Origin of the sequence: Peribacillus sp. FSL P2-0133 (assembly GCF_037975445.1) — a bacterium.
In the GTDB taxonomy this organism is placed as follows: domain Bacteria; phylum Bacillota; class Bacilli; order Bacillales; family DSM-1321; genus Peribacillus; species Peribacillus simplex_E.
This window is the reverse complement of record NZ_CP150254.1, coordinates 3,051,073-3,108,743: the sequence shown is the minus strand read 5'-3', so window position 1 is coordinate 3,108,743 and position 57,671 is coordinate 3,051,073. Positions and strand designations below refer to the sequence as shown.

Genomic DNA, 57,671 nt, shown 5'->3' with positions numbered 1-57,671 from the left:
ATGGAAAGATGAGGAACAATTGGATTGGCTTCTTTTGGAATATGAATCTCACGAAAATCTGGCCTATTACTTCCGTACCCTTCAGGATTTTTATAGGCAATCATCCTCCCTTTGGAGACTGGATCATGTCCAGGAGGGATTTGAGTGGATAGATCCGAACAATAGTAAACAGAGTATCATTACCTTTATGAGAAAAGGCAAACGCAAAGGCGATTATTGCATTGTTGTCTGTAATTTTTCTGCGCAGGCTCATGCTCAATATCAAATAGGCGTACCATCCCAGGGTAAATATATAGAGGTTTTCAGCAGTGATTCAGCAGCTTTCGGAGGATCTGGTCAGATCAATGAAGAACCCATTAATGTCAAAAAGGAACCATACCATAATCAACCATTCAGCATGGAAATAACAGTACCTCCATTAGGCATTTCTATTTTTATGAAGCAAACAAAAAAAAGACGGGGGAGAGTGAACGAATAATGGGAGCGAAAAAATGGATAGCAATGTTATTGGCAGGAGGCCAGGGTTCAAGGTTAGGTGAATTGACAATCGGTTTGGCAAAACCAGCTGTTCCCTTTGGCGGTAAATATAGAATCATCGATTTTCCATTAAGTAACTGCACTCATTCTGGTATTGATACGGTTGGGGTACTGACCCAATACCAGCCATTGATTCTAAATGATTATGTTGGTAATGGCAAAGCTTGGGACCTTGATCTGGATGTTGGCGGAGTTTCCGTACTTCCCCCTTATCAAGGGAAAGAAGGCGGTGAATGGTATAAAGGGACGGCAAACGCTGTTTATCAAAATATCCAATATATTGATAACTATGATCCGGAACATGTACTGATTCTCTCCGGTGACCATATTTATAAGATGGATTACAGTAAGATGCTGGATTATCACATCGAAAAAAATGCAGAGGCAACCATAGCTGTCATTCAAGTGCCGTGGCAGGAAGCAAGTCGTTTCGGGATCATGAATACCAATGATGATGATAAAATCACTCAATTCGATGAAAAACCAAAGTATCCAAAGAGTAATCTCGCTTCAATGGGAGTTTACCTTTTCAAGTGGAAAACCCTAAGAAAGTATTTAATAAATGATGAAAAGGATGAAAATTCTTCCAATGATTTCGGCAGCAACATCATTCCAAAGATGCTTGAAGACCGAAAAAAGCTATATGCCTATCGTTTTAATGATTATTGGAAAGATGTCGGAACGGTCGAAAGCCTTTGGCAGGCACATATGGACTTATTGGAAGATACGCCAAATTTCCAGTTGGATGATCAGCAATGGAAAATTTTTGCCCGCAATGCAAATCATCCGCCGCAATATATATCACCGGATGCCGAGGTCAGTCAGTCGCTTATCAATGAAGGGTGCATGATACATGGGAAAATTGAACATTCGGTTTTATCCTATAATGTTCAGGTTGGCTATGGGTCAACCATAAAAGATTCAGTCATCATGCCTAATGTCACGATTGGTGAAAACGTTCATATAGAAAGAAGCATCATAGCCAGCAATTGTGTTATAGAAGATGGAGCCATAGTTGGCAATTCAGCGATTACATCCGATATTACCTTAATTGGTGAAAATCAGACCATTATCAATCCAAACAAAAAAAAGATCACTCACTCTTAACTAGAAAAAGGGGAAGATGCTATGGAAAATGTGTTGGGTATTATTAACTTAATCAATGAAAGACAACATTTAAAAGATCTGACTGCTCACCGAAATGTAGCATCTGTGCCATTTGGTGGACGCTACCGATTGATTGACTTTACGATGTCGAATCTCATTAATGCAGATGTATCAAAAGTAGCCGTTTTTCCAAAAGAAAAGTATCTTTCTGTTATGGATCATCTTGGCTCAGGTAAAGAATGGAACTTGGCTCGGCGTTCAGGAGGCTTATACATCTTGCCCCCTATCCATCCGGATGAAACTGTAACAGGTGATATGAAACAATTTTATGATCATCTTAAATTTTTCGAACGTGCAGAGGCAGATACTGTAATCATTTCCCCTGGAAGCCATGTATGCAAATTGGATTTTAATGAAGTGCTTGATTATCACAAAAAACAAAAAGCGGATATCACGGTCGTATATAAGGATTATGTAGGGGAATTGATTGAAAAACCAATCTATCACACTTGCTCGGTAAATACGGATGAAGACATTACTGACATTAGCTTTTATACCATCCCTAGACCAGGTGACCATGTTTGTCTAGAAACCTTCATCATAAGTAAAACTCTATTGGTGAACTTGATCAAAAGCTGTGTTGCCAGTGGGGAATATGACTTTTTGAAAGACGCTGTGAAAGCAAATCTTCATCGCTTTACAGTTAAAGGCTATAATTTTACTGGAGATATGCCATTCATCCATTCCATTGAAAGCTTTCATTCCAGTAATATGAATTTCCTGAACCCTTCGGTAATCCGTTCTTTCTTCGGGGATACTTGGGATGTTTATACAAAAATCAAACATGAGGCACCGACCAAATATTCAAGTTCTTCGAAGGTTACCAATTCATTGATAGCCAACGGTTGTGATATTGAAGGGACTGTCGAAAACAGTATACTATTCCGTGGGGTAAAGGTGAAAAAGGGTGCGATTATAAAAAATAGCATCATCATGCAAAAAGGCGTGATTGAAGAAGGAGCCATCGTTGAAAATGTCATAACTGATAAAGAAGTGAGAATTACTAGTGAAAAATCAGTTATTGGATTAAAACAGCCTACTGTAATAAAAAAAGCGGAAGTAATTTAATAGAGGAGGTGCGGCAATGAATGTTGTATTTGCTGCTTCAGAATGCGCCCCCTTTATAAAAACGGGAGGGCTCGGAGACGTTATAGGCGCGCTCCCGAAAGCGCTGAAAAAACAGGGAGTCCATGTAAGTGTCATCCTTCCTAAATATGGGGATCTTCCTAACCAAATCAAACAGGAATTGGAACATATGACGAGTATTGAAGTTCCTGTTGGTTGGCGCCAGCAATTCTGTGGCATCGAAAAACTTGTTGCTAATGGAATTACATATTATTTTCTGGATAATGAATATTATTTCAAAAGACATGGTAGTTATGGTTTCTTTGATGATGGCGAAAGGTTCGCCTTCTTTTCCCGTGCAATTTTAGAGGCTTTACCCTATTTAGAAGAAAAGCCGGATGTCATACACTGTCATGATTGGCAAACGGGCCTTGTCAGTGTTTTGCTGAAAGCTCACTATAGTAACCATCCATTCTATCAGGATATTAAAACGATATTTACTATACATAATTTACGCTATCAAGGAGTTTATCCTAAAGCTGTTTTAGCTGAATTACTCGATTTGAGTGAGTTATATTTTAATATCGATGGTCTTGAATTTCATGGAAATGTAAGTTATTTGAAAGGCGGCCTAGCTTTTTCTAACATTGTCACAACTGTAAGCCCAAGTTATGCGGACGAAATTCAAAGTCCTTATTTCGGGGAAAATCTGGATGGGTTTTTACGCAAGAGAAATGGTGACCTTAAAGGGATTATCAACGGAATCGATTATGAGGAATATAATCCGGCGGCAGATGAATATCTTGCTGTTCCATTCGATTCCTATGAGGGTAAGATGGAGAATAAGCGTCAGCTACAGGAATCGCTGGATCTTCCTGTAAATGATGGGGTCCCGGTTATATCCATGGTAACCAGGCTTGTTGATCAAAAAGGAATTGATCTTATTCTCCATGTTTTTCATGAAATGATGAAGCAAGGAGTTCAATTCATTCTTTTAGGTACGGGTGATGAGCAATATGAATCGGCATTCTGCCATTTAGCTGACCAATATCCAAATCAGGTTTCAGTCAATACATATTTTGATGAGGGTTTAGCAAGACGGATATATGCAGGTTCTGATTTATTCCTGATGCCGTCACAATTCGAACCATGTGGTATCGGCCAGCTTTTGGCGTTGCGTTATGGTACTCTGCCTTTAGTGAGGGAAACTGGCGGACTTCGGGATACGGTCATACCGTATAATCAATTTACTGGTGAAGGCAATGGCTTTAGTTTTACGAATTATAATGCACACGATATGCTTCATACAATTGAGCAATCTGTTGGTCTGTACAAATTCCAGTCGAAAAGATGGAGGAAAATGGCCGAAAGTGCAATGAAGTTAGACTTCAGTTGGACATCATCTTCCTTAAAGTATATTGAGCTGTATGAAAGTTTGATTCCTGTCATGAAGTGATAATTGGATAGGTAATACACAAAGCACTTGCGAATATTTTTTTCGTAAGTGTTTTGTTTCTTTTACCATCAAATATGGGTATATGTATAGATATATATATAATATTGCTGTGTAGGAGAATGAAAAGATGAAAAGAAGAAGAATGGAATTTGTATTTTTATTTATTTTAATTGCTTCAGTCTATATGATCCTATTCACTCAAGTTAGCTTCGACGTGAGGCTATTTTTTATTGGATTATATATTTTAGTCATGTTTATTACCATATTTTCACTCATGCTTGAAAATAGATTTGCCCACGAGACCCTTTTGTGGATGTATGTGCTTTTGTTTTTCCCGGTATTTGGATATGTATTTTATCTATTCTCAGGTCAGCTCTATTTAAAGGGGTATTTATTTCGAACTAAAAGGAAAAAAGATCGTGAAGAATGGAAGAGTCTTGTCACACAGGTATCATCTCCAGATTTATCGTTCTTGAATAATCATCAGCAATCATTTGCAGCTTTTGCCAAAAATGCTTCTGAGACCATCATTAGTACATCATCGCAAACGGAAGTATTGAAAAATGGTAATGAAACGTTTACAGAAATCATAAAACAGTTAAAAAAAGCTGAGAAATTCATCCATATTGAATATTATATCTTTCGTTCCGACAGGCTTGGTACTGAAATTATAGATATACTTATTGAAAAAGCAAAAAATGGTGTGGAAGTTTTATTCATTTTTGATGCGGCCGGAAGTTTAAGCCTTTCAAATAATGAAGTTAAACGAATGAAAAATGCCGGGATAAAAGCATATCCATTTTCGCCACTGAAACACGGATTTTTTAATCAAAAGTTTAATTTTAGGAATCACCGTAAAATCATCATCATAGATGGGGAAGTTGGCTTTGTTGGAGGTTTAAACGTAGGAGAGGAATATTTGGGCCGAAATAAAAACATTGGCTTTTGGAGAGATACACATATGGTACTTAAAGGTGAAGCGGTATTTATGCTTCATACTGTTTTCCTTTTGGATTGGGAATATGTCAGCGGGGAAGAAGTATTGCAAGATCGTCCAGAATTCAAGAATAAAGTGGAACAAGGGGATGGAGCCGTTCAGGTGGTAGCAAGCGGACCTGATACACAACAGGGAATCATGAGTGATTATTACTATTCACTTATCACAAACGCGACTGAATCAATCTGGATTGCAAGTCCATACTTCGTACCTAATCAAGCGATTAAAGCAGCCATTAAACATGCCGCAATTAAGGGGATACAAGTCAGGCTTATGGTTCCGGCAGTAAATGATGGGTTTTTAACCCAATATGGGAGTCGCTCCTATTTCGGGGAGCTGCTACAATTCGGTGTAGAGGTATACTTGTATAAAAAGGGTTTTCTACATCAGAAACTTATTATCGTTGATGGTGATATGGCTTCCATAGGAACGGCAAATATGGATATGAGAAGTTTTCATCTGAATTTTGAAGTCAATGTCTTTCTTATGGGCAGCCGCTCCATTGCAGATCTCATCATTCATTACAAAGAGGATATGGGGGATAGTGAAAAACTAGATTCTATCGTTTATAACAAGCGTGGTTTACTGGAACGTTCAAAAGAATCATTTGCCAGATTGTTTTCGAATGTACTCTAATGGGAAAAAAAGCAGATAAATAGTATAGTTGAAATGTAAAGAAATTAATTGGCCATAAGGAGAATTAAAGAAAATATGAAATTGGTTTCCTGGAATGTGAATGGAATAAGGGCTTGTGTAAAAAAAGGATTTTTAGATTACTTTAAAGATGTGGATGCAGATATTTTTTGCCTTCAAGAAACTAAGCTACAAGAAGGGCAGATTTCACTTGAGTTGGAAGGGTACCATCAATATTGGAATTATGCATTGAAAAAAGGATATTCCGGTACAGCCATTTTCACGAAGGAAAAACCGCTTTCCGTGAAATATGGGGTAGGGGAGCTGAACGAGGAGCCGGAAGGCAGGATCATAACACTGGAATTCGAGAAATTTTATATGGTGAATGTTTATACACCCAATGCAAAAAGGGATTTATCCAGGCTGAACTACCGTCTCGAATGGGAAGATGGGATGATAAATTATCTTAAGGAACTGGACTTGGTGAAGCCGGTTATCTTTTGTGGGGACCTTAATGTCGCGCATTCTGAGCTTGATTTAAAAAACCCAAAAACCAATATTGGGAATTCCGGTTTCACTAATGAAGAGCGTGGAAAGATGACTGATTTACTTGATGCAGGATTTATCGATACTTTTCGCTATTTTTATCCGGACCGGGAAGGTGCCTATAGTTGGTGGTCATATATGGCTAAAGTGAGAGAGCGGAATATCGGGTGGAGAATCGATTATTTCATTGTTTCAAAACGTTTGGCAGATTCCTTATTAGAGGCTAACATTCACTGCGATGTCATGGGCAGCGATCATTGCCCTGTTGTCTTGGAAGCAAATCTCTAAATTGAATAAATCCGGTTAAATGGGAATACTATGGTTATCCATATTCAACAGGAGGTTAGATTATGAACACATTTATCGTGGGCTTTCATAAGGAAGATAATGTAGACAGCATGCAAGTGCAAAAATTGACGTCGGCTGAGTTTGAAAAATCAACATCACGCGGTTTTCGCAGATTATTTGAACTGGATACAAATATCGGGTATTTCGTTTTTTTTGATGCTGAAGATGATGAGGGTGATTTATCCCATCTAGTTTTACAGTATGAAGAAGATAGTCAGGATCCAAGTGATTGTTACTCCTTTACTAAAAATGATTTTTATGAGTTCATGGCACTTTATTTACAAGGGATGGATGAAGTGGAAGTGGAGAATGAAGAAGATGATGACAATGAAGAGTATGGACCAATACACCATCTTGCCCATTTGATGTTTCATATTGTTGAAGAAGGAAAATCCGTAAAGCCATAATGGACGAGTAATGAGATGAAGGGTACTTGTGAGCTTTGTGACAGTGATGAGATAGAACTGACCATCCATCATTTAACACCTAGAGAATTAGGCGGCAGCCATTTACCCCATTGCCTATCTCTGTAAATCTTGTCACAAACAGATTCACGCCCTGTATTCAAACCGAGAGCTGGCCATCCAGCTGAATACCGTGCTATTGCTGAAAGATGATGAAGAATAAAAAAATACTTAAAGTGGATTAAAAAACAACCGATAACGGCAGTGAAGATCAGAAAACCAAAAACGAAATAATGCAAAAGCCCATCTTGAAAGATGGGCTTTTGCATTTCATTCAGCTTGCTTTATTTTTCAACCGGTCCAATAAAAATCCACCTTTAAAATAACGTGGTTCATATGAAATGATGAAAGCCTTAGGTTCAAACTTTTCAACGGTTGCTATCAATTCTTGTTCCCGATTCCGTTTTGTCAAAATTTCCATACGATAACGGTTGCTATCCCTGCCCTCGCCCGTATAAAGAGTTACACCAAATCCGTTGTTCCTCAGTGTGTCTACCAAATGTTCATTTTTGGTTTGAGTATTAACGGTTACATTAATAAAACCGATGGCAAGTTTTTGCTCAATTTTCGTACCAAAAATTATTCCGATTCCAAAACCGACTGCATATACAACCATGGCGAGTATGCTTTGGTCACCGCCAAATACTAGGGATAAACCAAAAACGTATATTAACATTTCTGCTATACCAAGTATCGAGGCAAGTATGGTAATATTTTTTACTAAGAAAATGGTTCGCAACGTGTAAATCGGAACATAAATAAGTTGTAATAGTAGAATCAGAAGTATTTCTTTCACTTGAGCACCTCACCAACATCTTCCAGTTTAATTAGACGTTTCAACTTGGGGATTGTTCATTCCATAAGTAACATCTTCCATAATCTAACCACAATATAATAGTGGAATTCAATGGGGAATATTATGTATTTTTTGTGTCATTTCCATCGACACAGAATTAAAATCCCATAAGATTTTTCAATATTCTTTTTTTGAATAATTTGGTATCATTATCCTTATTAATTTATATGGGGGAATGATGATGTTTAATTATGATGGTCGGATATTCAAAGCTAAAGTCAATTCTGAAAATGGAGAAGTGTCAGGAAATACTTCCTTCCACTATTCACAAGAAGGCTCAATTCTTTCAGCAAGTTATCAGGGCGGAGAGATTGTTAAAGGGACTTTAATAGGGCTTGTCAATCTGGATGGAACTCTGGAATTCAGGTATAATCATATCAATGAAAAAGGGGAAATTAGAGGAGGCTGCTGTCTTTCCACCCCTGAAATGTTGCCGGATGGAAGGATACGTTTGCATGAAAAATGGAAATGGTCAGATCTTGAACAGACTGAAGGACATTCCATCATTGAAGAAGTGAAGAAATAACAATTTACTTAGAGGGGTTTGAGGACAATTACTACTATTTGTTTAGTGCGGCATGGTCAAACAGATTGGAATGCACTAGGGAAACTGCAGGGGCAGACTGATATTCCTTTAAATGAACTCGGAAAGATACAGGCACGGCAATGTGGTGAATTTTTGTCAAAAGATGATTGGGATGTAATTATTTCAAGCCCTTTAAAAAGGGCAAGGGAAACGGCAGATATCATTTCGCATTATATTGAAGTCCCTGTTATTGAAAAAATGGAATTCATTGAAAAGAATTTTGGCGTCGCTGAAGGAATGACAGCAGCTGAAAGGGAGTCAGCATTCGTGAATAAAGAATATCCTGGTCAAGAAAATCAGAAATCTTTACGAAACAGGCTGATGAATGGACTCCAGGAAATTCAGAAGGAGTATCCTGAGAGGAAAGTCATACTTGTTGCACATGGAGCGGTCATTCATTTTATTTTACGCTTGATGTCAAACGAGTCAATCGTATCCAACGAAATGCGATTGTTCAATGCATGTTTGAGTACGATTAGATTTGAAGTCGACTCTTGGATAATTAATGATTTCAATCAAGTAAATCATTTATCTTAGTCCTATTAAGCTTGGTTATAGTTAAAAAGGATATGGTTGATAGTTAGGTGCTAATTATAGAAAGAAGGGAATCATGACTAATAAGACGGCATTGATTTTAGGAGCTACAGGTTTGGTCGGCACCCAGTTGGTTAAAGAGCTAAGCAACAGCAAAATCTATAGTGAGATCCATTTACTGACAAGAAGCGAAATGAAAATCACTGATGCCAAGTGCATAGGCCATGTGGTGGATTTCGATAATTTATCCAAGTACGCCGATTTGTTCAAAGTCAGCGATGTTTTCATTTGTTTGGGTACTACGATCAAAAAGGCTAAATCGAAGGAAGCTTTTCGTAAAGTGGATTATGACTATGTTATCGAAGCAGCTAAAATGGCAAAGACGGCCAATGTTGAAAAATTACTCGTCATAACGGCAATGGGAGCGAATTCCAAATCAAAGTTTTTCTACAGTCGTGTTAAGGGCGATGTAGAAGGAACACTACAACACTTGGAAGTGAATACTGTACATATATTCCGCCCTTCCTTACTTCTTGGAGAACGCAAGGAATTCAGGGCAGGTGAAAAGATTTCTGGGCTGATAAGTACTTTTGCTAAATATTTCTTTGTGGGCCCTATACGCCCATATCGTGCAATAGAAGCAAACAAAGTAGCTGCTGCAATGTACGCTGCGGGTCAAACGACGGCAAAAGGATATCATTTTTATAATTCTGATGAAATAGAGAAACTTGCACAAAGAGAAATTATTAATCAGTGAAACGAGCCTCCAATAGGCTCGTTTTTTTATTTATTAGCAAATTTTAATCCCTGCTTATAAGGAAAAAGGAACGGATGAACATTTTCTGCTGAAAAAGGAGTGGAGTGTAATAGAGGTGGAGGACCAGAGGAACTTGGTAAAGCAAGGACAATAGAGACCTGAATAGTCAATCTATAGAAATCCGTGATACTAATCTTCCGGATGAAACTTGATTGTAACAAGGATTTCCACTACAATTTGTAGTGGGAGGTGTTAAAGGATGAATATTAAAAATTTTAAATATGATGAAGTTGGACTGAATCGTTTCTTTGGTCCATTGGAAGCTAATATCATGGAATATTTATGGGATAAAGATGAACAGAGCATTAAATCGGTTCAGCAATCATTGGAACTTGACAAACCTATCAATTTCAACACAGTAATGACCGTCATGAATCGTTTAGTAGAAAAAGGCATTCTTGAAAAGAGGTCTGAAGGGAGACTTTCATTATTTCGCCCGGTGCAGTCCAAAGCGGAGTTTTTAGAAGAGCAGTCAAAGAAATTGACTGAGAATTTGCTGGATGAATTTGGTGGGGCGGTCATAAGCCATATGCTGGATGCCATGAAAGACGCTGACCAAGATTTAATTGAAAAATTGGAACAAAAAATCCAATCGTTAAAAAAGGATAAATTATAATGTGGAAGAGAAAGTCTTATTTTGTTATAAGTCTGAGCCTTTTAATTGCATGTGTAGTATGGTGCCAAATGGGAGCGTTTTTAGTACATATCTTTTTTGGTGTGAATATTAAAGCCAACTTTTTTAAATTTTGTTTTAGTTTATTCAAGGAAGATTCAGTATACTACTTTGTGGTTGTCACCCTGCTCAGTATAATAATATCCTATAGTATATTGAGCACATTATTCAAAATTGCTGAGCAATACTTCTTATCCAGAAGATTTAAACAAAAGCTTTTTCTTTCAAAAAACGTTGATATGACAAGGTCCATAAATGAAACATTCAAACGGGTCAACAATGATATCTTAGTTGTGAACGCTGAACATCCTCTTGCGTTTACGCTTGGTTTCAGGCGGCCTTTCATTGTGTTCAGTACTGGCTTAATTCGATTATTGGACTTTGATGAACTAGAAGCGGTAGTGGAGCATGAAGCCTTTCACCAAAAAAAATATGATCCGCTGGTAATCTTTATTTTACAGTTGATCTCAGATGGGTTATGGTTTGTCCCACTGACAAAATGGTGTCATAAAAATTACAAAATAATAAGTGAATTATCAGCCGACGAGAATGCGATTAAAAAAATGGGGACTGAATTAGGCATAAGTGCCGCTTTATTGAAGTTAATTAAACATGGTTGCACTGATAAATCCTCTCCTGTCCTTGTCCACTTCTCCAATGAATCAGTTAACTATAGACTTCAGCAATTAATTGATCCCCATAAATCAATTCCTTTGAAGGCTGAAACTATCACGATTTTCGTTTCAATTTATGTTTTGGTTTTACTTCTGGGAATGACTATAGTGATTGTCGGATGACTTTCACTTGATTTTTTTACCACTTTGCACTACACTTTGTAGTGTAAAATAAAAAAAGGAGATGTGACATGAATAAACAAGAGATCGGTACCTTTTTATTAAGAGTTATGTTGGGAATTTCATTTTTCTTGCATGGTTTGTCAAAATTCAAAGGTGGATTGGATAACACTGCAGGATGGTTTCAAAGTATAGGCATTCCGGGATTTATGGCCTATGTAGTAGGTATTATTGAATTGGTTGGAGGAATTGCCTTAATTATAGGTCTTGGAACAAGAATAATTTCTGCCCTCCTTGTTTTCATCATGGCTGGAGCAATTGTTTATGTGAAATTCCCAGCAGGTTTTATGGGGAATGGAGAAGGTACAGGGTACGAACTGGATCTCGTACTTATGATTATTGCACTTCACCTAGTATTGAATGGAAGCCGATTCCTATCTATAGACTCTAAGTTACCAAACCTTAAAAAAGGACAAGATTCAGAAATGATAGCAAGTTAATTAAAATAAACGATATCACAAAAAATTAAACACTTTTTAAACAGACTTGAGGCATGAAACCGGCAATCTACTGGGGTCATGCCTTTTTCATTTCACCTTGTTCTCGTTTGAAATGCTTCATGATTTGAAAAACCGATAATAAATCAATCAGATTTTGGTAATCAAAAGTAGTTTTCCATGACTGCATTAAAGGCCACCTTGGAATTTTCATTTCAATCGTTAACACAAAAAAATTGATAGTTTGCAGTAAATTTTAATTGACGAACACATGTTCCGTATTATAAAATACAATCATGGGTAATAATGGTATGGTGGTTATTGCCACTGACCAGTTCAAAAGGAAGCTTGGAAATTTCTCAAGCTTTGTAAAAAAATCAAAGCAAAAGGAGCTATTTAATTATGACAATGCGATTATCTCCATATTTAATGATGAACGGAAATGCAAAGGAAGCGATCCAATTTTACGAAAAAGCATTGGATGCAAAAGTCGTTTTTAATCAAACTTTTGGAGAAATGCCAGAAAACCCGGAATTTCCTCTGCCAGAAGAAGCAAAGGATCTTGTGGCGCACGCAATGTTAAAGGTTGGGGAAACGGACCTCATGTTTTCCGATACGTTTCCAGGTCAAACCAGTCAATCTGGAGATCAAGTCACGATCTGTATTTCAATTAATGATATTGAAAAATCAAAACGAATCTTTGAAACTTTGTCGCAAGGTGGAGAAGTGAAAATGCCGCTGCAGGAAGCATTTTTCAGCCCTGCTTATGGGATTGTATCAGATAAATTCGGCATAACCTTCCAAATTTATACAGAGGGTCAACAATAATTTTCTGTAGTTAAATAATATCAACATGGAAATAGCGGCTGTTTTAGTGTCTTTTAGTTGCAGCTTAAATCGTAATTGATGAATAAATAAATCCCAATTTCTCATTTATATCACTGAGAGATTGGGATTTTTAATATTGGAATTTCCTTAACGTTGTAAATCCACTTATTGCTTGCGGTACTCCTTATGGGATTATTGGTATGATTCTTATCTCTTTTCATATGCAGGCAAAAATCATCCCGCACGGTAGCATAGCATGTAAGATATGTATAATGTAGCGTTCATTCTCACTTTCCCATGATCCTGGATTCAATCTGAATGTATATATTGCTCATAATAACTGAACACCACCATTGATATCATGACTTTAGTAGTTACCGATAATTTATTTCTGGTTTCACACTTTTAATTTTGATACCTAATCGTTATCTCTCTGTGATATTCGTCATATATTCTTCATCTATTTGTTCTTTGTTTAGAAAATGGCTATGCTATTATTTAAAACATTGACATACAAATTAATCGCATTCGTTGAAAAATATATTCCTTTTAATAGGCTAATATCATTCGAGTAACATTACATTGCGTAATAAGGAGAAAGGGGGAACAATGTGAACACAGATCAAGCTTTCGACCTGTTAAAGGATGCAGGAGTAACAGAAAGTAGCAGTATACAAACTGTAAGACGCTGGCTTCGTGAAGGTAAGATTAAATATGAGGGAGGAAACAAGAATAGAAAAGCCGGATACATAATGGATGGCACAGATCAAGCATTTGAAATGTTGAAAGATGCAGGAGTAACAGAAAGTAATAGTGTACAAACTGTTAGTCGCTGGCTTCGCGAAGGTAAGATTAAATACTCTGGAAACGGAAAGAGGAACAATGGTTACATAAGCGATGGCTCAGCTTCAAAGCTGGCTATAAATGATATCATAGATCAAAATAAGGACGAAATCATACACCGATTAAAATTAAAAATACAAGCTCAAGATAAGCATATAGAAGGTATTGAAGAACTTCATGAGACTGCAAAAAGAATATTGATTCAGCAGAGGGATATGTTCAAAAAGGAAGTTACCATTCTAAAGAATGAGAAGAGTGAATTACAAAATGAAACAAAGGATTTATTAAAAGAAAATATTGAATTACGTAATGAATTGATAAAATTAAAAGAAAACATCAGAAACAATTACAATATTGACTCCACTATTCAATCAAATGATTATAGTGAAAAATTAGGGCTTTCTAAAACGGCGAGCAATAAAGAAGTATTAGCAGAATATAAAGGGTTATTAAAAATAACTCATCCAGACCATAATGGCAACGCGAAGGTATTTCATTACATTAAGACCGATTACGATAATTTTAGAAAAAGTACTAAGGGTAAATGAATAGTGTACTCAGAACTTTTGGAGTTCAAAGAGACCAACCAGTGTTAATTTAGACTATTGATCATTCTTTTTTTGATTTCATCGTTTGGCCATTTTAATAAACAGAATCCTAAATAGGTGCCTAATGAACAAAGGCACCTAAAATTAAAACTTTTAAAGTCAATCGTTTAAACATTATCCAGCTGCAGACTATTTTTGTCTCCTCATCCATTGTGTTGCAACCCATTTTTCACCAGTGATAACGGGTGCTCCAGCGTGTAGAGTTAGTTCGTTTAGATTTTTGTCGTTATAGAAGTATTCGAAATACACAGCCATTCCCTTTCGCGGGGACACTGAAAAATTCAGTTTAGGAAAAAAAGTTTCTCCCCCAAGCTCCACATCATTTAAGTACATGATGATTGTGCTAATTCTATTATTTTTTGCTGCTATACTTGAGGATGTAAAAAAATCAAAATGAGCTTTATATTCTTGCCCAGGAGTATATTTAAGAATTTGAATACCATCTCCATGTTCAATGGGTATATTCATGATTGTTGAAATCCTTTTTTCGATTTTGGTAATGATTTCATATTCATTTTCTTGAAAAAACATACTACTGCTCGTTCTTATCTCATTTACTTCGTGCTTAACTCCAATTTTGGAACGATTCATTCTGTCTTTTGACAATTCAATAAGTCCGTCACATTCTTCGTCACTCAAAACATTCCCTAATATTACAATTAGTGGTTCATCTAATCTAGCAATTACATTAATTTCTCGGTCTTCCGTTTTGATTTTATTTCCAATATGATTAAAAATAGTTTGTTCTTTACTTGTTTTATTTTCCACCGTCAACTTTCATCGACTCCTAATAGAATGAATTTTCCGAACAATTAGTTTAAATTGCCACTGTAAGCGTTTTACTATGTTAATTATACCATGAACCTTGTTTAATAACTGTTTCTTAGTTCTTGCTGACAGTGCTTCGATTATGAGGTGGACTAGTAAAAATTACTGACCTGGCGCTTGATTATGGCAAACTCTAATCATTTACATAAAATATAGAAAGCTCACAATATGCCCAAGTCACTTTGTAAAGATATTCATGTGTGTATTTTCACCAAAATTCATACGTGAATTTATGTCCTTCTTCATCAATTATAGAAGGACTTTTCAAAAAAGGAACATATTTCATTTTGTAAAAAGCCGTTCAAGAAACTTAGAGAAAAAGAGATAAAGAGAAAAAGAAATGTATGATAGGAAATGTGAAGGAAGTGAACGAAAGAGGAGGACTTTAAATCTTTCAGTGTTACTGAAGGGATTAAAAAGGTGATGTAATAAAAAATCCAACTTCATTTCTGCTGAATGGTAAGGGGTCGCAAGGGGCCGTTTTAAAAATCTCTTCAGACAAATGTGTGAAAATTTTTAAAAACCAGAATATGCCATTAAAGAGGGGGATGTATTGAAAATTGCACAAGAGTCTTCCACTATTCCACGGCTTTATGAGGTGGGGAAAAACTATATTATTATGGAATATCTTGAGGGGTCAACTTTATTCCAATATTTAGAATTTGGAGGGAGCCTATCCGGAAAATTGATGAGGCAAATTCTTTTTGCGCTTAAAGAAATGGAGCGTTTAAAGTTTACCAGAATGGATGCCTATTTGCGCCACATTATTGTAACTAAGGATGAGGAATTAAAAGTAATTGATCATTATAGCTCCTTTACGAGGAATCGAAACAGGCCAGAGTCGATATTCAAAGGTGTAAAAAAGTTGGGTCTATTACCATTGTTCTTGGAAGAGATAAAAGAAATGGATCCCGAGTCCTATATGGAATGGAAAGATTTACAGATAAAAAAAGTAACTCCTTTAAAGCTAATAAGGAGTTACTTTTTTCTGGGGAAAAACCAGCGTTATCTTGGATTGCTATGATGCTGGATGATACGATCAACGATATCTGGCAAGTTAATTTTCTGGTCTAAAAGAAACTTGTAGAGAGCATCTCTATCCTTCGTACTCACATTCCACTCTTTTGGGATTGATTCAATCACTTGAAAAATCGATTCGTTCGGCAAATTCACTATTTTTTCTATATACGATGTAAGCTCTGTGTGATCATCGAGAAGAGAGAAGGCCCATTTATAAAAAGGCCAATGGTAGTTATATACCGGTGTTTCTCTCAGCGTTTGAGCTGACCATTGGTAACGTCCCGGAAAAACTCTGCCATGATCAATCATATGGACATGATAGCCACCATCACTGAGATTTTCCAAAATGACATTCATCGTACCTCGATCAGAGTTATTTACCCATTGGTCGAATACCGTTATACCGGCTAGCATATCGCGGTTTTTAACATCCGTCTTAGTGGGAGGATTTAATCTAACATTTTCGAAAACTGTACTGTTTTTAATAAAAACACAGCCATATTGGTATCCAGAACTATAGTTGTGTTTAGTGGATTGTAATTCAGGAGTTTTCTTGATAAATTCTTCTGGTATATATACAAGATCAAATGGGATAACGGGAAGTGAAAGCAGCTCTGCCAATTTGCCGATCAGGTATTCATTGACCACTTCTTTTTCTCTATCTTTAATAATACCGAACCACTTCACGACATATTCTTTACCATCGCTGAAAAGAATGACATGAGCTGTTCCGCCCCTTAATGTTTGTACATATTGAACTGGATATTTTGTCATATCACTTTTCTCCTTTAAAAAGATTTGTCTAGCTCTAATTCTTTTTTACCTTATCTTTTTTATTAACCATATTGCTCTTGCATTGTTCAATGAAATTGGTTATAAGATTCGGTAAATGACTTTTTTGTTCTAAAAGAAATTTGTACAGCGCTTCACTTTACTCCTTCGGGGCCCCACCATCTACAGGAATGGTTTGGGTAACTTCATAGTTGATTCGTTTGGATGGGACAATTTTTTTAGCATAGAGGAGCCCCATCGGTTAGTTTCTTGGTAAGGGATATCGTATTTCAGATTCTGGGTAAGCATTTTTTCAGACCAATGATATCCACCCAAACATGTTCCATGATCAATCAAATGGACATAATTGCCGGCTTCCTGTACTTCAATGTAAATGATTATAGTCCAATCTCGCGTATTGTCATTCTGAACTGAATTTGTATTTTTTAGAATGTGATTTAGGAGTACTTTTATGAATTCATCTGGGATATATACTAGTCCGAGGGGAACAAAAGGAGTGAAGGAACATCGCTAATTTACTGAGCACATAATCATTTACTTTGACTATGTCAATTAACTTCGTTATTTTTTTCCATTAAGCTGTATAGCCTTTGTTGTTCGATGATTTGTTTTTTTAAATCAAAATTTTCATCAATAACCTGTCTTGCACTTCTGGTATATCTCTTCCATACTCTTGGATGGTTCAGGAAATATTTTATACCTTGAGCCAATTTTATATCATCTTTCTCAGGAACAAGGTATCCTGTTTTTTTATGCTCAATCAATTCCGGGATCCCTCCATGAAAGGTAGAGATGACTGGTAAACCGCTTGCCATGGCTTCTTTTAATGCATTTGGGATTCCTTCTACATCGCCATCTTCGCCCGTTTCACTGGCAAGGCAAAAGAGATGGGAATCTCTTAATTCCTTAGAAATTTGGTTAGAATCCATTGGCCCCCTAAGAAAAACGTGTTCGTTTAATTGGTTTTCATCAATGAAAACTCTTAGCTTCTCTTCATCTCCACCTGTCCCAATGATGTGCAGTGTCGTTCTTGGGTATTCCTGATGAATCCGTTGAAAAGCCTTCAAAAGCGTAATAAATCCTTTTTTCTCGACAAGCCTGGCTACAGACAAGATTCGGATTTCACCTTCCTTAGGTAGGGAACGTTGGACATATGGGTATAAATCTAAATCTAGACCGCCATATAATACATGTATCTTATCTTCATTAAATCCTAATTTTTTTAATTCATCTGCAAGAAAATGGCAAACAGCAAAACAACCAGCTCCATGTTCTACTAAATTTTGATATCGGAGTACATTTTTGCGAAATCTCTTATATGTTTGAGTGGATGAATCACGTCCCCGAAAATGTACAATCAAAGGAATATCATACTCTAAAGCTATTGGTAAAATATCGGTGGAATGTTTCCCTTGATGAGCGTGAATCGCGACGACATTTTGCTCCTTAAAGAAGGCTCCAAGGTCTTGAATTTCGTTCAAATTATAATAATGTTCAAACTGAAATTGAACATTGTCACAATTTGGATAAGGTCCTATTACGATAGGCCGATATTGATCCAACATGGTTTGATTGTACATAAATCCTTGATTTATTTTAATAGGCTCTCTAATGTAAAAAGCGATTGACTTCACTATTTCAATCCCTTCCTTCCCTCTAAATCAAATATTCGATAAAACTTTGAAATATTTGTCGATCTCGTTCAGTTAAATCTTTCGGAAAAGCGGACCATTTAAAAAATTGTACCTTTTGTATTTCTAAATCATCAGGTTTTAAATCTCCGCTGAGTATTTCTTCGGTCACGTAATCAATATTGACAGGAAAGTATTCATCACCATTAGGAAGCTTTGTAAAATAGTCCTTCCCTGAAAAAACGCCAATTTATTGAAGGTTGCCAATGTTAATCCCTGTTTCCTCCAAAATTTCACGTCTGCATGCCTCTTCCGCAGATTCTCCTAATTCAATAAAGCCGCTGGAAATTTCCACATTTTATCAGATTGTACCATCAGAAAACGGCTGTTCTGATCGATAACCAAAACGGTGACCCCCCGTAAGCATCAAAGCTCTAGTCCAACGAGAGCACGTAAATCTTCAATGTATCCCTTCACAAGTCTCCTTTCTGATCATTTCCTTTTTGGTTTTACTCTTTTATAGTAAATGCAAAATAGAAAAGATTTGAAACGGACAAGTACATATATTTGTATGTTTTTTGTAAATTTCTTAATTGTATGTGTATGAGCATAAGACACTGAAGAAATGCTGGGAAAAGATTTCCTTAAGAGAATTATGCACCAATTGCTAATAGGTCCTTCTCGTCCTTAAGAACCCAGTAAAAGAGGATATGACTTAATTTTGTGAAAAAGTGTTATTTACCTAAAGCAACTAATCGATGATTTCATATTATAGGTTATGGTTATTAAAAAGAAGAAAAGAGGTGCAAGATTAGATGGATGATTTTAAATTAATAAAGGTTGAAAGAATAGAAAAGAACGGTAAAAAAGAACTTATTATTAATAATCCGACCACGTTAAAACTAATTGGGGAAGGAAGTCAAGGTGCAGTTTTTCAGCTTGATGAAGATCTTTGCGTAAAAATTTATGTCAATCCAAATGCAGCAACTAAAGAGGGGAAAGCACTTGAAGCAGCGAAAGAAACTCAAATTGTTCCGAGGTTATATGAAGTCGGACCAAACTATGTAATCATGGAATATTTAAAAGGTCCCAATTTAAGAGATTATTTGAAAAAAACGAAAGATATTCCTGAATCGTTTACAGAACAAATCATAATGATTCGAAAGGAACTAAAGAGAGTTGGATTTATTAGGATCAAGACCTCAATCGGACATTTTGTTGTAACAGAGGGGAATGTGCTGAAAGCAATCGATCATTCAGATGGTCTCACAATGAATGATCCATATAATCCGAAGATGTTTCGTGATCTAAAGAAATTGGGGTTATTGGATACATTCCTGGAACAAGCAAAGAAAATCGATCCTGAATCATATGAAGATTGGCAGAAAAATATCGATTTCAATGCGATATAGGAAACCTACACGTTAGGATGACAATATGGGCAGATAGCTTCAGCAAAGGCTCTAACCGGTTCAAGTATGGCATACGTCAAAAAAATTTATGATGAATTCCTCACAAAACCAATTATGTTGTACAAGCAGGAAAATCTAAAAAAGTCGATTCCTTAACGTTGAACTGCACCCCAATTGTTAGACACAACTTACAATTGGAGGTGCAGTTTTTTTATGGCGAGATTTTCTTCAGAGAAAAAATACAGGCAGTAAGACAATATATAGATGGTAATGAGGGAGGAAAAACAATTGCTAAATCTATTTGTGTTCATCCGAGTTTACTCCATCAGTGGATTAAACAATTTGAACTTTTTGGTTTAGATGCTTTTGAAAAACGCTATACACCCTACCCCGCAAAGTTTAAACTAGATGTACTCAATTATATGAACGAACACGGGGCGTCCAGCCATGAAAAAATAAGACATCAAGTACTCAAGTACCGGATGAAGGATCAATAGAGGCTTTACAGGCGGAGAATGAACGTTTACGTATGGAGAATGCCTATAGTACAAAACAAGGAAGAATCACCAACAAGACAAAGCACAAGTAGTCTATGAATTAAGGAATGCATTACCGGTGAAAGCACTTATACAGCTGGCAAACATTTCTCGTAGCACGTATTACTATTGGGTAAAAAACTTCGGTCGTCCTGATCCAGATGCAGAACTGAAAGTATTGATTATCTGTTTTCGATGAACATGAGGGTCGGTTTGGTTACCGGTGTATTCGTGATGAATTTAAAAATCGCGGACACAAAGTAAACCACAAAAGGTACAGCGTATCATGAAAGAACTAGTGCTAAAATGTCTTGTCCGTATGAAAAAATACCGCTCTTACAAATGGACTGTGGACAAGATTACACGAAATATTTTAGATCGCAATTTCAAAGCTGAAAAACCAAATGAGAAATGGGTTACGGATATTACAGAGTTTAAATTATTTGGAGAAAAGCTATATTTATCGCCGATATTGGACTTATTTAATGGAGAAATCATTACGTATACAATCGGTTTATGACCAACACCTAGTCACTCATATCAAAGATGTTAGATCAAGCATTTGAACGGTTAACAGACGACGATACTCTCCTTATTCATTCAGATCAAGGCTGGCATTATCAAATGAAACAATACTGTAATGCCCTTAGGGAGCGTGGCATTACGCAAAGTATGTCTCGCAAAGGGGATTGTTACGATAAAATCTGTTATGGAAAATTTCTTTGGTATCATGAAATCGGAACTTCTTTATCTAAAAGAATTTTAAAGTGTGGAACACTTTAAACAAGAACTAGCAAAATATATAGAATACTATAATCACAATCGAATCAAGGCAAAATTAATAGGCATGAGCCCGGTATACAATACCGAGCTCTTGTCTAACAAGTTGCCTAACGAGATAACCTGTCTAACTTTATGGGGTCAGTTCACGTAAAGGAGTTCGACTTTTTAGGTTGGAATTCTCTTAGACAATAAATTTTCGAAATTTACTCCCGTTCATAAAAGTACATGTTCGCGAACGGTGGCGTTTTTTCCTGAGACAGCCATTTTTAACGTTCGTAAAACTACGAACTAGTTTCAAGAACTTACATTGTACGAACGTTTTGAATGCGTCATTTTTATTTTTAAATAATGAAAACGCTAAATGTTTTTAGTACATTGTTTCTTCTTCGGTAATACCCATGTAGCGTAGGGTGACAGAAGGATAGGAATGATGCAGGATCTGTTGCAGCATGGTAATATCCTTCGTGGCTTTGTAAAACCAATAGCCAAATGTCTTTCATAAGGTATGGTTTCTGACATACTCCACGCCAGCAAACTCTGCAGCCTAATTTAACTGCCTGTAGGCCTGAGTTAGGCCTCCCTTTCTGGACGGGAATAAATAGTAGGGACTCTGGAGGTTTTGGCATAGCAGCAGACCTCCTGAAAGCAATTCGCGATTTACATATCGCGGATTTTTTCTGTTTTGCTTTCCTTGACCCGGAGATCTTGTTTTGTTTGCCTTTGAGTTCCAGGATCTGTTGCGTGCTTAGTCGGAGCAAGGTCCCCGACACGGAGGCCGGTTTCACAGTATTGCCCAATCCTGTTCGACAAATGTACATTCAGTGGTTTATCTAAACCGTTTATCGACCATTACACGAAAACCATGGTAACTCTATTGCATAAAAAGTGTAATGAAGTTTTTAATTTGGCACGTAACCGATAGGTCGCGAGGCTCGGCCATAGCCAGATTGGGATTCTTACATGTATAGCCTACTAGTCCCTGTTAAATAAAAAAAGGACTAATTGGGCTTCTAACTAGACCGAAAGTTGTCCTATTGCATATAAAGGATTAATGAATGACAAAAGGGAGGCAGCTTATGAAAATCCGAAAGGCTATTATTCCGGCCGCAGGCCTCGGAACCCGATTTTTGCCTGCAACAAAAGCTCAGGCTAAGGAAATGCTGCCGATTGTTGATAAACCAACGATTCAATATATTGTTGAAGAAGCAGTAGCTTCAGGTATAGAGGAAATTATTATCATAATCGGTAGAGGAAAAAGATCAATAGAGGATCATTTTGATAAATCCTATGAGTTGGAAGATGCACTTTTAAGAAAAAATCAGCTCGATATTTTAGAGGAAGTTCAGAAAATATCTAGTTTGGCAAATATCTATTATGTCCGCCAAAAGGAACCGATGGGGCTAGGACATGCAATTCTCTGTGCTAAAAGCTTCATTGGAAATGAACCTTTTGCTGTTTTGTTAGGGGATGACATCGTTATGTCTGAAACACCCTGTCTGAAACAAATCATCAGTGTTTTTGAGTATTGCAACAGTTCCGTCGTAGCTGTTCAGAATGTACCGGAAAAGGATGTCAGTAAATATGGAATTATTAAGCCAAAAGGGACAATGGTTGAGCCTAACCTTTTTCATATTGATTCTTTGGTGGAAAAACCGAAAAGGGAAGAGGCTCCTTCCAGATATGCGATAATGGGGCGTTATGTTTTTAGACCTGAGATTTTTGAAACAATGTCAATGCTTCCGGTTGGACATGGTAATGAATTACAACTTACTGATGCCATAAATGAGCTAAATAAGCAGCAGGCAGTATTAGCATATAATTTTGAGGGAAACCGATATGATATTGGTGATAAAGTTGGATTTATTAAGGCAACAATAGACTTTGCTTTGCGCAGGGATGATATAAGAGACGAGGTACTTTCCTATTTAAGGGATGTAAATGAGAAAGAAAACCTTCAGATTATAAAGAGAGAGCTTGAATAATATGAAAATTGCTGTTTTGGGTACAGGTTACGTCGGGCTTTCCACTGGTGTTTGTTTGTCAGAAATAGGGCATAGTGTCATTTGTATCGATACAGATGAAAAGAAAATTAAAAGTCTACGTCAAGGGATTTCTCCAATATATGAACCGGGTCTGGAGAATTTACTTGCTCAAAATGCTGCAGCGGGTAGACTGCTATTTACAACATCTCATCGAGAAGCGCTAAATGGTGCCGAGATTATCATCATTGCCGTAGGAACACCGCAAATGGAGGATGGGGGAGCAGATTTATCGTATATTGTGCAAGCCGCGAAGGATATTGCTGCGAACCTAGTACAGAGTTCAGTAGTCGTTATAAAGAGTACTGTGCCAGTTGGTACGAATGATTTTATTAAAAAAATTATGGAAGAACTTTGTAACAAAAGGATCACCTTCAATATGGTTTCAAATCCTGAATTTTTAAGACAAGGGTCAGCTGTTATGGATACGATGCAAGCAGATCGAATCATCATCGGTTCTGAAAATGACGAGGCGGCTAAGAAAGTACAAGAAATGTATCGTCCGTTAAATGTACCATTTATATTAACAAGTATTAGAAGTGCGGAAATGATTAAGTATGCTTCTAATGCCTTTTTGGCGACTAAGATTAGCTTTATCAATGAAGTTGCCAATTTATGCGGAGTAGTAGGTGCAGATGTTAAAGATGTAGCAAAGGGAATGGGAAAAGATAAAAGGATTGGAGAAGCTTTTTTACAGCCCGGTATTGGTTATGGAGGATCTTGTTTTCCAAAGGATGTTAAAGCGTTGCTTCATACTGCCAAGTTAAATGGAGTACATTTTTCCTTGTTAAAAGAAACAGTAGCGATTAATGATTATCAGCAGGAACTCCTTGTAACGAAAGCGATAAATCGCTTGGGGGATTTAAAAGGGAAAAAGGTTGCAATGCTTGGTCTTGCTTTCAAGCCAGAGACAGACGATATGAGGGAAGCACCATCAATAAAAATTGCGCGTTCATTAACCAATCTTGGAGCAGAAGTGGTAGCTTATGATCCGGTTGCAATAGATAATGCGAAGAACATATTAGGGGATACAATTAGATTTGCCAGCTCAGTTCGCGAAGCGACAGTGGATGCGGATGCTGTATTTATTGTTACCGAATGGAATGAGTTTAGACATTTAGATCTGGAGACATTGATGAACACAATGAAACAACCGATTGTTTTTGATGGTAGAAATTGTCTTGAAGAAAATCGAATCAGAGCTTGCAAGAAAATTGAATATTATCCAATAGGAAGGCCAGCAATTTTTATTGGTATGACATAAAACGAAACTTTTTCTAACACTTTATTAACGAGAACATGGTTTTTTAAAGCCATATATTAGGTTAACTTAACCATTCAAAGAGGGAGTTGTTATTCTATAGGCGGGCAAACTGGCAATGCAGCACCTTTGATATTGTTCTTAGGTGCTTTTTTTTATTTCTTTAAATAAAAGAAAAATCTTCATCGACCATTAGAACCATAGAAAAACGTCAATTATTAGTATCATTGTTTGCAAATACTCTTGTGTCATAGCACTTACTTAACTCACCGTTACATTAAGTAAACGCATACTCACTGCCATTTAGCTTTACTGTATGTTATTAGTCCATGCGTACTTATAGAGTCCTGCATAATATACTTGAAAAGGTCCAGGAAATTTGCTTACTATGCTAGAAAGGAGAACATTAATTTGCACACAGTTATGCATTTGAATTTAAGAGTTGATCCGACCCAATATATCCCACAGATTCGAGAAGTTCCTGATTATGATTATATTCATATGGTACGACAACCTAAATATATGATAGATCTTTCCCTTTTGAATGAGAAAGTTCATTATCTCAATGAAATTTTCTCACCAAAAGAATATGTGGAAAGAAATGATATCTCCCTCTTACATGCTCACCATGGTCAATTAGGGATGTTATTACTTCCTTTTAAAGAAGGAACAAACCTTCCGTTGGTAACAAGTATTCGAGGCAGGGATGCAACCCTAGCTAATCAGCCCATTGGCTATCTAGATAACATGAAAATGCTATTTGATCGAGGTGAGCGTTTTTTTCCAGTTTGTCAGTATTTAGCAGATAGGTTAATTGCTTGGGGTTGTCCATCAGAAAAAATTAGAGTGTTATATGGTGGCGTTGACCTTAACGAATTCAAATACCGGACTCCACATAAAGGGGGCTCTCAAAACATTTTATCCATCGGTAGGTTGGTGGAAAAAAAAGGACATCACATCTTAATGCAAGCTTTTCAAAAAATCAAAGATAAATTTCCAAATGCAACCTTGACGATCATCGGAAGAGGGGAGCTTGAAGAATATCTCATTTCTTTGGCAAATCAACTTAATTTAGGAGACTCTTTTCATTTATTAAATCATCTACCTAAAGATCAAGTACGAGAACAATTGACCAATGCAGATTTATTTTGCGCCGCGAGCCTAGAAGCCGCCGATGGAGATGTAGAAGGTATACCTAATACATTAAAAGAAGCTATGGCGATTGGGGTACCAGTGATTTCGACCAATCATGCCGGCATCCCTGAATTAATAACAAATAACAAAGAGGGTGTTTTAGTACAAGAAAATAATGCAGATGAACTGGCAGATGCTCTTGAATTTATGCTAACTAACAGAGAATTATGGGAAACATATACAGTAGTGGCTCGTCAAAAAATCGAACAAAACTTTAACCTCGTCCATCAGCTTCAACAACAAGCTGAATTTTATGATGAACTTTTAGCCCCTTATAAAGTAAGTAAACAAAATTCAGTAACACCTCGCCAAATAGATAAAAATACCCTTAAGGAGACTACAAAGCCTCAACAGCAAGATAAGTATGATGGCGAAACAATAGCGCCTAGAAAAAAAGCCGGTTTAGCCAGAAAAGCCCTTATTTATATGCAACAGCATCAACAGCATCAAGAGCATCAAGAGCATCAAGAGCATCAAAAGCATCAAGGGCTTCAACAGCTTCAACAGCTTCCACAGCTTCAACAGCTTCCACGGCTTCAACAGCTTCAGCAGCTTCAACAGCTTCAACAGCTTCCAAAGCTTCAGCAGCTTAAGCAGCAGACTAAAGATAAAGTCAAAGATAAACATGTAGCATCTAATAAAAAAGACAAAAAAGCAAAGATTCAACAAAAGACTAAAGGTAATGAGGAAACAATAGCATCTCGTAAAAATAAAAATAAGGCTCAAAAATCCGAAAAAGTTAAAAAAGCCCTTAATAAAATTCAACAGTTTCAACAGAAGTCGATGGATGAGCAGTTAGGAGGAGATCATGGAGAATTTTAAAACCATTACTGTAACCAAAGGTGAAAAATCTTTGGAAATTCATAATCCCACAACCTATTCGCTGATTGGAATGGGTGCTCAAGGTGCAGTATTTAAACTTTCAGAAGATAAATGTGTAAAAATCTATTCAGACCCGGTACAAGCGGAAATGGAGGATGAAGCTCTTAATGCTGGAAAAAATCTACCCTTTATGCCTTTGGTATATGATACAGGACCAAACTATATAGTCATGGAATATTTTAATGCTCCAACCTTAAAAGAATACCTGAGAAATTGTACGTATATCCCTGATTCTATAGTAAAGAAACTCCTCTATATATTAAGGGAATTAAAACAAGCAAAATTCACCATGATAGATGCTCCCCTACGCCATATTTTTGTCGTTGGTAATGAGGAACTTAAGGTGATTGACCATGTAAATTCCTTTAAAAGAATGCATCCTGTACCATTAAAATTATTAAGAGATTTAAAAATAATCCTTTTAAAGGATTCGTTCTTAGCCCAAGTGAAAAAGCTCGAACCGGACACCTTCAATGAGTGGGAGGATTATTTCAATCAAAATAGTTTGGACTTTAGAAACATTCCCGTCCTCTCAGGAGGGTCAGGGAATGGAGTAAAAGTGGATAGCGCTATAACACAAACACTCATTGGAAAAGGGCATCAAGGTGCTGTTTATCGAGTGTCTGAAGACTCATGCGTAAAACTTTACGGAAAAACTGAACATGCAAATCAGGAAAAAATGGTTCTTTTATCAAGTCAAGACTTGCCTTTTATCCCGAAAGTCTTTGAAACAGGACCAAATTATATTTTAATGGAATATCTATTAGGACCAGATTTAAATACGTTTCTTAAAAAACAATCTGTACTTTCTGAGGACATAACAAAACGTTTACTCTATATATTAAAAACAATGGAAAAATCAGGTTTTAAGCAAATTGATGCCCCATTACGGCATATTATTATAACCAGGAATGGTTTTAAATTAGTCGACCATGTGTACTCGTTTTCACGTGAACAAAATAGACCTCTCGAGTTATTTAAAGACCTGCGAGAAAGAAATTTTTTAGATTCTTTTCTAAAACAAGTGAAGGCGATAGACCCTGGTACGTATGCTGAATGGACAAAAACACCAATCCCATTAGATGAAAATGAAAATACGCTATATGTAACTGAATCAACTGAATCCTAACGAAAAAATTAAAAAGGTATTACTCCTAATTGTTGAAGTTTTAGTTATCACAAAAATGAGCATATCAAAACCTATGGTGATTTTGCATTCAACGGTTTCCGAGATCGTTTTAGCTTAAACTTCATTCGTAGGTGCTAGTTCACAGCGGGTATAAGAGTGGAAAACTCATAAGGCTTAAAGCGAAAAAGGATATCATGTCATTGGTGGATTACGAATAAAACGTAAGTCTCTCCCCCATGAAGATTTTGAGTTTGCTTCCTCTTTATATCCGTCATAATGAACACTGTTCTGTTATTGTAAAGGATCGAAAGTATCAATATATATAAATACGGATGCTTACTCAGTGTTCCAGAAAGGTGTCAAAATCCTATTGTATAGAAAGGATTGAAATCAATACTATGAACATTATTGTAACAGGGGCTGCAGGTTTCATTGGTTTCCATTTAACAAAACGTTTGTTAGCCCAAGATATCAATGTTATAGGAGTAGACAATATTAATGATTATTATGATGTTTCTTTAAAGAACAATCGACTCAAGATATTAGAAGAAAACCCCGATTTCGAATTCCATAAAATGGATTTGTTGAATAAAGAAAAATTAAATCAATTATTTAAAGACAGAACCATTGATATAGTCATCAACTTAGCAGCTCAGGCTGGAGTGCGTTATAGCATAGACAACCCGGATTCTTATGTTAATTCCAACCTAGTTGGGTTTGTAAATATCTTAGAGGTCTGTCGACAAAATAATGTAAAGCACTTAATTTATGCATCCTCAAGTTCTGTATATGGAGCAAATATTAATATCCCCTTCTCAACCAAAGACCCAGTGGATCATCCAGTAAGTTTATATGCTGCCACTAAAAAGTCTAATGAATTAATGGCTCATACTTATAGTCATTTATATAATATTCCAACTACTGGACTCCGTTTCTTTACGGTGTATGGTCCATGGGGGAGACCTGATATGGCTTATTACTCTTTTACTAAAAATATTATTGAAGAGAATACAATAAAAGTTTTTAATAATGGGGATATGAGAAGAGACTTTACTTATATTGATGATATTGTTGAAGGAATAATCCGATTACTTGATAAACCACCGGTTTGTAATATTGGATGGGATAGAGCTAATCCTGATTCAAGTTCAAGTTATGCCCCATACAAAATTTATAATATCGGTAACAATAAGCCCATAAAATTAATGGATTTCATTAACACATTAGAGAAACTAATTGGCAAAAAGGCAAAAATAGAATTCTTACCAATGCAACAGGGAGATGTTAAGGAGACATATGCAGATATTGCCGATTTGCATGCTGATGTGGGGTTCTATCCTTCAACAACAATAGAAGAAGGTTTAACTCATTTTGTAAATTGGTACAATAAGTACAATAAATAAGGAAAAAAGAAGTAGTGAATTTTACTAAGTGGGATATTAGTGGATAAAAAATAATGATGGAATCTCTGCTTCAGTCAGTAAGATTAAAAAATATCAATCACGTCAACTTTGTTAATGATAACAAAAGAGGAGGTAATGAATCTAGTTTCCAATGACCAAATATTTCAAGTGTTTTTACTTCCTTTGGGCATTTTTAGATGGAGGTGCCAACATTAAAACTGCCCGGGTCTCTCTTGGATTTTGGCGCGATATCATTAATGACTCAGTATGGTAATAACTTCCCGTGATAAAGCCAGTAATAATTTGTTTAAAAAGATAATTACTCTGTTAGGAAATTGAATTAGTTCAGGTTACCGTGTATGATCCTACTTTGGAATCTGTTTGGCTAAGTCTAAAGAATACTTTCCAAAGGGTTTTCAAGTTTTACGGCGCTCAGCATACTGCTCTTGAGCTTCCTAGCTGTTATATTATATATAGAGCTTATATTTATGGATACTCACGCTCAAAACAGGAATGATGACGATTAAGAACAGCACTAATTTCCTCTTGTAGAATGCCCTAGTGTATGGAGCACTTCTAGTTGTCCACGCTCAAATGTGGTAAGTTCATACTCGTCCTCCATGTAAAAAGTTGTGTGGTAACTTCTATTTTACAAGAGGCAAGTAGGGCTTTTTTTCTAGGTGTCGCATTTAAGTCTGCAATTCATATACTCTAAAAAAAGCAAGCCACAGTAAAAACCAGTTATGTTAGCTTGCTTAAACACGATGATTAAAGTAGCTTTTTATGATTTTATGCGTGTTAACGGCAGTTCTCTTATAATTTCTCCTAAAGCATTTTTCCCGGTCACAGATGCGAGGACATCGTCTTTGCGTAGCTCTATTTGAATTTCAAAACGGTTTAATTCAGATACGTCTAATTCAGAAGTGTAACCATATTGTTCCTCTACTTCACCCTTATACCGTCCTACTCTGGTTTTTAGACCATCTACATCGTAGACTTCTATTATTATTCCGGTACTCTTTCTTTCATTATTATTTAGAATGTTTACTACGAGAGTATAAAAAAGCTTGTCCAACGTAAATGATGGGTCTAAGGAACCGTCACCATTCATGTTTTCAACAGGACCTGTTGAGTATAGTACTGACATATCTTAATCCCCTTTTTTTAGCAAAAATTTGACTTTCATCCATTAGTTATATGAAATAATTGGAATGATTGTTATGGATAAATAGTGGAATTTGAGAAAAATGGTTAATATTTATATAGATTAAGGTAAGCAAGATTAAATCTATATGGTTTTCTTACACTGTTTGTCCTCTAAAAGTTTTATTACTTGAGCTGGAACACCATAAGCCAAGCTGAAGTCTGGTATGTTTTTTACTACCACAGAACCTATCCCGATTATACAGCCTTTTCCTATTTTTACATGTGGTGCCACAGAAACCCCAGTTCCTATTTCAGTTTTTGTTCCAACTGAAACATGACCTGCTAAACGGGAACCTGGTCCAATATTTACAAAATCACCTATCATACAATCGTGATCAATGCTTGCAGAGGTATTGATAATACAGCCTCTACCAATTCTTGTAGACGCATTAACTACTGCACCTGCATTTACAAAGGTACCTTCATCTATAGTTGCAGAAGGGCTAACAATAGAGTTCTTGTGAATAATAGAAGAAATGATTAGTTTATTTTGTTCTAACTGTTCTAGCTTTTTTTCCCTGATGGAAATATCTCCAATCGCTACATGCCAACTATCAATAGTATTTTCATGCAAATGAATCATTTTTTCTTCATCTAATACGATCGGATATGGAAGGAAAAAGGGATGATTAGGAAGTGCTTTTGAAAAACAAGTAACCTGAACATAATGACCGAAGGATTTAATGGCTTCAAGAACTACTTTACTGTGACCTCCTGTCCCGATTATTCCCCACTTCATGTTCGGTCAAGATCCTTGAGTATTTGGAGAACTTCCTTCTGAGTAATTAGATTAACTTTATCTGATCGATAATCAGATAAGTATAATTTTTTGAATAGGGTTGTATCGGGGGAGTTAGGCGAAATTACATACATCTCTTCGTTTTCATACAAATTTTCAAGTTCCGATTCCAGTACCAATTCTTCGTATAATTTTTCTCCTTGTCTTATTCCAATAATTTGCACTTCAGGTTCTTTTACCTGTTTTTGTTTTGAATACTCTTTTAAACCAACTACTAGATCTGAAAGCATTAAAGCTTTCATTTTAAGAATGTATATTTCTTCGCCCTCAGCATAAGCGCCTGCCTTAATAGTAAGTAGAACTGCTTCTTTGATAGACATAAAAAAACGTGTCATTCCAAGGTCGGTAATGGTCAAGGGCTCTTGATTCATAAGCTGTTCAAATAGGAGAGGAAAGACAGAACCGCGTGAGCCGAGAACATTCCCAAAACGAACAGAAGAGAACTTTGTATGGTGATTATTTAATTTTAAATTAGCCTGCTTAAATAATTTTTCTGCTAAAAGTTTTGTTACCCCCATGGTGTTTGTCGGGTTGACTGCCTTATCAGTACTAATATTTATAACTTTCTTTACTCCATTATTTATGGCAGCTTCAATAATATTTAGACTCCCTAAAAGGTTTGTTTTTATGGCCTCATCTGGATTTTCTTCGCATATAGGTACCTGTTTCAATGCAGCAGTATGAAAAATATAATCTACCCCACGTGATACATATTCCACTCTCTGGAAATCGCGAATATCCCCTAGTATATAATAAATGTTATTAAATTCTTTCATTCTTTTTTTCATTAAATATTGTTTGCTATCGTCTTTACTATAAATAATGATTTTTTTAGGAGAATATTTGACTAGTTCCATTACAATTTGACTGCCAATTGAACCAGTGCCGCCAGTAATGAGAATGACTTTATCTTGATAATGATCATATAGATCAGGATTAATATTTAAAGAAGAACCCTGCAAAATATAAAACCTCCTAATTAATAAGAATTGGTAAAAATTATCATTAATCATATTATGTAGATCTATAACAAAAGGCGTTAGTGAATTCAAACATTTTACAAGTAAAACTAGAAAAGATTTGGAAAGCTCCTTTTAATTGAAGAATAATGTTGGAATGATAATATTTTCCTTGGGTAAAGTATTTTATGAGAAATATCGAATGGAGGCAAAACATGGGGATGCGCCTTTTATTGATAGGCTAGGTTTTTGGTGTGAACAGAAATTCCTTATCTTAATATAATAAAAAGACTTCGGTTTTACGTTAAGTACAAAACTCATAAAGGGTTGAATGACTAGAGTAAAAGCATAGCCAATAGCCCCTTAAATAAAAACCATCGGGATCTGAGTGATTTTTAGAGGTTGAATCCAAAAAGAATATTTTAGAATAAGCCCTTATTTAGAATAGAAAGGAGAATGTATGTGCAAATTCCATTATCTAAGCCTGATATAACTCACATAGAAAAGACATATGTAATGGATGTTTTGAATACAGGGGAATTAAGTTTAGGGAACAAAATTATCGAGTTTGAGCGGAAATTCCAAGATTTATTAAACGTTTCCTATGCAGTAGGAATGAATAGTGGTACTAGTGCTCTGCATGTTGCAGTTAAGGCATTGGGACTAAAGGAAGGTGATGAGGTTATTACGTCACCGTATAGTTTTGTGGCTTCAAGTAATTGTTTACTCTATGAAGGAGTAAAGCCTGTTTTCGTGGATGTTCATCCTGATACAACCGTTATGGATGAAAGTTTAATAGAAAAAGCAATTACTGATAAAACAAAAGCCATTTTAGTTGTCCATATATTCGGTCACCCTTGCAATATGGATGAAATTGTTAAAATAGCCAAAAAATATAATTTAAGGATCATTGAGGATGCTTGTGAAGCAATCGGGGCTACCTGGAATGGCAGGCTTGCCGGAACCTTTGGAGATGTAAGTGTATTTGCCTTTTACCCTAACAAACAAATAACAACGGGTGAGGGAGGAATGTTAGTTACGAATGATGAACAAATATATAACATGGCAGCCAGTCTACGAAATCAGGGTAGAAGCATAAGCAATGAATGGTTAAGCCATGAAAGGCTCGGATACAATTATAGACTTTCAGATATCCATGCGGCTATAGGTGTTGCCCAAATGGAAAGACTTCCAGAAATCTTAAAAAAACGAGAGAAGGTTGCCGAACAATACCATAAGCTCATAAATGAATACCAAGTTCCAGTGATGTACTTAAAAAATCATCAACATGCAACGATTAGCTGGTTTGTGTATCCTGTATTGCTTCCTGAATATACGAATCGAGATAAAGTGTTGGAAGAGCTTCTTAAAAAGGGCATTCAGTCAAAACCATATTTCCCATCGATACATTTACAACCTTTTTATAAAGATCTTTTTCAAACAAATGAAGGTGATTTTCCAGTCTGTGAAATGTTGGCAAAACGATCTCTGGCAATTCCGTTTTTTAATGATTTAAGTGAAAAAGAACAAAAATATGTTATGACAACTCTGTTAGATATATTAACGAGGGATACTCAATGAAACTAGAATTAAAGCATATATTGATTGACCGTAACAGTCCAACATTCATTATTGCTGAAATCGGAGTAAATCATAATGGGTCTTTAGAATTGGCTAAAAAATTAGTGGATGCGGCCATTGATGCAGGTGCAGATGCCGTGAAATTTCAAATGTTTGACACCGAAGAATTGACAACAAGACAAGCGGATTTAGTGCAGTATCAAAAAAAGACGAAGGAAAAAAACCAGTATGACATGTTAAAGAAATTAGAGCTATCATCTGTTGAATTCATAGATCTAAAAAAATACTGTGACAAAAAAAATATTATTTTTTTAGCAACTCCTTTTGATTTGAAGAGTGTTGATTTTTTAAACGATTTGGATATGTCCGCTTTTAAAGTGGGAAGCGGAGACCTTACGAACTACCCCCTCTTAAAACGTATTGTTGAAACAGATAAACCAATTATTCTTTCTACGGGAATGTCTTTAATATCCGAAATTGACCAAACTATCGCCTATTTAAGGGGATTAAAAGAAAACTTACAAATTAGTATTCTCCATTGTACCTCCAGTTATCCAACTCCCGAGCAACAAATCAATTTAAAAGTCATTAACGATTACTTAAATAGATATCCTTATGTGATCGGCTACTCGGACCACTCAATCGGGACCCATATTCCTATTGCTGCGACTGCTTTGGGTGCAAGGATTCTCGAAAAGCATATAACCCTCGACAACACCTTGCCCGGCCCGGATCATTTAGCTTCTATCAATATAAAGGAATTCAAGGAAATGGTTGAATTAGTGCGATTAACGGAATTATCCCTTGGTTCCGAACAAAAGCAGTTAACGGCAAATGAAAAAGGAGTGAAACCTTTAGTAAGGAGGAGCCTTTATTTAAAATCAAATGTCCCCATCGGAACCATTATTTCAGAAAATGATCTTATCGCTCTTCGACCGTTAGCTGGAATAGAGGCAAATGAATTTGAAAAAGTAATCGGGAAAGTCTTAAGAGTTCCAAAAAAGAAACATGAACCTTTATCGTGGACTGATTTCAATGACTAAAAAAGAAGTTCTTTGTGTTACTGGTTCAAGAGCAGACTACGGAATCTATCGGCCCTTATTGCTTAAACTGGAGGAAAATTCAGAATTCAATCTCTCCCTTATCGTAACGGGAATGCATTTGTTGGGTGAGTATGGGGAGACCATTCAAGAGATTAAAAAAGATCATCTAAGGATTTCAGCAACTCCTTCGATTTTAGTGAAAGGTGATAATAAGGCTTCCATGTCCCAATCGTTAGGGTTAGGAATCTTATACTTTACTGAGATTTTCAGGGTAAATAACCCCGACTTCTTATTAGTTTTAGGAGATAGAGGGGAAATGCTTGCTGCTGCCATCACTGCTCATTATTTGAATATCCCGATTGTTCATTTTCATGGAGGGGAAGTGAGCGGATCGGCTGATGATTCCATTCGTCATGCGATCACAAAATTAGCACATCTTCATTTTGCTTCTACTGAAAAATCATACAGGACCTTACTCCGATTAGGTGAGGAAGACTGGCGGATACACGTGATAGGCAGCCTTCGAAAAACTGAAATTAATCAGGTGAAAAACCAGTCCATTTCTGAAAATGAGTTGTTAAGGAAAAAATATTCTATTCAATCTAATAAAAATCTCCTGATAGTGGCTTTTCATCCAGATTCCCGTGATGCTGTCCCTGTTGAAAAACAAGTGGAGACTCTACTTTGTTCATTAAAACCAATTTGTCATGAACAATTAATCTTTATTGGGGCAAATAGTGACGCTGGAGGGGATTTCTTTAATCAAAAAATAAAGGAATTTTGCCACTTTAATAAAGCTGCAACATCTTTTTATCATTCAATACCGCAAGAGGATTATTTGTTTCTTTTAAGTCAAGCGAACGTATTGGTTGGCAATTCCAGTAGCGGATTGATAGAAGCGCCCTTTTTTAATCTCCCGTATGTCTTAATAGGAAATCGGCAAAAGGGAAGAGAACGGGGGAGTAATGTAGTAGAGACTCCCTATAATGAGGTTCAAATTATCGCAGCAATAAAAACTGTTTTGCAAACGGAAAAGAGAATTAGTTCAAATCCATATGATACTGTAAAATGTCCGGAAACTCAGGTTATTAAGGTGTTAAAAGAAATGACAATTGATAAATGGATGTTAATCAATAAAAGTTTTAATAAATAAAACAAGTGGGGGTGAACAAGAGTGTATAAAGGCAAAAAAATTATTGCTTTAGTACCAGCAAGAGGAGGAAGCAAAGCCGTTCCTTATAAAAATATAAAACTTCTTTGTCAAAAGCCCCTTATTGCTTGGACCCTTGACCTAGTAAAGGAAATTCCTGAAATCGATAAAGTAGTCGTATCAACTGATGATATAAATATTTCGATCATTTCCCAACATTTTGGTGCTGATGTCATAAAGAGGCCTGAACATATATCAGGGGATCACGCTTTGGCGATTGATGTAGTTAAGCATACAATTGATGTAATAAATGAACAAAAGGAGATCTATGATATTATGCTCTATTTGCAACCGACCTCTCCTCTTCGCTCCAAAGAAGATATTTATGATTGTTTAGATCTTCTTATTGAAAATAATCAAGGTTACAGAGCAGTTGCGACTTTTTCAGAAGCTGAATTAAACCCAATAAGAGCGTGGGTTTTTGAGGATACAAGTCCCATAACTTTCATAGAAAAGGCAAATCCCTTTTTGCCACGACAAAAGCTTCCGAAAGCTTACCAACTTAATGGTGCTGTTTATGCGTTTTATCTAAATGAGATAAATGAAGAAAATGAACAATTTCTTGGTAACCATCCGGGGGGAATCATTATTCCGAAAGAAAGAGCGGTTGATATTGATGAAGAAATGGACTTTTTAATAGCAGAGATGCTTATAGAAAAGAGATTAAATGATCAATAAGGAACGTTGACCTTTTGATATGAGATTTGAATAGAAATTTCACTTATTAGCGGGAGGTTTATAATGTACGGTGAAAATGAGGTGAATGATTATCATCTAGTGAAGTATTCTTTACTGTATGATTTTTTTAACAGTTTTTCTTCAATTGAAATTTCAGGTTTGCCGTTACCTCAATGTTTAGCAGCACAATTTTTAGTCCATATCCAACCATTCGTTGATAAGAACAGGGTAAATCAAAGCCTCATTAAACAGTTGCATAAGCAACAAAAATTTCACACAATGGGGGATGTTAATGAAAAACTTGTAGCTTTCGAAAATATATCTCAGGTAACTATTCAAAAAAATCAGAAGTCTATACTCCTCTCGAACGATTATTATGCTTTCGCGACTGATCAACTAAAAGATTACGAAGTCACATTATTTGCTGTTGCCGATAATGAACTGCATGATAATCTACCGAATCATTTTGAAAATTACCTATTTAGGGAGGAATTTTTAAAAGCTAATAACCAGGAAGTTAAACAACAACAAGTACTCCTGAAAAAACAAGTGGATGATAGGTTAAAGGGTATGCCACAACATTATTACTTCAGTAAACCATCATTTTACCAATGGGTTTCAAAATCCTGTGGTGGCATTATTAGATGGGTTTATATTTTAAATCGGTTAATTTTGAAAACGAGACCATCTGTAATCATCATACCTTCAGAAGCAAGCCCTTTTGGCTCAATACTTGGGCTTCTCTCAAAAAAGTACCAAATACCAATTATCTTTATGCCAATTACCGCAATTGGAGACCGGTCCATCATTCCTTCGAGAGCCGATTATTATTTTGCGTGGGGGGGATATCAAAAAAAGTGGTTTATGGAGCGAAAGATTAGAGAAGATAAAATTATGGTTACTGGAAATGTGAAGTTCTATTATGAACAGAAATATACTGCTAGCTTTAAAGAAACATTTTGTGGGAAATTCAATATTCCAAGCAATCATTATATTCTAGGTTTTACAACCCAACCACATCAAACCAATGATAAGCTTGAAAAATGGATAGAAGAAATACCAAATAATCTTCCGATAACAATAATAGTTAAAAAACACAGGCTAGATCAATACAAATACCCGTCGATAAACAAAAAAAGCAATGTGAGAATCCTATCTAGTCATTATCCATTATATGACTTTTTATACAACATAAATGGTTTAATGACTATTGCATCGACTACTGCATTTGAAGCTGCACTATTAGGTAAACCTCTCTTAATCCTTCAACCTATTATTCCCTATAATTATGTATTAAGTAACAATCAAAACAATGCCTTCTTTTCCCAAGCTAAAGCAGGAGAAGTTATAGAAAGTGCTAAAGATTTAATACAGGTTGTAACAAAAATAACGACTGATCCAAGTTTTATAGATGATTTAAAGAGGAAAGGAAATAAATTTCTTGCAGAGGCGCATGTACCTGTGGATCAGACTCCTATTTTAGCAAAAAAAAAAATAGAAGAAATTATTTTAAAGCATTTATAAAGTGTTTGTCGAATTTGGATGTGATTTTTGAGCTAAAAAGTGAAGTCTTTTGGGGGAGAATTAAACACTCTTATCCCAAGTTTTTTTGTAAATACACGCGTGAAAATAGGTGTTAATGACAACCTTCATCCAAGTTTGTATTAAGTACTTCCTGCTTCATTAATTAAAGCATCTTATTAAACATATATTTCGGTTTTGCTAAATTCTCTATACTTTAATAAGGATAAATTTAACCCTTGGCAGAATAGGAGAAAAAAAGAGTAAATAATATTTATTTATGGGGGGCTTTTCACATGTTCGGTGAAAATGAGGTAAATGATTATCATCTACTAAAATATTCTTTGCTATATGATTTTTTTGTGTATTTTTCTTCGGTTAAAATTTATGGCTTACCATTGGCACAATGTTTATCTAGGCTATTTCTTTTGCCCCATATTCAACCATTTGTTGATCAGAATCTTGGAAATCAAATTCTTATGAATGAATTTCATAAGCAACAAAAATTTCAGACAATGGGAGCTATTAATCAAAAATTAATAGCTTTTGAAAACATTGCCCAGGTTACCATTCAAAAAAATAAGAATTCAATACTGCTTTCGGATGACTATTATGCCTTTGCGATTGATCAACTTAAAGAATATGAAATCACATTATATGGGGTCCATCATAAAGAAATTCATGATAATCTCCCACATCAGTTTAAAAGTGCTCTTTTTAGAAATGAATTGTTAAAAGTTGATAACCAGATGGTTAAGGAGCAACACGCATTTTTAAAGAAAAAGATTGATGAAAAGTTAAAGTTTCTACCACAACATTTTTATTTCAGTACACCCTTATTTCAGCAATGGCTTTCAAAAGCCTGTATAACTATAATAAGGTGGGTTTATATATTAGATCAGCAAATATTGAAGACACGACCAGCTGTAATCATAAATCCTTCAGAAGCTAGTATTTTTGGTACAATCCTTGGACTGCTTTCAAAAAAATATCAGATTCCATTTATCAACCTGCCTCTTACAACCATTGGAGATCTTAACATAATTCCTTCTAGAGCCGATTATTATTTTGTGTGGGGGAAACATCAAAAAAACTGGTTAATGAAGCGATATATTAGTGAAGATAAGATAACTGAAACTGGAAATATAAAATTCTTTTATGATAAGAAAAATCCCTCTATTTCAAAAGAATCATTTTATGAAAAACTTAAAATACCAAGTAATCATTTTATCTTAGGCTTTACAACCCAACCGTATCTAGATACCAATGATAAGCTTGAAAAATGGATAGAGGCTATACCTATTAATCTTCCAGTAACCATCTTAGTCAAAAAACATAGAAACGATAAATATGAATATCCATCATTAAGTACAAAGAAGAACGTACAAATATTATCTAGTGATTACCCATTGTACGATTTTTTACATCATATAGATTGTTTAATGACGATTGCATCTACTACGGCATTTGAAGCCGCACTTTTAGATAAACCACTACTAATCCTTCAACCTAGCATACCCTACCATTATGTGTTAAATCATAATCAAAATAACGCTTATTTTGCACAATCTCAAGCGGGCGAAATAATAGAAAATGCTACAGAGTTAATTCAAGCGATAACAAAAATAACAACGGTTCCAGGCTATGTAGATCATTTAACAAAGAAAGTAAATACATTCCGAAAAGGTTCAATTAAAACAGTACACTGGGCCCCTGCTTTAACAAAAAATAAAATAAAAGAAATTATGATGAAGCATCTATGAAATATTATTCCGAACAAGAAGAGAGTTGTAAAAACAGTATTGAAAAACTCTCTAGAATGGGAATGAAAAAAATGGAATATCGAGAAATAGGTAATGTCGTTTAATTAAATCCGTGTAAATAGGTAAAGCAGTAATATGAATATGTAATAAATAATCTTTATTCGTAGGAGTGGTTTTAATGTACGGTGAAATCGAGATAAATGATTATCATCTAGTCAAATATAATTTAATATATGATTTTTTTCAGTGTTGTTCTTCGGTTGAAATTTATGGACTACCATTAGCCCAATGTTTAGCAGCACAATTTGAAGTGCATATTCAACCATTTGTTGATCGAAACCGAATAAATCAAGCTCTGATTAAAAAATTTCGTATGCTAAGAAGGTTTCAGACAATGGGAGATATAAATCAAAAATTATTAGCTTTTGAAAATATTTCTCCTGTTAATATCAAAAAAAATAAGAATGCAATATTGCTTTCGGATGATTATTATGCATTTGCGGTTGATCAACTGAAAGAATACGAAGTTACACTGTTTGGTGTTCAAGATAAAGAGCAAAATAATAATCTCCCAAAACAGTTTAAAAATTATCTATTTAGGAATGAACTCTTAAAAGTCAATAACGTGGAGGTTAAGCAAAATCAAGTACTTTTAAAAGCACAGGTAGAAATGGTTTTAAAGACTGTTTCTCATTATTATTTTAGTACACCCTTATTTCAACAATGGTTAATAAAGGTATGTTCGAACATTATAAAATGGGTTTATATTTTAGATCAGTTAATTTTAAATACGAGACCATCTGTAATAATAATTCCTTCAGAAGCCAGTATATTTGGTGCAATTCTAGGAATGCTTTCAAAAAAATATAATATACCATTTATCGACATGCCACTTTATATAATTGGGGATCGAACCATAATTCCCTCCAGAGCCGACTATTATTTTGCATGGGGGGAAAATCAAAAAAACTGGTTTTTCGAGCGAAAGATTAAAGAGGAAAAACTTACTGAGACTGGAAATATAAGATTTTATTATGAAAAAAAAAGTCCTGTTAGTTCAAAAGAAGCATTTTATCAAAAATTTAACATTCCAAGCAATCATCAAATCCTAGGTTTTACAACCCAACCATTCCTAGATACCAATTGTCAGCTAGAGAAATGGATAGAAATATTTCCCGAAAGTCTTCCCGTAACCATATTAATCAAAAAACATAAGGGAGATCAATACGAATACCCAATATCAGGTAAAAATAAGAATGTGAAAATCCTATCTAGTGATTACCCATTGTACGATTTTTTACATTATATTAATTGCTTAATGACAATTTCCTCCAATACCGCAATCGAGGCAGCAATTTTAGACAAGCCACTTTTCATCCTACAACCCAACATTCCCTATCATTATAAATTAAACACTAATAAACTCAATGCTCACTTAGCAAAAGCTCAAGCTGGAGAAATAATAGAAAATGCGACAGATTTAATAAAAGCTGTAACAAAAATAACAACCGATCAAAGTTATGTGGATGATTTAAAAAAGAAAGGAAATAAATTTCTGTCAAAGACACTTATATCTGTAGAGCTGGCTCCTATTTTAGCGAAAAATAAAATAGAAGAAATTATTAAAAAACATTCATAAATGGGGGGAGAGAGCTGAAAATATGTTTAAAGTTTTAATCATAGGTAGCGGAAATATAGGATACAGACATTTTGAAGGACTGCTCAAGACAGATTTATCTCTAAAGATATATGTTATAGATCCAAGCGTTGAAGCTTTAAATCTCGCGCAAAGGTGTTATGAGGATTCTAAGCCAATAGAGAAAACATGTTATTTTTTCGAATCTATAAAAGATATTCCAGGTCAAATGGATCTATGTATCATTGCTACCAGCTCAAAAGTTAGATTGGAAGTTGCAGAAACCTTATTAAAAACTACTTCAGTGAAATATTTGATTTTAGAAAAAGTGCTATTCCAAAAAGAGAGTGACTACGATCAAATGTCATCTCTTCTTAAAGAATACAATGTAAAAGGTTGTTGGGTGAACTGTCCGTTAAGAACCCTACCTATATTTATGGAACTGAAAGAGAAGGTCAATTCTAATTTAAACTTTTATGTAGAATATAGAAATTTTGGGATTGGTTGTAACAGCATTCACCAATTAGATTTATTCTCCTTTTTGACAAATTGTCTAGACATGAAGATTGAAACGAGTAAATTGGAAAATGTAGTTGAGAGTAAAAGAAAGGGATATTTGGAGGTTTTGGGAGTATTAACAGCTTGTACGAATAAGGAAGATACATTGATCATTTCATCAAGTAACCAATCAAGTCTTGAGTATGTCATGAAATTTAAATTTAACGAAGAAATTTGGACGATATTCCCTTTGTTGGAGAAAATCACGGTAGAAGACACTCAAAATAATGAAATTATAGAAAAGGTTATCAACTATCCAAAGCAAAGTTCGATTACCTCTCTCTTAGTAACTGATTTATTATTACTTGGAAAATGTTCTCTTCCGGATTATGAGACATCTAAAAAACTACATGTAAACTTGATTATTAATCTAAATACTTTCTTCTCAAAGGTTCTAGGTCATAGGGTGATAGAATGTCCAATCACTTAAAACCAATACTTCTTGTAGGCGCAGGGAATATGGGCTCTGAGTATGCAAAAGTTTTAAAGCAAATGAATCAATCATTTCATGTATTCACAAGATCTGAGGAAACAGCTCTTCATTTTCAAGAGTTAATTGGAAAGGAGGCTTCATTTGGAAATCTAGATCAAGTATTGCATGAAAAGCATTCATATGATAGGGCAATCGTGGCCGTTTCCGTAGAACATTTAAAAGAAGTCGCCATTACGCTTATGCAAAACGGTGTTAAAGAAATCCTGCTTGAAAAACCAGGAGCAGTTAGTGGTGATGAATTAATAGAATTGCAAGCAGTAGCTCAAATATTTAATTCAAAAGTATATATTGGGTACAATAGAAGGTTTTATGAATCGGTTAACAAGTTGCTTTCGTATGTCACAGAAGACAATCCTATTCGCTCGATACATTTTGATTTTACAGAACTTAGCAAGCAAATAGAAAAAAGTAAAAATACAAATGAAGTGAAGAAAAATTGGCTAATTGCCAATTCTTCACATGTCATCGATCTAGCATTTTTTATTGCTGGAAAACCAAAAGTAATACAATCTTTGTCCACAAATCATCTAGCTTGGCACCCTGATGCGGCTATCTTTACAGGCTCTGGAATGACAAACAATGATGTATTGTTCAGTTATCACGCGAATTGGAAATCACCAGGTAGGTGGGGAATTGAAGTAATGACTGACCAATACAAACTTATTCTTCAACCGCTCGAAAGATTATATATAATGAAACACAATTCCTTTCATATAGAAGAAATATCCCTCATAAAACATCATGATACAGAATTCAAACCTGGTCTTTTTAAACAAGTCCAAGCTTTTCTTACTGATAAAAGGCACTTAGTCGATGTGTCAGAGCAGATACAATCCGTTAACAAGGTATACAACTCAATATTATTTGGATATAAACAAAAATAGAGTAATAATATTTGTGAAAAAAACTTATAGGATGCTACTTTCCTCAAAGTTAATATAGAATGTGTAGGAGGAAAGGGAAATGCCATACAAGGTTCTTGATGGCTTGGGACAGGATAAGTGAATATATGATTGGTTTGATCGCCAGGGAGGGTTTAACTAACGACTATGAAGCTGAATCGACGGCTATGCTTTTCTTCGCTAACGAAAGGGATACTTGTCTCAAATGAAGCATTTTAGAGCAGGTTTTATTTCGGCTTACCGGATCTGTTTCAGGGAGGAACCTTAATAATTTAACAGCGGTTCTATCTTATTTGGCTGGTGGGTGGACTCTTAATATTTACCATTGAGAGACATAGAAAAACCCGAATTAGAGGGCACTTTTTTATTAGTATATATTATTCGGGTATATAACAATCGCACCATAAGTTCATGTGCAAATCATAATAAATGTTCACTCCTTCTTCAATTAAATCCTTTTAATGAAACTTAAAACTGAAGCATTTTAAATTTGAGTGATATAGGGAATGTTTAAATGCAATGAAATAGTTGAATTTTGTAACACATCTAAGGGTGGTATATTTTCCGGAAAGACTACCAGGCTCCCAATTAGCGTAGGAATGTCTACTTTTTTTATAATAGACTTTTGCCATTCAATATTTACAAATTCTTAAATAATTAATAATTGTTTTGCACATAGACAATAGTACAAACAATAAAGAGGACTAGTTCATTTATTAATAAAAAGGCTTACATTACCCTATAGAAAATTCAATTTTCACATTGCTAGACGATTACCAAACTAAACAAAAAAAGTAAAGGAGGGGTTTTGCGATAATTTAAAAAGCAATTATTCCTGCGGCTGGATATGGAACGAGGGGTTTACCCGTAACGAAGGTTGTTCCAAAAGAATTATTTCCGATTGTTGTTAAGCCTGCTAATCATTATGTCGTAGAGGAGGCAATGGCGTCAGGTATTGAGGAAATATTAATCGTCGTTTCACCATCATAAAATCTGATTGCAAACTATTTTGATCGGTCACTCGAATTTGAAGCATTTCTTGATAAAAAACAAAAAACTCATTTATTAGAAAAAAACAAGATTCCCAATTTTCATATCCAATACACTATACAGCCCTATGCTAGTGGGCTTGGTGATGCAATCCTCTTAGGGAAAAACTTTGTTGGAAATGAACCACTTGCTGTATTGTTGCCTGATGAAGTTATTATTGAAAAAGAGACGGCTGGATTAGGTCAGTCAGTAAGAGTTTTTGAAAAAAATAAAAAAAGTGTACTCGGTCTAAATGAAGTTGAAAAACAGTTGTTGTCAAACTACGGTGTGATGAATTGAAAAATATAGATAGTGGTATAGGTAAAGTTATCAATATCGTTGAAAACCATCAAACGATCCACCTTCAAATTTAGCTGTCATTTGACACCATTTAATTTTTCTTGTTTAGAAAAAATCCTGGAGTTGGTGATGAAAGGTCAAATAACAGATGCCATTAATAAAATGCTGAAAATTAGAAAATGTCTATGGGGAAAACGATTGATGGAGACAGATTCGATATTAGTAGATTTGAAGTGTACATGGCAGCAGATCAATATAATTAAAAATTTAATGAGTAAAAGCCTAAATCAAATAAAAAGAGATAGGTGAATAGGTAAATTACATGCAAGCAAAAAATATGTAAGTTAATAAAAGGAGAAAGTAATTTGAACCCTGAAAATATGAAAACTCCATTGGAAGTTCTTAAAGAGTATAATTTATCAGATTTTCTCATGACGTCCCTTACACGTAATTCTGCAAAAGATCTTCTATTCAAATTAAATCCTCAGTTTGAAAACTACCTTAAAGTTTGTTCTGAAGACCTACCATACAAATACATTTTTTATAAAGCTGATTCCATGTTCCCTCATGAATTTCACAAGCAAGTGAAACAAATTGGAGAACAAGGAAAAATAAAAAAATTAGGCAATTATCAAGAGCTATTAGTTTTAGCAGGACGCGAGAAGAGCAAATATGAATTTCTTGTTAAAGGGACTGAGGCAGAATGAAAACCATTGCTTATTTTGTAAGTGAAAACATTAAAACACACCAACGTTTTATATATAATCAAATCGTAAAAATAAGTAGCTATCGCTCAATCGTAATCGGCCCATTCGACGATACCAACCAAACAGAATTCCCCTTTGAAAACTACTATAATTTAAACAAGATTAAAGATCTAGAAAATTTCTTCAAAGAACAAGAAATCATAGCCATTCATGCTCATCACGGAAAACATGGACAAGAAATTTTGCCTGTATGTGAAAAATATAATATCCCATTGATTGTTAGCATTAGAGGACGTGATGGTTCTGACAGACCAGAAATTTTCAGAAAAAATGCTAAGCGATATTCATCATTTATTAAACATGGTGCACACTTTTTTCCTGTTTGCCAATATCTTGCAGAAGGATTAAGAAGTTTAGGAATTCCGGATGAAAAAATTCATGTGTTATATGGTGGTATCGAAACAGATCTTTTCGCCTATTCTACCCCCATTCTTCCTAAAGAAGGAGAAATAAGAGTTTTATCTGTAGGTAGACTTGTAGACAAAAAAGGATTTGTTACTCTTATAAATGCATTTAAACGGATTTATTCACAATATCCAAGGGCTAGACTGCATATTATTGGAACAGGTGAAGATGAGGAAAAAATTAAATCGGTCATTACAGAATTTAACCTTAAAGATGTTGTGATTCTTAGAGGAGCTATGGATTCAAAACAAGTTTCGAAGGAATTAAAAAAAGCTCATATCTTTTGTCTTGCAAGTCAAACAGGTAAAACTGGTGATATCGAAGGCATCCCTAATGTCTTAAAAGAAGCAATGGCTAGCGGTTTACCTGTCGTTTCCACTCAACACGCGGGAATCCCTGAATTAATTGAACACCAGAGAACAGGTTACCTAGCTCCAGAAAAAAATGATATTGAGTTAGCGAAAGGCATACAATTCTTTTTAGAACATCCAGAGATTTGGAACAACTATACGGAAAGAGCACGGAAAGTCATTGAAGAAAAATTTGATGTCAATAAACAAATTATGGAGCAACAAAGATTATATTCTCTCGTTAATACAACGGAAACGAAAACGGAAACGAAGACGGAAGCCGAAATGGAAACGAAGACGGAAGCCGAAATGGAAACGAAGACGGAAGCCGAAATGGAAACGAAGACGGAAGCCGAAATGGAAACGAAAACGGAACAGAAAACGGAAAACGAAAAGAAAACGGAAACGAAGACTAATATATCACTAAACTTAATTATTTCAATTGCAGCAAATAAAAGTAATGGAGTCATAACTCCAACTATGGCTGAAGCCGAAATGGAAACGAAAACGGAACTGAAAAAGGAAATGAAAACGGAAGAGAAAAAGGAAAAGAAAAAGGAGAAGAAAAAGGAACAGAAAACGGAACAGAAAGCGGAACAGAAAACGGAACAGAAAACGGAACAGAAAGCGGAACAGAAAACGGAACAGAAAGCGGAACAGAAAGCGGAACAGAAAACGGAACAGAAAGCGGAACAGAAAACGAAAACGAAAACGAAAACGGAAAACGAAAAGAAAAAGAAAACGGAACAGAAAAAGAAAACGAAAACGAAAACGAAAACGAAAACGGAAAAGGAAAAGGAAAAGGAAAAGGAAAAGAAATCGAAAAAATAATTCAAGTAAGGAAAACTTAAAAACAGTTACGAAAAACAAGCTGGATACCCAATAGTTATCATTTAAGCAGATAGGGGAATGACATGGGCTATATTGAAGATTTACGCAAGCTTGTGGGAAAAAGGCCAGTTATTTTAACAGGGGCAAAAGTATTAGTATTTAATCCACTTGGGCAGATTTTATTACAATTTCGAACAGATACAAAAGTATGGGGATTACCAGGGGGACTTATGGAGTTAGGAGAATCATTAGAGGAAACAGCATTGCGTGAAGTAAAAGAAGAAACAGGTTTAACGATTGGTCGATTACAATTTCTAAAAGTTATATCAGGCGTAAACTATTTTATTCACTTACCAAATGGAGATCAATACTATTCTGTTAATGCTTTTTATATAACAAATGAAATTATCGAAGGAACCTTGAAACCTGATGGTTATGAAGGAAGTGCTGTAAAATTCTTTTCAATAAATCAGCTGCCAAAAGATATGGATCCCGAAATCAAGAAAGAAATTTATAATTATTCAAGATTTCGCAATTGAATTCTTTCGAATATCAGCCGTATTTTCGCTCTTCTTCCAAAGAAATAGTGAAGAATAAATGACGCTCTTTCCAAAGTATTGGTTAGGAATATGAATGGATCTAACCAACAACTTTGGAGGGAGGACATTTGGCGATTCTTCAACTCCGTTGCAGGATAAGGAACTACTTTAGGAAGCTAAAAATGATATCGTAATGGGTGTTTTAGGAACGATGGTTTTAGACTTCATACTCATTGATCGCCTACAATGTGTACTAAGGTCAAAGAGAAAAGAAAAATATACAGGCTGGAAGGAGCTGTTTTTTCATGGACTGGAAGTCTTTATATACTATTTGGACAAGTTACAGAAATTTAGATAATGAAATGCGTTTAATGCTTGAAGAAATGAAGGATGATCAGATAGCACTTGAAGACGCCTTTTATAAAAATTTGGAATTCGGGACGGGTGGTATGCGAGGGGAAATAGGTCCAGGTACGAATAGAATGAACATTTATACCGTGCGAAAAGCGACAGTAGGACTTGCTGAGTATATTCAATCGTTTGGAAACGAGGCAAAATCCAGAGGAGTCGTAATTGCTTACGATTCAAGACATAAGTCTCCAGAATTTGCATTGGAAGCAGCCAAGACTTTGGCAACAAAGGGAATTAAAGCTTATTTATTTGATGAATTACGGCCTACCCCACAGCTCTCTTTTTCCGTACGTAAGCTGAGTGCATTTGCCGGTATCGTCATTACAGCAAGCCATAATCCGCCTGAATATAATGGGTATAAAGTGTACGGATCAGACGGTGCACAGCTACCTCCTGTAGCGGCGGATCAAGTCATTAATTACGTGAACACGATTGAAAGTGAGCTTTCCATTGTAGTGGAGGAAGAAGAAATCCTAAAAGACAGAGGGCTCATTCAAATCATTGGGGAAGAGCTGGATACTGCTTATAATGAGCATTTGCTCACTATTCCGGAAGATCCAAAGTTAGCAAATGAAATCGATGTAAAGCTCGTGTTTACACCGCTTCATGGTACAGCCAATAAATCAGTAAAACGTGCTTTGCATGATCTAGGATATCGAAATGTCCATATTGTTAAAGAACAGGAAATGCCCGATGCTAACTTTCCTACTGTTAAATCGCCTAATCCAGAGGAACATGCTGCTTTTGAATTGGCCATCGCGCTTGGAAACCGTGTCGACGCTGATTTATTGATTGCCACCGATCCGGATGCGGATAGGCTCGGAATTAGCGTGAAAAATAATGCTGGAAATTATGTCGTATTAACAGGAAACCAAACAGGCGCTCTCTTTTTGGATTATTTAATTTCACAAAAACAAAAGAAAGGGACTCTTCCAGAAAATGGAGTGGTATTAAAGACCATTGTGACTTCAGAAATAGGACGCGCGATTTCTGATCAAAATGGTTTGAAAACGGTAGATGTTTTAACTGGATTTAAATTCATTGCTGAAAAGATCCATGAATACCACACAAGTGGAGAACATTCTTTCCTGTTTGGCTATGAAGAAAGCTATGGATATCTAATCAAAGACTTTGCACGAGATAAGGATGCCATACAGGCGACTATTCTGGCAGTGGAAGTTTGTGCCTATTATAAAAAGCAAGGCAAAACGATGTACGAAGGTTTACTGCATGTTTTTGAGAAATATGGCTATTACTTGGAAGATTTACGATCGTTAACTTTAAAAGGAATTGAAGGTGCCAGACAAATTCAAGCGATCCTTAATGAATTCCGTGAAAATCCACCAGAGCAAATATCTGGTCATAAAGTAGTGGTTCGAGAGGATTATCTCAGCAGGAAAAAATACATGTTTGCGTCAAATAGGGAAGAGGCCATCAAGCTCCCAAAATCCAACGTATTAAAATACTTTCTTGATGATGGCACATGGGTATGTTTACGACCTTCCGGAACGGAACCTAAAGTTAAATTTTATTTCGGTGTTCAAGGAAGCTCGATGAAGGAAGCTAAGGGGAAATTATCCACCGTTATGGAAGATTTTATGAGAAGAATCAATAAAATGCTTTAAAGAAGGACTCTCATTCAGAGGATTTTCTTTAAAAAACCAGGGTCAGCATTCATTATGTAAAGAAATGCGGGCCATTCTTTGTCTATCATTAGATTATTACTGCTTTCTAAATCTAGCACACAGCCTTTCGGAGTCATAAATACCCTGCGAGAAATCAAGGTTCCCGGTAGGTCGTCCTTAGGTCTTTCGGCGTTGTTTCCCAACATGGGTTGGGTAAGAGGGTGTGCGTGGTAGGGTATAAGGGGCTGATGCTGATATTTATTACTTTTCTACACTAATTGGAATATTGAACATATAATATACTATTCCAATCCAATTGTCCAAATCCCCCCTATATAGTAGCCTTGCTGATACCGTATGACGTTACGTAGTACAGTTGTACAGGCCCTAGGATGGGCCTTATGAAAGGTGCTAAATGGGGAGGGTTTTTAAAAGGGTCCTTATTGGCGCTCATGGTGAGGCCATCCCCTATGAGAAAAGTCAAATAAGAAAAGAACCTTTAAAGCTGAAGTCTTAAAACGTAAAGCTAGAACATTTAACATAATACATAAAATCGACATTCAAACAAAAGAACCTACCCAATTTAACTGTGGCAGAGGAATGTTATAAAGATATATTTTATATAGCGTGCATACCCCGAACTGGTTCCTTAAGGGTGCCTCTAAGACTCCTTTAATAACACTTTCCCGTGGACTTGCCGGATATTACTAAAGGAACTGGAGTAACCGTTAACTCAGTCCTTCCAGGTCTTACATGGACAGCAGGTTTTGCTCAATTCATTTCAGATTGGAAGAAGAGGGGGGAAACTACTAAAAGTAATGTTTTTAAGTTCATGATATCTTCCAAAACACACCTGTGTTTTTATATATAGTTTCTGTGTTTATTGAAAAAAAAGTATTAAATTCGAGAACATGGAATAAGTATTAGAAGTGAAAGTGGAGCTTGCTTAGTTATTTTTTTCATCTATTTTTATCTCCAACTTTCTTCCTTTTTATTATTAGGGAATAGACGTTTTTTCGAAAAAAGAAAATTTCAATCTCATGAACTTCTTTTAAAAAACATCAAATTTCTTTCCTGCTTATAATAATACTCGAAGGTGAGTGAACATGAAAAATAGAATGAAAACAAGAATGATAAAGATACTTAGTGGAAACAAGGAAATTAGATTAACCGTTCAAGTTGCAGATACTCAAAGAAAAAGAGAAAAGGGCTTAATGTTTGTTGGGAAATTACCCGAAAATGAGGGGATGTTATTTGTGTTTTCAGAAGAAATATATGGTGGATTTTGGATGAAAAACACTTTAATTCCTTTATCTATTGCTTTTCTTGACTCAGCTGGGGAAATTCTGAAAATACTTGATATGGAGCCTTGTAAAGAGTATATATGCCCTACCTATGATCCAGAAATATCATATAATTATGCAATTGAAGTGAATCTTGGATGGTTTGAAAAGAATCAAATTAAAGTAGGGGATTATGTAAAGCTTGGTTGAATTCATATCACCTCACCTTTAGTTCTTTGAGGTGAGTTTTAAATGGATATTTATGTTAATGCTACTCGGGAGATTGTGAAGATTTGTACTTAAACAAAATAAGGTGCTTTAAACTTTATTACCAGGAGCTGTTCAGCAGCTCCTTTTCTTATGCAACTAGAGAGGCAGGTTACTTGAATAAGGACTATCTATATTTAGATCATAATGTGGGTAAAATAACCAAAATAATTGTAAGAGGTGTTGGTATGAAACAAATTGTTTTGGGCATATTTATTATCTTAACTTTGGTCATTTCTCCTATACAAACAAATGCAACAACTTTGCCTTGTAGTATGGTATTGGATCCAATTGATAAAAAGCTTACAAATTCAAAGGGAACAGCATTGATTTATAAAGTGCAGTTGCGCCCACCAAGTTTTGCACGAACTAATATAAGTATTCTTGGGGTACACCTTCCAGAACCATCTTCTTATGGGAATTACGATAGCTATGAAGGTTTTGCTTTTATACCAGACGAAATTAGTTGGCGTTTCAGGCTTTATCCTTCTCCAGAAAAAGATAGTCCAACTTTGGCTGGAAGATTTGATGAAATTACAGCGAAAATAGAAAATGTAGAAGTGCATGTGCGTCTTTCTAATTCAAAAACTGAAAAATTGGGACCCATTATATTAAGAAGTAATATCAAAAACTGTAAGTAGCTATTGAACTAACGGATACTTTCGTATTCTAAGGTCGTCCAGTAAAATTACTGGTTGACCTTTTTTTAATAGAATCTATTTTATCAGTAGCCAGGGTAGGACGTACGGGTGCGTGGGACTTAATCCCGTGAAGTAAATTGTCCGCCAGAAACATGTTTAAGGCTGATTTTACTTAGATTCGTATAACAAGCGAAGCTATGACACTGCATGGAGGAATATGGTTAGTAAGTAGAGGAGGAAAATTGGAAGGATTTTTTATTGTTGTTAAAGGAATATCCTACTTCAGAGGCGGTATTACAGCTGGAGAAAGTAGACTAGCAGAGAGTAAAATTGAGTTCTGTCCTAACAAATAGGGCGAATGGGATTTCTTACCTGTTCCCTTACCTTCAAAGATGGACACATTCACTCAAAAATCATTATTAGGACATGACTAAAACGAACTTTTAAAAACTTATATAATACATAAGATGGAGCTTGACAGCAGTAACTGGGCATCTATTTTTCCGAGGCAACAAAACAAAAATATGAAAAGTTGGCTAAAACAGATTGACAGTGATAATCATTATCATATAAAATACTAAATGAAAATGATTATCAATTTCATTTAGTTATATTGCATGTCAATAAAAAGAATTTCGATATTAAAAAGGCGACAATAATGAATATACAGTTTGGACCAGGAAGAAAAATTAAAAAATTAGTCAACCTTATCAGAATAGACGGTAACTCTGATCAAAAACAGTCTGACTGACAAAGAGCTAAGATTGAAGTAGAATTCAAAAAAAACTGAATGTGAGTGAGGGAGGAAAACCTATGAATAAAAATTTTGTAATATTGGAATTATTTCAGCATCAAGTAAGCTGCTGCTGTCCTGGGCAAAAGCACCAACATATAATTGAGTTTCTTCAAGGTGATGTTTGGACAATTACAAACGAACGGAAGTACGTTGATTGCCTAGGATGGCACTCTTTAATAGTTGTCAACAATGAGTTTCAGTTTTTTATGCATGTGGAAGATATTGAGGAACTGTATACCAATGGTAGCATTTGCTCCATTTTGGATTTGAACCTAAAACTTAACCATTTGAGCTTTAAAGTAAACGAAGCACTAGATGCACATGATAGGGAGTCTTTTCTTTCATTTGCCGATGAACTGAGCAACGTACAGAAAATAAAGAATAAAATGAACTCTGGAGATGTACATGTTTTTTAAGAAAACAGGGCAATTTCATGAACATATAAAAAAACAATAATTCGTTTGAGTTGCCTTTTCATTACCAAGCATACCTCTCTGATTTGGAAAATTTTGTAGTTACCCTGGCAAATGTAATGGAAGAATATAAGGTCATCCAATCGATTCCCGGTATAGGAGGGAAAATCGCAGCTAAGATTATCTCTAAAATGGGTGAATAGGTTGCCTTCACTGGAGTGGCTCTAAGCGTTCACTCATCGGGTAAATTTAAGGCAACCTCGTATTACTAAAAGGGGTTTTGACAAGACTACGTCATTCCTGGTATCTTGCCGTACTATGGGGCAGGAAGAAGGAATTTAATAATCGATACCGGCAGCTTCAGCTAAATATTCAATTAGATGAAGGGCGCGCATTGATTGTGTGAGTCCTTCACGATCAATACCAAGTTTCATCTGTAATAGGCAGCCAGGATTTGTTGTAATAATAACAGCTGCCTCTGTGGCTTTAGTGTGCTTCATTTTCTCGTCAAGAATCTGCATGGATGAATCATAGTTTAAAATATTATAAATGCCTGCAGATCCACAGCACATGTCAGCCTGATCCATTTCAATAAGTTGTATTCCAGGCACTTGTTTCAATAATTCGACTGGTTCTTGCGTTACTTTTTGAACGTTCGTCATATGGCAAGAGCGCTGATACGTAACTCTCTCGCCAGCTCGGGCTGCTATCTCTGGTAATCCGCATTCAACAAGAATTTGGCTGATATCTTTTGACTTAGCTGAAAAGGCTCTTGCTCTGTCTGCCCATTCGCTGTCATCTGAAAGTGAATGACCGTATTCATATAACATGGCGCCGCATCCTCCAGCATTATTGACAACAAAATCAGCTTCCACTTTTTCAAAAGCCAGTATGTTTTGTTTCGCAAGATTGCGTGCTTCATCCATTTCTCCAGAATGGGCGTGCAGTGCGCCGCAGCATGTTTGTTTCGGTACAACGACAACATCACAGCCCGCTTCTGAAAGAAGCTTAATGGATAATTGGTTAATGTGGTGGAACATCGCATCCATAATACAACCGGTGAAAAAGGCAACTACATATTTCGGATTCAATTTTGCTTTCACTTCTGTCAGGGCACGCCCTCGTTCCACCGGTGAAACCGGTTCCGGCATGATTGCTTCGAATGCACCAAGATTATAAGGTAACTTTTTCATAATACCTGATGAACGAGTCACTTTTTGCAGCCCACTTTTTTTGTACAGCCAAATGGAGTGTCCAGTGACGTTCATCATCTTCCTACTTGGGAAAACCTTTTTCAGCATTGATTTTCGAAGTAGTCGCACAGGAATAGAAAAGGTTTTGCGTTTGACAAGTGCTGCGCGAGTGGCTTCTAAAATGGAACCATATTCTACACCTGTCGGGCAGGCTGTTTCGCACGCCCTGCAGCCTAAACACAAATCGAATGGTTCTTCGAGAACAGATAAGTCTGTAATTTTTCCTTCACCGACCATTTTCACTAAGTTAATTCGACCACGTGGTGAATGTGTCTCTTTTCCGAATGTTGTATAAGTCGGACACACAGGCAAACAATAGCCGCATTGTACGCAGTTATTCGTTTTGTCGTATTGAAGTTCTGCTCTTAACTGTTTAAGTGATGTTTCCATGTTAGCTCAACTCCAATTTTTGTCCCGGTTCAGGGAAAATTTTCCCTGGGTTCATAATGTTATTTGGATCCCATACTTCTTTAATCCGTTTCATAATATCGAGGCCAGCTGCCCCTAGCTCCATTTCCATAAAGGGAGCTTTCATCATTCCAATGCCATGCTCGCCGGACAAGGTTCCTCCAAGCTCAATGGCCGCCATAAAAATATCCGCAACAGCTAGTTCAACGCGTCTCATTTCTTCTTTATCCGTTTTATCACAAATAATGTTAGGATGAAGGTTACCATCACCTGCATGCCCAAAAACAACGAGATGAACACCATACTTGTCTCTTATTTTCTGCAGTCTTTCACACATTTGAGGAATTTTGCTGCGAGGAACGGTGGCGTCTTCTGAAATTTTCGTAGGCTTAATCCGAACAATGGCCGGAGATACGAGCTTTCGTGCTCTCCAAAGTTCCGCTTCTTCGACTTTGTCCTTTGGAATTCTAACTTCTCTTGCTCCTACGGCACGACATAATTCAGAAGCCTGAGCAACTTCTTCTTGCAAAGCAAGTGGATGGCCATCCATTTCAATTAAAATAAGTGCAGCCGCATCAACAGGTAAGCCAAGTGGCTCAAACTGTTCAACTGCTACAATGGATGCCTGATCCATCAATTCCATTTTTGAAGGGAAGATACCGGCAGCAAGAATTTTGGAAATCGCACTTCCTGCATCTACTAAACTATCAAAAATAACCATTATTGTTGCAGTAGCCTTCGGTTTAGGAATGAGTCTGAGCACTGCTTTCGTAATGATGCCGAGTGTACCTTCTGATCCGACAATCAGCTTCGTTAAGTCGTATCCTGTCACATTCTTAACGGTACTCCCGCCTGTTTTTATGAGTTCTCCTTCAGGTGTAATCACTTCAAGGCCAATAACATAATCTTTCGTTACGCCGTATTTCAGCCCCCTCGGCCCTCCAGAGTTTTCAGCTAAATTGCCGCCAATTGTCGAGACGTGAGAACTGCTTGGGTCAGGTGGATACATAAATCCTTTTTGTTCAGCTGCTTTATGTATATTCGATGTCAAAACACCAGGAGAAACCACTGCTACAAGGTCCTCTTCGTGAATTTCCAGAATATCATTCATCACAGATAAATCGAGGACGATGCCCCCTTTAACCGGAAGCGGCCCGCCACTTAAACTAGTAGACTGGCCCCGTGGATAAAGAGGGATTTTTTCCCGATTCGCAAACTTCACGAGGGATACTAGCTCTTCTGTACTTTTTGTCTGAATGACGAGGTCCGGCAAATACGTCCCGAATGAAGCATCGAATGAATAGCTAAAGCGGTCACTTTCATCTGTATAGACTTTTCCCGTTTTTATAATTGCATCGATTTCCTGAATGTGATTGGCGGTTACTACTTTCATTTCATTATCATCCTTTCTGTTTTGCTATACTGTATAATCCTGTAAAAATAAACTTAATTTTTTCTCGGCGTTTCTTAAATGAATCTGGCATTGAAGTTTAGCCAATTCGGGCTCTTCTGCTTCAATTGCCAGAAGAATGCTTTGATGTTCATCGTAGACTGCTTTACGTTTTCGTTTTAATTGTTCGTTTGGACGAAGAGTAATGTTTAACGCTTTTTCATAGAGAGTAGATAAGCTTTCAAGCGTTTGAATCATAATCGGATTTTGCGTAGCCTTAATAATGGAACTGTGAAATTCTATATCAGAATGGATGGCAGTAGTTCCTTTTTCAATAGATTCTTCTTCCATTCTTTTTAAAATATTCTTCATTTGGTCAAGGCATTTTGGTGTACGTCTTAGGGCAGCTAAATAGGCCGCTTCAGGTTCCAGAATCTTTCGCATCTCAAATAGATACTTAATATTTTCAACATCATCTCTTTCAACTTGTATGCGATGTATGAATGTTGAACTTGTCGTTTCTTCCACATAGCTTCCGCCTCCTTGACGGGAGTTAATGACACCAGCAGCACGCAGCATGCTTAATGCCTCGCGTATGGGTGCTCTGCTTACAGAAAAATGAGCCGTTAACTCCTTTTCCGTTGGCAGCTTAGAACCTGGACGGAACTGCCCTGTTTCAATCATGTTTAATAATTCACGGGAGATCATTTGAGAAACACTTTCTTTTTGGGACAAAATAATCTATCACCTTTCATGTTTTATCTCAATAGAGAAGGATAAAAGCTAATAATTTGTATGACATATTTATGGAATGCATTGAGATTTTATTCTAATTTTTAGAAATATCAATTAGAAAGCGCTTTCAACTTGTTTATAATAAAGAAAAACCTTTAATTAAACTACGAAAAACGAATATTTGTATTACAAATATTGTATAAAAAACTGTTGAGTTAATCAAGAGTTTTCTTTAATGACTACAACCTGGTTTCGCAAACTGTAAAACTTAATATTAAAAGGGAAGAACTTTAGAAACTTTACTGATGTAAAAGGGTACTTTTAAGTTGTTTTCAGTCTTCAATTAATGGAATGTTATTTAGCTTATTCTCATTAACAAATAAATTGAGGTTTTTGTTTTTAAATATTTGCATTTATGAGTGAGCGACATGAGCAATGCAACTATGTTTAGAAAGACAAACGACTAGAAAAGTGAAAAGACGAATTGTACCATTTCTTATTGTCTTGTATGTAATCGCATTCATTAACAGAGCGAATTTAGGTTATGCGGCTTTGGACAAGAACGAAGCACTGGCACTGACAAGCCAGATGTTTGGAAGCGTTTCTGGCATTTTCTTAATCAGCTATTTCTTGTTTGAAATTCCAAGCAACGTGTTGCAGGAAAAGTCCGGTGCGCGAAAATGGATTGCACTTATTCTTGTTACGTTGGGAGCCGTCGTA

General features: G+C 35.9%; 50 protein-coding genes and 4 pseudogenes (2 of these 54 only partly in view). 43 read left to right on the top strand and 11 right to left on the bottom strand.

The annotated features are described in order from the left end of the window. The 8 genes and pseudogenes from glgB to MKY17_RS14795 form a co-directional block, all read left to right on the top strand. On the top strand, nt 1-478 hold the final stretch of the coding sequence (gene glgB, locus MKY17_RS14830) for a 1,4-alpha-glucan branching protein GlgB (RefSeq protein WP_339200140.1). 1,463 nt of this gene lie to the left of the window's left edge; the window shows 478 of its 1,941 coding nt (coding positions 1,464-1,941); its start codon lies beyond the left edge, outside the window; its stop codon occupies nt 476-478. Continuing rightward, on the top strand, nt 478-1,644 hold the full coding sequence (locus MKY17_RS14825; RefSeq protein WP_098369561.1) for a glucose-1-phosphate adenylyltransferase: 1,167 nt from the start codon (nt 478-480) through the stop codon (nt 1,642-1,644). The genes glgB and MKY17_RS14825 overlap by 1 nt, the downstream gene beginning before the upstream one ends. Before the next feature lie 21 nt (nt 1,645-1,665). Further along, a complete protein-coding gene (gene glgD / locus MKY17_RS14820) occupies nt 1,666-2,772 on the top strand; it encodes a glucose-1-phosphate adenylyltransferase subunit GlgD (RefSeq protein ID WP_141994416.1) in 1,107 nt (368 codons plus the stop codon). A 16-nt stretch (nt 2,773-2,788) separates the two neighbouring features. Further along, a complete protein-coding gene (glgA, locus tag MKY17_RS14815) occupies nt 2,789-4,225 on the top strand; it encodes a glycogen synthase GlgA (RefSeq protein ID WP_339200139.1) in 1,437 nt (478 codons plus the stop codon). Nucleotides 4,226-4,352: 127 nt separating this feature from the next. Continuing rightward, the gene (cls, locus tag MKY17_RS14810; RefSeq protein ID WP_098369564.1) at nt 4,353-5,858 is read left to right on the top strand and encodes a cardiolipin synthase; all 1,506 of its coding nucleotides are present in this window, start codon (nt 4,353-4,355) and stop codon (nt 5,856-5,858) included. Between the two features lie 75 nt (nt 5,859-5,933). Further along, on the top strand, nt 5,934-6,689 hold the full coding sequence (locus tag MKY17_RS14805; RefSeq protein ID WP_098369565.1) for an exodeoxyribonuclease III: 756 nt from the start codon (nt 5,934-5,936) through the stop codon (nt 6,687-6,689). Between the two features lie 62 nt (nt 6,690-6,751). Next, nucleotides 6,752-7,156: a cytosolic protein gene (locus MKY17_RS14800; protein WP_098369566.1), complete on the top strand. Its 405-nt coding sequence runs from the start codon at nt 6,752-6,754 to the stop codon at nt 7,154-7,156. A 15-nt stretch (nt 7,157-7,171) separates the two neighbouring features. Then, nucleotides 7,172-7,447: pseudogene (locus tag MKY17_RS14795) on the top strand (HNH endonuclease). A gap of 40 nt (nt 7,448-7,487) precedes the next feature. Here MKY17_RS14795 and MKY17_RS14790 read toward each other — a convergent pair. Then, nucleotides 7,488-8,009 (bottom strand): DUF2179 domain-containing protein, encoded by a 522-nt coding sequence (locus tag MKY17_RS14790; RefSeq protein WP_034306915.1) that lies wholly within the window; start codon nt 8,007-8,009, stop codon nt 7,488-7,490. A gap of 241 nt (nt 8,010-8,250) precedes the next feature. Between MKY17_RS14790 and MKY17_RS14785 the strand changes: the two genes are divergently transcribed. The 8 genes from MKY17_RS14785 (at nt 8,251) to MKY17_RS14750 (ending at nt 14,189) form a co-directional block, all read left to right on the top strand. After that, nucleotides 8,251-8,595, top strand: coding sequence for a n-acetylglutamate synthase (locus MKY17_RS14785; protein WP_339200138.1), 345 nt, complete (start codon nt 8,251-8,253; stop codon nt 8,593-8,595). A 27-nt stretch (nt 8,596-8,622) separates the two neighbouring features. Beyond that, a complete protein-coding gene (locus tag MKY17_RS14780; RefSeq protein ID WP_098369645.1) occupies nt 8,623-9,192 on the top strand; it encodes a histidine phosphatase family protein in 570 nt (189 codons plus the stop codon). Between the two features lie 73 nt (nt 9,193-9,265). Then, nucleotides 9,266-9,946, top strand: coding sequence for an NAD(P)H-binding protein (locus MKY17_RS14775; RefSeq protein WP_286178791.1), 681 nt, complete (start codon nt 9,266-9,268; stop codon nt 9,944-9,946). A gap of 259 nt (nt 9,947-10,205) precedes the next feature. Next, on the top strand, nt 10,206-10,622 hold the full coding sequence (locus MKY17_RS14770; protein WP_339200137.1) for a BlaI/MecI/CopY family transcriptional regulator: 417 nt from the start codon (nt 10,206-10,208) through the stop codon (nt 10,620-10,622). Beyond that, the gene (locus tag MKY17_RS14765) at nt 10,622-11,476 is read left to right on the top strand and encodes a M56 family metallopeptidase (protein ID WP_339200136.1); all 855 of its coding nucleotides are present in this window, start codon (nt 10,622-10,624) and stop codon (nt 11,474-11,476) included. The genes MKY17_RS14770 and MKY17_RS14765 overlap by 1 nt, the downstream gene beginning before the upstream one ends. A gap of 68 nt (nt 11,477-11,544) precedes the next feature. Beyond that, nucleotides 11,545-11,973 carry a DoxX family protein gene (locus MKY17_RS14760; protein WP_141994409.1) on the top strand — a complete coding sequence of 143 codons (429 nt, stop codon included), beginning with the start codon at nt 11,545-11,547 and terminating at the stop codon, nt 11,971-11,973. 399 nt (nt 11,974-12,372) lie between these two features. Then, nucleotides 12,373-12,798, top strand: coding sequence for a VOC family protein (locus tag MKY17_RS14755; protein WP_339200135.1), 426 nt, complete (start codon nt 12,373-12,375; stop codon nt 12,796-12,798). Between the two features lie 611 nt (nt 12,799-13,409). Continuing rightward, a complete protein-coding gene (locus MKY17_RS14750) occupies nt 13,410-14,189 on the top strand; it encodes a hypothetical protein (protein WP_098369571.1) in 780 nt (259 codons plus the stop codon). 189 nt (nt 14,190-14,378) lie between these two features. On the opposite strand, the gene MKY17_RS14745 is transcribed toward MKY17_RS14750, so the two are convergent. Continuing rightward, complete coding sequence (locus MKY17_RS14745; protein ID WP_098369572.1) at nt 14,379-15,023, bottom strand: 2OG-Fe(II) oxygenase; 645 nt, start codon at nt 15,021-15,023, stop codon at nt 14,379-14,381. Nucleotides 15,024-15,630: 607 nt separating this feature from the next. Here MKY17_RS14745 and MKY17_RS14740 point away from each other — a divergent pair. After that, the gene (locus MKY17_RS14740; RefSeq protein ID WP_098369573.1) at nt 15,631-16,101 is read left to right on the top strand and encodes a kinase; all 471 of its coding nucleotides are present in this window, start codon (nt 15,631-15,633) and stop codon (nt 16,099-16,101) included. On the opposite strand, the gene MKY17_RS14735 is transcribed toward MKY17_RS14740, so the two are convergent. The 3 genes from MKY17_RS14735 to MKY17_RS14725 form a co-directional block, all read right to left on the bottom strand. Continuing rightward, nucleotides 16,083-16,871: a HipA family kinase gene (locus MKY17_RS14735; RefSeq protein ID WP_098369574.1), complete on the bottom strand. Its 789-nt coding sequence runs from the start codon at nt 16,869-16,871 to the stop codon at nt 16,083-16,085. The genes MKY17_RS14740 and MKY17_RS14735 overlap by 19 nt on opposite strands. Nucleotides 16,872-17,437: 566 nt before the next feature. Next, a complete protein-coding gene (locus MKY17_RS14730) occupies nt 17,438-18,523 on the bottom strand; it encodes a glycosyltransferase (protein WP_286176865.1) in 1,086 nt (361 codons plus the stop codon). A 247-nt stretch (nt 18,524-18,770) separates the two neighbouring features. Continuing rightward, nucleotides 18,771-18,875: an NUDIX domain-containing protein gene (locus tag MKY17_RS14725; protein WP_339200134.1), complete on the bottom strand. Its 105-nt coding sequence runs from the start codon at nt 18,873-18,875 to the stop codon at nt 18,771-18,773. A 460-nt stretch (nt 18,876-19,335) separates the two neighbouring features. On the opposite strand from MKY17_RS14725, the gene MKY17_RS14720 reads away from it, so the two are divergent. The 7 genes and pseudogenes from MKY17_RS14720 to MKY17_RS14690 all read left to right on the top strand — a co-directional run bounded on the left by MKY17_RS14720 (nt 19,336) and on the right by MKY17_RS14690 (nt 29,159). Continuing rightward, nucleotides 19,336-19,932 (top strand): serine/threonine protein kinase, encoded by a 597-nt coding sequence (locus MKY17_RS14720; protein WP_098369576.1) that lies wholly within the window; start codon nt 19,336-19,338, stop codon nt 19,930-19,932. A gap of 221 nt (nt 19,933-20,153) precedes the next feature. Further along, a pseudogene (locus MKY17_RS14715) lies at nt 20,154-21,402 on the top strand (IS3 family transposase). Between the two features lie 925 nt (nt 21,403-22,327). After that, nucleotides 22,328-23,233 (top strand): UTP--glucose-1-phosphate uridylyltransferase GalU, encoded by a 906-nt coding sequence (galU, locus tag MKY17_RS14710; protein WP_098369577.1) that lies wholly within the window; start codon nt 22,328-22,330, stop codon nt 23,231-23,233. Nucleotide 23,234: 1 nt separating this feature from the next. Next, a complete protein-coding gene (locus MKY17_RS14705; RefSeq protein ID WP_098369647.1) occupies nt 23,235-24,554 on the top strand; it encodes a UDP-glucose/GDP-mannose dehydrogenase family protein in 1,320 nt (439 codons plus the stop codon). 408 nt (nt 24,555-24,962) lie between these two features. After that, nucleotides 24,963-26,567: a glycosyltransferase gene (locus MKY17_RS14700; protein WP_339200133.1), complete on the top strand. Its 1,605-nt coding sequence runs from the start codon at nt 24,963-24,965 to the stop codon at nt 26,565-26,567. Then, nucleotides 26,554-27,756 carry a hypothetical protein gene (locus tag MKY17_RS14695; protein ID WP_339200132.1) on the top strand — a complete coding sequence of 401 codons (1,203 nt, stop codon included), beginning with the start codon at nt 26,554-26,556 and terminating at the stop codon, nt 27,754-27,756. The genes MKY17_RS14700 and MKY17_RS14695 overlap by 14 nt, the downstream gene beginning before the upstream one ends. A 398-nt stretch (nt 27,757-28,154) precedes the next feature. Continuing rightward, nucleotides 28,155-29,159, top strand: coding sequence for an NAD-dependent epimerase (locus tag MKY17_RS14690; RefSeq protein WP_098369579.1), 1,005 nt, complete (start codon nt 28,155-28,157; stop codon nt 29,157-29,159). Nucleotides 29,160-29,940: 781 nt separating this feature from the next. Here MKY17_RS14690 and MKY17_RS14685 read toward each other — a convergent pair. From MKY17_RS14685 to MKY17_RS14675, 3 genes are all read right to left on the bottom strand, one after another. Next, nucleotides 29,941-30,306 carry a hypothetical protein gene (locus tag MKY17_RS14685; RefSeq protein ID WP_098369580.1) on the bottom strand — a complete coding sequence of 122 codons (366 nt, stop codon included), beginning with the start codon at nt 30,304-30,306 and terminating at the stop codon, nt 29,941-29,943. Between the two features lie 141 nt (nt 30,307-30,447). After that, entirely contained in the window at nt 30,448-31,104 is a 657-nt protein-coding gene (locus MKY17_RS14680) for an acetyltransferase (protein ID WP_098369581.1), read from the bottom strand. Beyond that, the gene (locus MKY17_RS14675; protein ID WP_260398212.1) at nt 31,101-32,126 is read right to left on the bottom strand and encodes an SDR family NAD(P)-dependent oxidoreductase; all 1,026 of its coding nucleotides are present in this window, start codon (nt 32,124-32,126) and stop codon (nt 31,101-31,103) included. The genes MKY17_RS14680 and MKY17_RS14675 overlap by 4 nt, the downstream gene beginning before the upstream one ends. A 459-nt stretch (nt 32,127-32,585) precedes the next feature. On the opposite strand from MKY17_RS14675, the gene MKY17_RS14670 reads away from it, so the two are divergent. From MKY17_RS14670 to MKY17_RS14585, 18 genes and pseudogenes are all read left to right on the top strand, one after another. Beyond that, on the top strand, nt 32,586-33,704 hold the full coding sequence (locus MKY17_RS14670) for a DegT/DnrJ/EryC1/StrS family aminotransferase (protein WP_098369583.1): 1,119 nt from the start codon (nt 32,586-32,588) through the stop codon (nt 33,702-33,704). Beyond that, nucleotides 33,701-34,747, top strand: coding sequence for an N-acetylneuraminate synthase (gene neuB, locus MKY17_RS14665; protein WP_098369584.1), 1,047 nt, complete (start codon nt 33,701-33,703; stop codon nt 34,745-34,747). The genes MKY17_RS14670 and neuB overlap by 4 nt, the downstream gene beginning before the upstream one ends. Then, nucleotides 34,740-35,900, top strand: a complete 1,161-nt coding sequence (gene neuC, locus MKY17_RS14660; protein WP_098369648.1) for a UDP-N-acetylglucosamine 2-epimerase — start codon at nt 34,740-34,742, stop codon at nt 35,898-35,900. Before neuB ends, neuC begins: the two co-directional genes overlap by 8 nt. A 21-nt stretch (nt 35,901-35,921) precedes the next feature. Further along, a complete protein-coding gene (locus tag MKY17_RS14655; RefSeq protein ID WP_098369585.1) occupies nt 35,922-36,635 on the top strand; it encodes an acylneuraminate cytidylyltransferase family protein in 714 nt (237 codons plus the stop codon). A gap of 63 nt (nt 36,636-36,698) precedes the next feature. Beyond that, complete coding sequence (locus MKY17_RS14650; protein WP_098369586.1) at nt 36,699-38,159, top strand: hypothetical protein; 1,461 nt, start codon at nt 36,699-36,701, stop codon at nt 38,157-38,159. Nucleotides 38,160-38,452: 293 nt separating this feature from the next. Then, the gene (locus tag MKY17_RS14645) at nt 38,453-39,919 is read left to right on the top strand and encodes a CDP-glycerol glycerophosphotransferase family protein (protein ID WP_098369587.1); all 1,467 of its coding nucleotides are present in this window, start codon (nt 38,453-38,455) and stop codon (nt 39,917-39,919) included. Between the two features lie 178 nt (nt 39,920-40,097). Beyond that, entirely contained in the window at nt 40,098-41,558 is a 1,461-nt protein-coding gene (locus MKY17_RS14640; protein ID WP_098369588.1) for a CDP-glycerol glycerophosphotransferase family protein, read from the top strand. 22 nt (nt 41,559-41,580) lie between these two features. After that, a complete protein-coding gene (locus MKY17_RS14635; protein WP_098369589.1) occupies nt 41,581-42,543 on the top strand; it encodes a Gfo/Idh/MocA family oxidoreductase in 963 nt (320 codons plus the stop codon). Continuing rightward, complete coding sequence (locus MKY17_RS14630) at nt 42,528-43,490, top strand: Gfo/Idh/MocA family oxidoreductase (RefSeq protein ID WP_098369590.1); 963 nt, start codon at nt 42,528-42,530, stop codon at nt 43,488-43,490. Before MKY17_RS14635 ends, MKY17_RS14630 begins: the two co-directional genes overlap by 16 nt. Nucleotides 43,491-45,202: 1,712 nt before the next feature. After that, nucleotides 45,203-45,544: a hypothetical protein gene (locus MKY17_RS14625; RefSeq protein WP_098369591.1), complete on the top strand. Its 342-nt coding sequence runs from the start codon at nt 45,203-45,205 to the stop codon at nt 45,542-45,544. Then, on the top strand, nt 45,541-47,190 hold the full coding sequence (locus MKY17_RS14620) for a glycosyltransferase (protein ID WP_339200131.1): 1,650 nt from the start codon (nt 45,541-45,543) through the stop codon (nt 47,188-47,190). The genes MKY17_RS14625 and MKY17_RS14620 overlap by 4 nt, the downstream gene beginning before the upstream one ends. A gap of 83 nt (nt 47,191-47,273) precedes the next feature. Then, nucleotides 47,274-47,729 carry an NUDIX hydrolase gene (locus MKY17_RS14615; RefSeq protein ID WP_098369592.1) on the top strand — a complete coding sequence of 152 codons (456 nt, stop codon included), beginning with the start codon at nt 47,274-47,276 and terminating at the stop codon, nt 47,727-47,729. Between the two features lie 305 nt (nt 47,730-48,034). Next, nucleotides 48,035-49,765 carry a phospho-sugar mutase gene (locus MKY17_RS14610; RefSeq protein WP_098369593.1) on the top strand — a complete coding sequence of 577 codons (1,731 nt, stop codon included), beginning with the start codon at nt 48,035-48,037 and terminating at the stop codon, nt 49,763-49,765. Nucleotides 49,766-50,425: 660 nt separating this feature from the next. Then, nucleotides 50,426-50,546 (top strand): annotated as a pseudogene (locus tag MKY17_RS14605) (oxidoreductase); the annotation flags it as partial. A gap of 325 nt (nt 50,547-50,871) precedes the next feature. Further along, the gene (locus MKY17_RS14600; RefSeq protein ID WP_098369594.1) at nt 50,872-51,258 is read left to right on the top strand and encodes a DUF192 domain-containing protein; all 387 of its coding nucleotides are present in this window, start codon (nt 50,872-50,874) and stop codon (nt 51,256-51,258) included. 245 nt (nt 51,259-51,503) lie between these two features. Then, nucleotides 51,504-51,956 (top strand): hypothetical protein, encoded by a 453-nt coding sequence (locus MKY17_RS14595; RefSeq protein WP_098369595.1) that lies wholly within the window; start codon nt 51,504-51,506, stop codon nt 51,954-51,956. An 813-nt stretch (nt 51,957-52,769) separates the two neighbouring features. After that, nucleotides 52,770-53,168 carry a hypothetical protein gene (locus MKY17_RS14590; protein ID WP_098369596.1) on the top strand — a complete coding sequence of 133 codons (399 nt, stop codon included), beginning with the start codon at nt 52,770-52,772 and terminating at the stop codon, nt 53,166-53,168. A gap of 62 nt (nt 53,169-53,230) precedes the next feature. Further along, a pseudogene (locus MKY17_RS14585) lies at nt 53,231-53,481 on the top strand (transposase); the annotation flags it as partial. Nucleotides 53,482-53,503: 22 nt separating this feature from the next. On the opposite strand, the gene MKY17_RS14580 reads toward MKY17_RS14585, so the two are convergent. The 3 genes from MKY17_RS14580 to MKY17_RS14570 are packed head-to-tail and all read right to left on the bottom strand — an operon-like array spanning nt 53,504 to nt 56,951. Continuing rightward, complete coding sequence (locus MKY17_RS14580) at nt 53,504-54,808, bottom strand: (Fe-S)-binding protein (RefSeq protein WP_098369597.1); 1,305 nt, start codon at nt 54,806-54,808, stop codon at nt 53,504-53,506. Between the two features lies 1 nt (nt 54,809). Continuing rightward, nucleotides 54,810-56,219 carry an FAD-linked oxidase C-terminal domain-containing protein gene (locus MKY17_RS14575; RefSeq protein ID WP_098369598.1) on the bottom strand — a complete coding sequence of 470 codons (1,410 nt, stop codon included), beginning with the start codon at nt 56,217-56,219 and terminating at the stop codon, nt 54,810-54,812. A gap of 24 nt (nt 56,220-56,243) precedes the next feature. Beyond that, nucleotides 56,244-56,951, bottom strand: a complete 708-nt coding sequence (locus MKY17_RS14570) for a FadR/GntR family transcriptional regulator (protein WP_056528840.1) — start codon at nt 56,949-56,951, stop codon at nt 56,244-56,246. 435 nt (nt 56,952-57,386) lie between these two features. Between MKY17_RS14570 and MKY17_RS14565 the strand changes: the two genes are divergently transcribed. After that, nucleotides 57,387-57,671, top strand: the 5' portion of a protein-coding gene (locus tag MKY17_RS14565) for a hypothetical protein (protein WP_098369599.1). It continues 12 nt past the right edge of the window; 285 of the gene's 297 nt are visible here — the first part of the coding sequence; its start codon is at nt 57,387-57,389; the stop codon falls past the right edge of the window.

Excerpts from the sequence above, each read along its gene's own strand:
- MKY17_RS14680 (WP_098369581.1), bottom strand. The coding sequence starts at position 31,104 with ATGAAGTGGGGAATAATCGGGACAGGAGGTCACAGTAAAGTAGTTCTT.
- MKY17_RS14650 (WP_098369586.1), top strand. The coding sequence starts at position 36,699 with ATGTACGGTGAAAATGAGGTGAATGATTATCATCTAGTGAAGTATTCT.
- MKY17_RS14620 (WP_339200131.1), top strand. The coding sequence starts at position 45,541 with ATGAAAACCATTGCTTATTTTGTAAGTGAAAACATTAAAACACACCAA.
- MKY17_RS14610 (WP_098369593.1), top strand. The coding sequence starts at position 48,035 with ATGGACTGGAAGTCTTTATATACTATTTGGACAAGTTACAGAAATTTA.
- MKY17_RS14635 (WP_098369589.1), top strand. The coding sequence starts at position 41,581 with ATGTTTAAAGTTTTAATCATAGGTAGCGGAAATATAGGATACAGACAT.
- MKY17_RS14645 (WP_098369587.1), top strand. The coding sequence starts at position 38,453 with ATGTTCGGTGAAAATGAGGTAAATGATTATCATCTACTAAAATATTCT.
- MKY17_RS14720 (WP_098369576.1), top strand. The coding sequence starts at position 19,336 with ATGGATGATTTTAAATTAATAAAGGTTGAAAGAATAGAAAAGAACGGT.
- MKY17_RS14575 (WP_098369598.1), bottom strand. The coding sequence starts at position 56,219 with ATGAAAGTAGTAACCGCCAATCACATTCAGGAAATCGATGCAATTATA.
- MKY17_RS14580 (WP_098369597.1), bottom strand. The coding sequence starts at position 54,808 with ATGGAAACATCACTTAAACAGTTAAGAGCAGAACTTCAATACGACAAA.
- MKY17_RS14755 (WP_339200135.1), top strand. The coding sequence starts at position 12,373 with ATGACAATGCGATTATCTCCATATTTAATGATGAACGGAAATGCAAAG.
- glgD (WP_141994416.1), top strand. The coding sequence starts at position 1,666 with ATGGAAAATGTGTTGGGTATTATTAACTTAATCAATGAAAGACAACAT.
- MKY17_RS14770 (WP_339200137.1), top strand. The coding sequence starts at position 10,206 with ATGAATATTAAAAATTTTAAATATGATGAAGTTGGACTGAATCGTTTC.
- MKY17_RS14800 (WP_098369566.1), top strand. The coding sequence starts at position 6,752 with ATGAACACATTTATCGTGGGCTTTCATAAGGAAGATAATGTAGACAGC.
- MKY17_RS14705 (WP_098369647.1), top strand. The coding sequence starts at position 23,235 with ATGAAAATTGCTGTTTTGGGTACAGGTTACGTCGGGCTTTCCACTGGT.
- MKY17_RS14615 (WP_098369592.1), top strand. The coding sequence starts at position 47,274 with ATGGGCTATATTGAAGATTTACGCAAGCTTGTGGGAAAAAGGCCAGTT.
- MKY17_RS14785 (WP_339200138.1), top strand. The coding sequence starts at position 8,251 with ATGTTTAATTATGATGGTCGGATATTCAAAGCTAAAGTCAATTCTGAA.
- MKY17_RS14630 (WP_098369590.1), top strand. The coding sequence starts at position 42,528 with ATGTCCAATCACTTAAAACCAATACTTCTTGTAGGCGCAGGGAATATG.
- MKY17_RS14765 (WP_339200136.1), top strand. The coding sequence starts at position 10,622 with ATGTGGAAGAGAAAGTCTTATTTTGTTATAAGTCTGAGCCTTTTAATT.
- MKY17_RS14825 (WP_098369561.1), top strand. The coding sequence starts at position 478 with ATGGGAGCGAAAAAATGGATAGCAATGTTATTGGCAGGAGGCCAGGGT.
- MKY17_RS14690 (WP_098369579.1), top strand. The coding sequence starts at position 28,155 with ATGAACATTATTGTAACAGGGGCTGCAGGTTTCATTGGTTTCCATTTA.
- MKY17_RS14775 (WP_286178791.1), top strand. The coding sequence starts at position 9,266 with ATGACTAATAAGACGGCATTGATTTTAGGAGCTACAGGTTTGGTCGGC.
- MKY17_RS14640 (WP_098369588.1), top strand. The coding sequence starts at position 40,098 with ATGTACGGTGAAATCGAGATAAATGATTATCATCTAGTCAAATATAAT.
- neuC (WP_098369648.1), top strand. The coding sequence starts at position 34,740 with ATGACTAAAAAAGAAGTTCTTTGTGTTACTGGTTCAAGAGCAGACTAC.
- MKY17_RS14685 (WP_098369580.1), bottom strand. The coding sequence starts at position 30,306 with ATGTCAGTACTATACTCAACAGGTCCTGTTGAAAACATGAATGGTGAC.
- neuB (WP_098369584.1), top strand. The coding sequence starts at position 33,701 with ATGAAACTAGAATTAAAGCATATATTGATTGACCGTAACAGTCCAACA.
- cls (WP_098369564.1), top strand. The coding sequence starts at position 4,353 with ATGAAAAGAAGAAGAATGGAATTTGTATTTTTATTTATTTTAATTGCT.
- MKY17_RS14735 (WP_098369574.1), bottom strand. The coding sequence starts at position 16,871 with ATGACAAAATATCCAGTTCAATATGTACAAACATTAAGGGGCGGAACA.
- MKY17_RS14590 (WP_098369596.1), top strand. The coding sequence starts at position 52,770 with ATGAATAAAAATTTTGTAATATTGGAATTATTTCAGCATCAAGTAAGC.
- glgA (WP_339200139.1), top strand. The coding sequence starts at position 2,789 with ATGAATGTTGTATTTGCTGCTTCAGAATGCGCCCCCTTTATAAAAACG.
- MKY17_RS14805 (WP_098369565.1), top strand. The coding sequence starts at position 5,934 with ATGAAATTGGTTTCCTGGAATGTGAATGGAATAAGGGCTTGTGTAAAA.
- MKY17_RS14695 (WP_339200132.1), top strand. The coding sequence starts at position 26,554 with ATGGAGAATTTTAAAACCATTACTGTAACCAAAGGTGAAAAATCTTTG.
- galU (WP_098369577.1), top strand. The coding sequence starts at position 22,328 with ATGAAAATCCGAAAGGCTATTATTCCGGCCGCAGGCCTCGGAACCCGA.
- MKY17_RS14600 (WP_098369594.1), top strand. The coding sequence starts at position 50,872 with ATGAAAAATAGAATGAAAACAAGAATGATAAAGATACTTAGTGGAAAC.
- MKY17_RS14595 (WP_098369595.1), top strand. The coding sequence starts at position 51,504 with ATGAAACAAATTGTTTTGGGCATATTTATTATCTTAACTTTGGTCATT.
- MKY17_RS14760 (WP_141994409.1), top strand. The coding sequence starts at position 11,545 with ATGAATAAACAAGAGATCGGTACCTTTTTATTAAGAGTTATGTTGGGA.